Raw genomic sequence first — 48,509 nt, 5'->3', positions numbered from 1 at the left:
CTTAACCCCTTGACCAACGGACCAGAGTTGTTGTTTTCAACTCTTACTATTATACCGGCTTTTTAAACTTTGTCAACTACTTTTTTAAACTTTTTACAAATTTTCAATTCTTTTCAAGTACAGTTTTTCAAATTATAGTAAAAAGAGCCAGAATTGTACTGACTCTTCTATTGTTCATTAAACTTAGAAGCACGTTCTTCTCCCCACCAATAGGGTATTAGTTCTGCGACTTTAACTGTCTTTCTTGTATTGTAGTCCATCATGAATTCTGCATCTTTATTTTCAGCGTTCAACTCTAAGAGGAACTCTCTGCATGCGCCACAGGGCATTCCTGAACTTCCACCATAAGGTGGTTTGTCTCGAAAGGCTAATACTTTTTTAACCTTAGTTTGTCCTGAAAATTGGTACATATTGAAGAGAGTTGCCCGCTCTGCGCAGAGATGGAAAACACCACAGGTTCCCTCCATACAGAATCCTATAAATATTTGTCCATCTTCTGCTTCTACTGCAGCTACAACATGATTGGCATAAACAAAGTCTGATACTTCATGTGGATTGTATAGCTTCTGTGCTTCTTCGTACATCTTTTCCCAGATGTCCATTATTGTGCCCTTCTTATTTAGAGATTTCTTTTAACATATTTTCGATATGCTGGATTGATTTTTCACGACCTAACAAGAAGATAGTATCTGGCAATTCTGGTCCATGCATTTCACCTGAAACAGCAATACGAATTGGCATGAAGAGATTTTTCCCTTTAATACCGGTTTCTTTTTGAACAGCTTTGATTTGTGGGGAGATATTTTCTGTTACAAATTCATCATCTGTCATCGCTTCAAGTTTTGCTTTGAAGGCTTCAAGAACTGTTGGGACTGTTTCCCCCGCCATGACTTCGCGCTCTGCTTCTGTCAATTCTGGGAAATCTGAGAAGAAGAGATCTGTCAATGGGATAATCTCATCCACTGATTTCATTTGTGGTTTATAGAGCTCAACTAATTTTTCAGCCTTGTCTGTTAAACGGCCTGCTTCTTCTAGGAATGGTTTTGCCATTTCAAAGATAGTTTCTAGGTCTGCATTCTTGATATAATCATTGCTCATCCAGTCTAGTTTTTTCTGGTCAAAGGCTGCTGGAGACTTGCTCAGGCGGTTTTCATCGAAAAGTTTAATGAGTTCTTCACGAGAGAAAATCTCATCTTCTCCACCTGGGTTCCAACCAAGAAGAGCAATAAAGTTAAAGACTGCTTCTGGTAAATAACCTTTTTTACGGTAGTCTTCGATAAACTGAAGGGTGTTGGTGTCACGTTTAGACAATTTTTTCCCAGTTTCAGAGTTGATAATCAAAGTCATGTGACCAAACTCTGGAGATTCCCAACCAAGTGCTTCATAAACCATGAGCTGTTTTGGTGTATTAGCAATGTGGTCGTCTCCACGGATTACGTGAGAAATTTGCATATCATGGTCATCGATGACAACGGCAAAGTTGTAAGTTGGGTAACCGTCTTTCTTTTGGATAACCCAGTCACCACCGATATTGCCACCTTCAAATTCGATATCACCTTTGACCATATCATGCCACTTGTAGATACCTGACTCATTGACAGCCAAACGAACAGTTGGAATGATCCCTGCTGCTTCACGTTCTGCGATGTAAGCCTCTTTTTCCTCTTCACTCATACCAAGGTATTCATTGATATAGCGTGGTGTTTCGCCAGCTGCTTCTTGGCGTTCGCGTTCAGCTGCCAACTCTTCTTCTGTAACGTAAGATTTGTAGGCTTTTCCCTCAGCTAATAGTTGGTCAATGTATTTTTGATACAAGTCCAAACGCTCAGACTGGCGGTAATTTTCATGTGTTTCCGGGCTTTCATCCCAATCCATACCTAACCAACGAAGGTTTTCAAGCTGTGAACGTTCACCATCCTCGACATGACGTTTACGGTCAGTATCTTCGATACGAATGATAAAAGTTCCACCATGATGACGTGCGTAAAGGTAGTTGAACAATGCTGTACGGGCATTTCCGATGTGTAGTAGTCCTGTTGGACTTGGTGCGTAACGTACGCGGATATCTTTTGACATAGTTTCTCCTATAAAGTCTCTAGGCGTCTGCCTTTTTGCTCTCTATATTATATCACAAGTCTTGGCTGAGTCCAATTTCTATGGATAAAGAGAGTAAAAAGAGTGGACAAACCACTCTTTTCTTCTATTACTATAGACGTGCGTTAAGTTCTTTGCTCAATTCTTCAAATCCTGGTTTTCCAAGAAGGGCGAACATGTTACGTTTGTAAGCTTCAACACCTGGTTGGTCAAATGGGTTGATGGCATTCAAGTAACCAGAAAGGGCGATAGCCAATTCGAAGAAGTAGATAGTGTAACCAAGAGTGAAGGCATCTTGCTCTGGAAGGGTCACGTACATGTTTGGTACGTCACCATCTGTGTGGGCAAGAAGAACACCATCAGTCGCTTTTTTGTTTACAAAGTCAACGTCTTTTCCTTGAAGGTAACCAAGTCCATCAAGGTCTTCTTCCAAGCTAGGGATAATCACATTTTTACGAGGTTTGTCAACACGGACAACTGTTTCAAACATGATACGAGTTCCTTCTTGGATAAATTGACCAAGTGAGTGCAAGTCAGTTGAGAAGTTGGCTGAAGTTGGGTAGATACCTTTTTGGTCTTTTCCTTCTGATTCACCAGCCAATTGTTTCCACCACTCTGAGAAGTATTGAAGTGATGGCTCGTAGTTTACCAAGATCTCAGTTGCATAGCCCTTACGGTAAAGGATGTTACGAACTGCTGCGTATTGGTAAGCTTCGTTTTCAGAGATTTTATCTGAAGTGTAGTCTTTGCGAGCTGCATTCGCACCTTCCATAAGGGCTTTGATGTCAGCTCCTGATGCTGCGATTGGAAGCAAACCAACGGCTGTCAATACTGAGAAGCGTCCACCGATATCATCTGGAACAACAAATGTTTCCCAACCGTTAGCGTCTGCCTCAACCTTAACAGCACCTTTTTGGCGGTCAGTTGTTGCATAGATACGTTTGTTGGCTTCTTCTTGACCGTATTTCTTAACCAAGAGTTCTTTGAAGACACGGAAAGCGATAGCTGGTTCAGTTGTTGTACCTGATTTAGAAATCACGTTTACTGAGAAGTCTTTATCAGCTACGTATTCTACCAAGTCAGCAAGGTAAGTAGATGAGATTGAGTTTCCTGCGTAAAGGATTTGTGGAGCTTTGCGTTCTTCTTTTGTTTGCAAGTTAGCAAAGTGGTGGTTCAAGAAGTCGATTGCTGCTTTGGCACCAAGGTAAGATCCACCGATACCGATTACAACCAAGACATCGCTGTCTGACTTGATTTGCTCAGCAGCTTTCAAGATGCGGTCAAATTCTTCACGGTCGTAGTTTTCAGGAAGGTCCAACCATCCCAAGAAGTCGCTACCAGCACCAGTTCCTTTACGGATCAATTCATCTGCTGCTGTTACTTGTGATTGCATGTATTCCACTTCATGTGGTGCAACAAATTTGTCTAAAACTTTTGAATAATCAAATTTAATATGTGACATGTTATTCCTCCAATATTTCTTCTTTTCTATCATAACGCTTACCTTCGTTTTTTTCAAGTTTTTTTGTCGAATTTCTCCAATTTTTATCAGAATTCAAACGTTTGCGTAAAAATATCACATTCCAAAAATTTTGAAATAATAAAAGAAAGAACGACCAGATTCCCAGTCGTTACAGTTCATTCAATAAATACTCAAATAATTCTAAATTGCCATCTTCTTCATTAACCAGAAACTCTGGATGCCACTGTAAACCGATAATGCGGTGCTCGTCGATAGACTCAATCGCTTCGATGGTCTGGTCTCTTGGATCAATAGCAGTTACACGGAAATTAGGTGCCAAATCTTTGATACTCTGACGATGTACGGAGTTGACCTGACTTTCTTTTCCAAATAGCTTAGCCACCACGCTTCCTTCCACTGTCTCAATAGAGTGAGATGTTCCGAAAGGCAGTCCTTGCCAGTGACCTTCGATTTCTTGATTGAGGGTTCCACCAAAGGCAACATTGACAAGTTGGACACCACGGCAGATTGCCATAATTGGTTTATTCTGACGGAGCGCTTCTTTCAAAAGCGCCAATTCAAATTCATCACGGACTAGATTGTAATCATCGCTCTCGATGGTCTTTTTCTCTCCGTAAAACTGAGGATGGACATTTTGGCCTCCTGTCAAAATCAATTTGTCAATCATTTCCACATAATCGCGCACAACTGACTCATCACCAACAGGAATGACTAAAGGGAGACCACCGACTTGACGAATGCTCTCTGCGAATCTACAAGATACAGACGAATGAATGTTTTTTCCTTCTGCGTCTACAGGACATAGATTTGCAGCAACTCCTACAACCGTTCTAGCCATGATGTCTCTCCTTTCGAATGTTAACGATAGTCCTATCATATCACTCAAAATGACTTTCGTCTAATATGTTTTTTTAAAGGCCGTGATAAATATTTTTTATGGGCAAGAAAAAGGTGCCCACATAGGACAACTTTTTTTCTTATTCAAAAACAAATTGATTGTGATAGAGTTCTGAGTAGAAGCCACCTAGTTTCAAGAGTTCATGGTGGTTACCACGTTCAATGACTTCGCCATCTTTAAGAACAATAATCTGATCTGCATTGAGAATGGTTTTCAAGCGGTGGGCAATGACGAAACTGGTTCTACCTGCTACAACCGCCTCCATGGCATGCTGAATCTTGCTTTCTGTCACCGTATCTACGTTTGAAGTTGCTTCATCGAGAATGAGGACTTCAGGATCAGTCATCAGAGTTCGAGCGATGGAAATCAATTGTTTCTGCCCTGTTGAGAAGATGCTCTGGTCATCATCGATAAGAGTGTCATATTTATCAGGCAAGCTTTCAATATAGTCATGAATATGGGTTGCTTTAGCTGCTGCCTCAACCATTTCCTGACTGGCATCTGGCACACCAAAACGGATATTGTCTCGAATGGTTCCGCTAAATAAGACCGAATCTTGCAAGACAATTCCCACCTTACTTCTGAGACTATCTAAGTCATAGTCACGAATGTCTTTACCGTCAAAATAAATACCGCCAGCATCAACATCATAAAAGCGATTGATGAGGTTCATAATAGTCGTTTTCCCTGAACCTGTCGGACCAACAACCGCAGTCATCTGGCCTTTCGGAGCGGAAATGCTGACATCTTTCAAAATCGGCTTGTCAGGCAAATATGAGAAATCAATATGACGGATTTCGACACCTTCTTGCAACTTAGTAAAGATCGGCGCCTTTTCAGGTCGAATTTCTTCCTCTGCGTCAAACATTTCCTGAATCCGTTCAGCACCTGTAAAGGCCAACTGAAGACTTCCCCAACTAGCTGCAACTTGAATAATAGGTTGGTAGTACTGCTGAGAAAATTGGGCAAACATTACAATCAAACCGAGGGCTGTACTTGTTTCGATAGACTTATCATTCAAAAGTACAGCTGAACCCGCAAAGATAACGATGGCTGTATTAACCAGACTCATCCCATTCATGACAGGGAAAAGAATTCCTGAAAACATTCTTCCTTTAAAGGTTGCCTTGCGCACGCGCTCATTTTGTTCAAGAAATCCTGCCATCATATCCTCTTGAATTCCTTGGACAATGACAGCTTTTTGACCTGAGATACTCTCATCCATGTAGGCGTTGAGTTTTCCTACCTCTTTTTGCTGTAGGTTGGTGTATTTGCGTGCCATTTTCACGATGAAAATCAACATAAGAAAGGCCACTGGTGTGCTGGCAACGGTGATGAGTGCCAGCGTTACATTTCTCGAAAACATGACAAGAATCAGACCAATGTATAAAACAATATTGCTCATGACCTGAATCAAGCTCTCGTTAAAGGCTTGGAGGATATTATCCAAATCACTGGTAAAACGAGACAGGATATCTCCATCTTGTCGGCGATCAAAGAAAGAAACCGTCAATCGCGCAAGCTTGCCAAAGAGGCCTTTGCGCATCTCGTTGGTCGATTCTGCAATCACGCGCGTCATGAGACACATGTATATGACACTGGAGATAAAGAGAACCAAAACTAGCAGACCAAGATTGACCATGATCCCTGATAGGCTTTGCCAAACAAGTTCTGGATTACCATCTTGATAAGCTTGAACTAAATTAGCTAGCTGCGTCACTGCTTGTCCAGAAAATACAGGAAAGAGAGCTTGGGCAAGAGTTGCCAGAACAATCATCAAGATAACAACTACAAATGATAGCTTATAGACTTTAAAATAATTCCAAAAAAATTGAACTGTATTCATTTTACTCCTCCTTTCCTTTCTGTGTTTCGTAGATTTCACGGTAAACAGCATTGTTGGCAACCAAGTCTGCATGCGTTCCTTGACCAATCAATCGTCCTTGATCCAGCACCAATATCTTATCTGCATGGACAACCGAGCTAATCTTTTGAGCGATGATAATGGTTGTCGTCCCCTTCAGATCCTTATTCAAGGCTTCTTGCACCAGGCGCTCTGACTTAGCATCTAGGGCTGAGGTCGAATCGTCAAAAATCAGAATACGTGGATTGCTGACAATCCCACGCGCAATCGACATCCTTTGTTTTTGCCCACCTGAGAAATTGGTTCCCCGTTCCTCAACTGGACTTTCAAAGGTTTTCTCCATACGATGAATGAATTCACTAGCCTGGGCAATATTGGCTGCGCGCTCCATTTCAAATAGAGTGGCATCTCCCTTACCCTGTCTTAGATTATCTGCAATCGTTCCACTAAAGAGAATGGCACGTTGGAGAACGATAGAAACAGTTTTACGCAGGGTTCCTTCACTCACTTCTCGAATATCCTTGCCTCCGATTTTGATAGAGCCTTCCTGTGGGTCAAAGAGACGTGGAATCAATTGAGCCAAGGTTGATTTTCCTGCACCAGTCGCTCCAACTACACCAATCATTTGACCAGGTTCGATAGTAAAGGTCACATCTTTCAGCATCGGTTCCTTGTCCATTGGATAGGTAAAGGTTACATTTTCAAAGCTAAGGCTTCCAACCAACTCTTCATCTGGGACATCTTTGAAGGTCATAGCTGGCTCTGCGTCAAGAATTTCTCGAATACGACGCATGGAAATCATGGCACGGCTGACAGAATTTCCCAAAAATCCAACCATGACAATGGTAAAAATAATCTGGCTTAGGTAATTGACAAAGGAAGCAATGGAGCCAACAACTGACGGATCCGACTGAACCATTCCTGCGACCAGCCAAATAGAGAGGAATACTGCTCCGTAACCGACCAACATCATAAAGGGTTCCACTACTGAAAAGGCATAACCAATGTAAAGGTTTTGACCAAGAAGCTCGTCTGAGACCTCTGTAAACTTCGCGAACTGCTCTTTTTCTTGGACAAAGGACTTGACCACACGAACGCCACGCAGATTTTCCTTGGCAATTGCATTGATGCGCTCAAGAAGGGTTTGAAACTTGGCAAAACGTGGCCCCATCATTCCCATCATAACAGCAGTCAAACCAAAAATTAAGATAACCATGAGAACAATCACCCACCACAGAGAAGGTAAAGTTTGAACCGCCAGGATAAACGAACCGATGAACAAGAGGGGGAGTCTGAAAAGAATTTGGAAGGTCATCATGACGACGTTCTGAATTTGGTTGATATCATTTGTCATTCGAACGACTAGATTTCCCGCATTAAATTGTTCAATATTGGCATAAGAAAAGGTTTGGATTTTACGGAAGGCATCCTCTCGAAGGTCAGATGAAACTCCTTGGGCAATATAGGCTGCAAGGACAACATTGAGCCCACCAGCAACCAGACCGACCACGGCCACACCAATCAACCAAACCCCGATACTATAAATAGCTTCATATTTTCCAGCAAGGAGGGCGTCTAAGACTTCCTGCAGATAACGCGGTTGCAAAAGTGAACTAGCAACCATCAAGCCTGTCATCAGGAGCGAAGCCAAGGCCTGCCACTTGTAGGTTTTTATTTTCTGAATCAGCATACTTTCTCCTTAAAAAATAGACAAAAGGGAGCGACAATGTGTCAGCTCCTTCTCATTCTGTTTGTGTGATGTTATTCTAGCAAAAAAGTGGGGGATTGTCAAAGAAGTCCCCTTGATATAGCTAGAATGACAAGTAATTCATTCTTTATAATTTTTGTTTTAACTCGACCAAGACATTCATAGCTTGCATAGGTGTCATATTGTAAACATCCAGTTTAGACAATTCTGCTATGATAGGATGCTCTTCTGCCGTATCAAAGAGTGAAATCTGTTCAATGACATCACTTGTTTGCCTCATGGGAGCAGGACTTTCTGTACCCTGATTCTCTAACTGAGTCAAAATCTTATCCGCTCTTGCTAAAAGGTCTGCTGGCAAGCCAGCAATCTTAGCAACATGAATACCGTAGGATTTGTCAGCTGGGCCTGGTTCAATCTTATGAAGGAAAGTGACCTGCCCATCCTGCTCCAAGGTTGCCACGTGAACATTGACCAAGTGTTGTAAACTAGACTCTAGACTGGTCAATTCATGGTAGTGGGTCGCAAAGAGGGTCTTGGCTCCGATATGCTCATGGATATATTCGATGATGGACTGGGCAAGAGCCATCCCATCATAAGTCGCAGTTCCCCGACCTAACTCATCAAAAAGAATCAAAGAATTCTTAGTCGCATGCGAAATGGCATTGTTGGCCTCCATCATCTCCACCATAAAGGTTGATTGACCTGAAACCAAATCATCGGCTGCTCCAATACGGGTAAAGATTGCATCAAAAATTGGCAAATGGGCACTTTCTGCTGGCACATAAGAACCCAACTGAGCCATAATCGCCGTCATGGCTAACTGACGCATGTAGGTTGACTTCCCACTCATGTTTGGACCTGTAATCAGTTGAATACTGGTATCTTCTGCCATCTGAATTGTATTGGGAATATAGGTCTGAGCCCCCATGACCTTTTCAACGACAGCATGACGCCCTTTCTGAATATCGATTTGTGAGTCGTCGCCAAACTCAGGTCGAATCAAATGCTGGGTTTCAGCCACAACTGCTAGACTTTGCAAGACATCAACTGTCGCAATTCCTTGGGCTAGAGCCTGCAAACGCTGGATGTACTTGCCGACCTCTTCACGAATGCGCATAAAGATTTCGTACTCTAGATTAGCTGACTTCTCACGCGCCTCCAGCATATCTCCCTCGATACGGGCTAATTCTTCGGTTCCAAAACGTTCTGAGTTTTTCAACGTTGCCTTGCGGAAAAAGTGAGCTGGCACATTTCCCAATTGCGAATTGGTCACATGGAAATAGTAGCCATCCTTTTTATTGTAGTCAATCTTGAGCGTGCTGATACCAGAGTTTTCTCGCTCCTTAGCCTCAATCTCAGCAATCCAGCTAGTCCCTTCTCTGAGCACTCGGCGGTATTTATCTAAAGTCTCATCAAATCCAGTTCGGATAATACCCCCATCTGTAATCACATGAGGAGCTTCAGGAGCAATAGCAGCGCTAATCAAACTCTCCAACTCAGGGATTCCATCCAGTTGTGCGATAAGATAGGCTAGAGCAGGTTGCTCCATCCCCTCTAAAATCGCACGAATCCGTGGCACACTAGATAAGGTGGTCGCCAGCTGCAAGAGGTCTTTTGGATTGGTCTTGCCAAAAGAAACCCGACTAGCTAAGCGTTCGATATCATAAACACCTTTGAGACTGTCTGTCAAATCACTGCGATCAAAGAAGTGGTCAAGAAAGACTTGCACCACCTCTTGGCGTTGGACGATTCGTTCCTTATCAATCAAGGGGCGGTGAATCCAAGAACGCAAGAGGCGCATACCCATAGCCGTTTTGGTTTCATCCAAAAGCCAGAAAAGACTACCTTGCTTCTTGCCTGAACGGGCATTCTCAACCAGATCCAGACTAGCCTTGGTCGCATAATCCATCTGCAAGAAATCCTTGATTTCATAGCGGATAACAGGTTTAAGATGATTCAATTCCCTCATCTGAGTTCGATGGACATACTGGAGCAACTTACTAGAGGCCGCTTGCTCCACCGCTGCCAATCGTGAATCCAGTAAATGAAGGTCCTCAAAGCTTTCTTTTTCATAGGAAAGCACCAGATTCATCTGGCGACTGAGAATTTGTTCTTCTTCCTCAGACAAGTCATAGCCCAGCACCACTTCTCGAGCCTTGAGGTTACGAATTTCCCCACAAACCAGCGTGAAATCCAATAGACCTGTCACATAAAAGTCACCTGTCACTAGGTCCATATAAGCTAGGCCAAACTGACTGCCATCACGGTCTATGGCAACTAAGAAATTGTTCTGACTGTCCGGCTTAGTGCTATCGACCACTGTCCCTGGCGTAATGACCTGAACAACCTCTCGTTTCACAACCCCAACTGCTTGTTTAGGATCTTCCATCTGCTCTGCGATAGCCACCTTATAACCCTGCTCAATCAAGACATCGATATACTGTTGAGCAGAATGATAGGGAACCCCCGCCATAGGAATCGGATTGTCCGCATTCTTGTTGCGACTCGTTAAGGAAATTTCCAGAATCTGCGCAGCATTGACCGCATCCTCATAAAACAATTCATAAAAATCACCCATCCGAAAGAGCAAAAAAGCATCTGGATATTGCTTTTTAATATCCACATACTGTTGCATGCCGGGTGATAACTTTTCTGTCGCCATTTTCCGTCTCTCCTTGTCAAAAATAAGTCTTGAGAGCAACTCCCAAGACCTTACTTATCTTTCATCAAATCTAGCAAACGATCTTCCATGAGTTTGGCAACGTGCTGGTCTCGACAAATGACCAATAAGGTATTGGCACCAGCAACTGTTCCTAAAATCCATTCATCCTTGTTTGCATCTACAATATTTGCCAAAACAGAGGCTTCGCCCAATTTGGTATGAAGCACCAAGGTAAACTCTGCTCTTGCAACGCCTTCTAAATGATGAGACAAAAATTCCACCAAATCAATCTTTTCTGTCTCATTTGCTAGTACATAATACACCATATCATTTTTCTTGACCTTGGTCAAGCCGATTTCGCGCAAATCACGAGACAGGGTTGTCTGCGTCACAAAGACATTGTGCGCCTCCAACCGATCTTGAATTTCTTTTTGTGTACTTAATTTCTCCTCAGTAATCATTTTTTTTATTAACTGATGACGATCTCTTTTTCTCATAAAATCCTCTTATGTGAATATTTATAACTAATTTTATAACTATATTATACCAAAAAAATAGGAGATTTCAAAAATTTTTTCTTCTTTCTTTAAAATTGTGATAAAATAGTAGAAAAGTCCAAAAAGGAGCTCTTAATGAATACAAAAGAATTGATTGCTAGCGAGTTGGCTAGCGTCATTGATAGCCTGGACCAAGAGGCTATTTTAAATTTACTGGAAACCCCTAAAAACTCAGAAATGGGAGACATCGCTTTCCCTGCTTTTTCTCTTGCAAAAGTCGAACGTAAAGCACCACAAATGATTGCGGCTGAACTGGCTGAAAAGATTAACGGTCAAGCCTTTGAAAAAGTTGTCGCAACAGGACCTTACGTTAACTTTTTCCTTTGTAAATCTGCCATCTCTGCTCAAGTATTGCAAGCTGTTATCACTGAAAAAGAACACTATGCTGATCAAAACATTGGTAAACAAGAAAATGTTGTTATCGACATGTCTAGTCCCAATATCGCTAAACCATTTTCTATCGGTCACCTGCGCTCAACCGTTATCGGAGATAGCTTGTCACATATTTTCCAAAAAATCGGTTATCAAACGGTCAAGGTCAACCACTTGGGAGACTGGGGTAAACAGTTTGGGATGTTGATTGTTGCCTACAAAAAATGGGGAGACGAGGAAGCTGTAAAAGCTCATCCAATTGATGAACTTCTTAAACTCTACGTTCGCATCAATGCTGAAGCTGAAAATGACCCTAGCTTGGATGAAGAAGCGCGCGAATGGTTCCGTAAACTTGAAAATGGAGATGAGGAAGCTCTCACTCTTTGGCAATGGTTCCGTGATGAAAGTTTAGTGGAATTTAACCGCCTTTACGATGAATTGCAAATCGAATTTGACAGCTATAACGGAGAAGCCTTCTACAACGATAAGATGGATGCAGTTGTAGACATTCTTTCTGAAAAAGGCCTTCTTGTGGAGTCAGAAGGTGCCCAAGTTGTGAATCTTGAGAAATATGGAATTGAACATCCAGCCCTCATCAAGAAATCTGATGGTGCAACTCTCTATATTACACGTGACTTGGCTGCAGCTCTTTACCGTAAAAACGAATACCAATTTGCTAAATCTATCTACGTCGTTGGTCAAGAGCAATCTGCCCACTTTAAACAACTCAAGGCTGTCTTGAAAGAGATGGGCTACGACTGGAGTGACGACATTACTCACGTTCCTTTTGGTTTGGTTACAAAAGAAGGGAAGAAGCTCTCTACTCGTAAAGGGAATGTCATCTTGCTAGAGCCTACAGTTGCAGAAGCCGTTAGTCGTGCCAAAGCCCAAATCGAGGCTAAAAATCCTGAACTAGAAAACAAAGACCAGGTAGCACATGCTGTTGGGGTTGGGGCCATTAAATTCTATGACCTCAAGACTGACCGTACCAATGGATATGACTTCGACCTAGAGGCTATGGTATCCTTCGAGGGTGAAACTGGACCTTACGTTCAATACGCCTACGCTCGTATCCAATCTATCTTACGCAAAGCCGATTTCAAACCTGAAACAGCTGGCAACTATAGCTTGAATGATGCTGAAAGCTGGGAAATCATTAAACTCATCCAAGACTTCCCACGTATTATCAACCGTGCGGCAGATAACTTTGAACCTTCTATCATTGCTAAATTTGCAATTAGCCTGGCTCAAGCCTTCAACAAGTACTATGCACATACACGCATCTTGGATGAAAGCCCAGAACGCGACAGCCGTCTAGCTCTCAGCTACGCAACTGCAGTTGTTCTCAAAGAAGCCCTTCGTTTGCTTGGAGTAGAAGCGCCAGAGAAGATGTAAATCGTTACAAGAGACTGGAACTAAAGTTCCTAGTCTCTTGACGGCAATCGCTATATGGCGAATTGCCTAAACGCTTCACTAACTCACCAAACCAAATAATATCGATTTGGTTTGGTTCATGTCGTAATTTTTTAAATTACTTGATTACGGAACAATCTAAGTAACTAGCGCCAAATCCTATTCGGACTTTGGCTAGGCGCTTCACTAGTTTTAGGACATAAATATGATTGATTTATGTCCTAAAGCGTCGTAACCAGAGATATTTGCCTAAACGCTTCACTAATTCACCTAACCAAATAATATCGATTTGGTTTGGTTCATGTCGTAATCTTTTAATCACTTTATTGTAAAGTAGTCTAAGTAACTAAGACCAAATCCTATTCGGACTTTGGCTAGGCGCTTCACTAGTCATGGTCTCTAAATATCATCGATTTAGAGGCCATGACGTCGTAACTATGGTGATTTGCCTAAACGCTTCACTAATTCAATCTACTCACTACTACTTCTTTATCATACAGGGAGATATTCTATGAGCCAATATGCTTATATCCTCGTTGTGATTAGCTTGGTGTTCCTTTTTCTGCTCAATAAGTACGAGAAAGAGAGACTGCAAAGGCTCTACCAAGAACAACTTTTGAAGGATGAAACATTTAGGGCTGACATCAAAGAGAAAATTCAAACGACTGAAAATATCAATGATGTCATTGCTTACATCAATAAAACTTATCATCTGGGAATGTTGCTGTCAAAAGACATTACAGATCAATTGAAATAAACCGAGCTATTCTTTAAGAAATATCAAAACCGAGACTAAGAGTTTAATACTTCGTCTCGGTTTTTTATGTATTTTTCAAGTAACAAAGCTACCACTCCCCCAGCAATGCAAGTGCAAAATCCCCTAGAATGTGATAAAATAAAAGAGAGAACTCTATCAAGGAGAAAAACATGAAAAAACAAACCGTCGCCGTCTTGGGGCCTGGTTCTTGGGGAACTGCCCTTTCACAAGTCTTAAATGACAATGGACACGAGGTACGTATTTGGGGAAACCTTCCCGAACAAATCAATGAAATTAATACCTATCATACTAACAAGCACTACTTTAAAGATGTCGTTCTAGATGAGAAAATCATTGCCTACACTGACTTAGCAGAAACACTGAAAGATGTGGATGCGATTTTGTTTGTTGTCCCAACAAAAGTGACACGACTTGTTGCCCAACAAGTTGCAAAAAACTTAGACCATAAGGCTATCATCATGCACGCATCAAAGGGATTAGAACCCGATAGCCATAAACGATTATCAACCATCCTTGAAGAAGAAATTCCTGAACATCTCCGCAGTGATATCGTCGTTGTTTCAGGGCCTAGCCATGCAGAAGAGACCATTGTGCGTGACCTGACTTTAATCACTGCTGCTTCTAAAGATTTGCAAACAGCTCAATACGTTCAAGAGCTCTTTAGTAATCACTACTTCCGACTTTATACCAATACAGATGTTATTGGAGTTGAAACTGCTGGTGCTCTTAAAAACATTATCGCTGTCGGTGCTGGAGCTTTACATGGTTTAGGATTTGGTGACAATGCCAAGGCAGCCATCATCGCTCGAGGCTTGGCAGAAATTACCCGCCTAGGAGTAGCACTCGGTGCCAGTCCATTGACCTATAGTGGCTTGTCTGGTGTAGGAGATTTGATCGTAACGGGAACCTCCATCCACTCTCGTAACTGGAGAGCCGGAGATGCTCTTGGTCGTGGAGAATCCTTAGCTGATATAGAAGCTAATATGGGCATGGTAATTGAAGGAATTTCAACGACCCGAGCAGCCTATGAACTAGCCCAAGAACTTGGAGTCTATATGCCCATTACACAAGCCATTTACCAAGTTATTTACCACGGAACCAATATCAAAGATGCCATTTATGACATCATGAACAATGAATTTAAAGCAGAAAATGAGTGGTCTTGACACTCTATAGAAAGGATTCTTATGACATCAAAAGTTAGAAAGGCAGTCATCCCTGCCGCTGGGCTTGGAACTCGATTTTTACCAGCAACCAAGGCACTTGCCAAAGAAATGTTGCCAATTGTAGACAAACCAACTATCCAGTTTATCGTGGAAGAAGCTCTCAAATCAGGTATTGAAGATATTCTGGTTGTCACTGGTAAATCAAAACGTTCTATTGAGGACCACTTTGACTCAAACTTTGAGCTTGAATACAATCTTAAGGAAAAAGGCAAAACGGATTTGTTAAAATTGGTAGATGAAGCAACTGGTATGCGCCTCCATTTCATTCGCCAAACTCACCCTCGTGGTCTTGGAGACGCTGTCCTACAAGCCAAAGCTTTTGTAGGGAATGAGCCCTTCGTTGTTATGCTGGGTGATGACCTTATGGACATCACAAATGAGAATGCCGTTCCTTTGACAAAACAACTGATGAATGATTACGAAAAGACACACGCATCAACCATTGCTGTCATGCCCGTACCACACGAAGACGTTTCATCATATGGAGTTATCGCTCCTCAGGGGGAAGGGATTAATGGTCTCTATAGCGTTGAAACTTTCGTAGAAAAACCAGCTCCCGAAGATGCACCAAGTGATTTGGCAATCATCGGTCGCTATCTACTCACACCTGAGATTTTTGATATCTTAGAAAATCAAACTCCTGGTGCTGGAAATGAAATCCAACTTACTGATGCTATTGATACGCTCAATAAAACACAGCGTGTTTTTGCCCGTGAATTTACAGGAGCTCGTTACGACGTTGGGGATAAGTTTGGATTTATGAAAACATCTATTGACTACGCCCTCAAGCACCCACAAGTCAAAGATGCCTTGAAAAATTACCTCATCCAACTTGGAAAAGAATTGGCTGAGAAGGAATAAAATAAAAAGATAAGGTTCAAAAAATGCCTTATCTTTTTTCATTACATAAATTTTCATCCCATTCCCTTGTAGAGAAGTAAGACTGCAAGTCCTACAAATAACACTAACGCTACCAGTCTCTGACTAGCGCTATACATCCGTTTTTCTCCTCTAACTGGAAAGATAACTGCTAGAAATGCGCCACCAACTGCACCTCCGATATGACCTGCTAGACTGATTCCAGGAATCAGAACACTTCCAATAATATTAACCACAAAAAGTGTCAGATAAGATTGACCTAGCTGTTGGATATAGGGATTGCGAGTTGCATAGCGAAGAATGATAATCGCGGCAAATAGCCCATAGAGAGAAGTCGAGGCTCCTGCTGCTAAGGATTTGGGACTAAATACAAAAACAAAGAGATTGCCCATCATTCCAGATAAGAGATAGAGAAAGAAAAACTTCTTGGATCCGAAAATTTCCTCTACTTGCCTACCAAGATAATAAAGGGAAAGCATATTGACAATGAAATGCTCCCACCCAATATGAACAAAAATGGCAGAGAAGAGACGCCAAATCTGCTCAGGAAAGAGGCGAATAGCTGGCCCATACATGGCTCCAAATCGAAATAAGGTGTCTGCCCTGTCAAAGTTTCCTCCTGTGGTCACCAACATTATTAGAAATACCAAAGCCGTCACTAAGAGGAAAAGACTCGTCACAGGGTAACGCCTATCAAAGATTTCTTTCATCAATCAGAACCTCCTGAACAGGAATATCATGATTTTCAGGGCTAAAGTCCTGAACTTGATAATGATAGACCGTACTCAAAGTATGACCAGTAAAATGTTCCAGATAGCGGTCATAATAACCTCCGCCATAGCCAATTCGATAGCCCTTTGTCGTAAAAGCCAGCCCCGGAACATGAATCAAATCAATCTGAGAGGCATCCAATACTTCCAAATCTCCCTGTGGTTCCAGTAAGCCAAAGGAAGTTTTTACCAACTGCTGCGGATCATAGACCACAAAGTCCATGTGCCCCTTGGGATAGGTTTTGGGTATCAGAACCTTCTTGCCATCCTTCAGCGCCTGCTCAATCAATTCCTGCGTTTGAAACTCATGAGGAAAAGAGAGATAGGTTGCGATGATCTTGGCTTCTTGGTAAAAGGGGTGTTGTAACAATCGCTCGGTTAACGCTTGGTCTATAGCCTGTTTTTGCTCTTGAGATATAGCCTTCATTTCTTGCAAGACTTGCTTGCGTAGTTCTGCTTTCATAGTCAATTCCTCTACTCTGCTGCCTTCTTTTTCAGGAAACTAGAAACCGCATCAACCCCAATAGCTAGTGCCTCTTCCTTAGGACTCATCTGAGGGTGATGAATGGCGTAGGGACTATCGATACCAAGCCAGAACATAACACCATCAACCTTCGAAAGGAGATAACCAAAGTCTTCACCTGTCATAGCAGGTTCAATATCAATTAACTCAATCCCCTCTTTTTCTTCAAAGAAGTCCATCAGTTCACGCGCCAAGACTGGATTATTCTCAACAGGCAGGTAACCCCCTTGTTTAAGTTCGACTTCGACTTCCATATCAAAGGCAGCTGCAACCCCTTCTGCAACTGTTTTGACCCTCTTTTGTACCAAGAGACTCATGTCCTGAGTCAAGGCCCGAATAGTTCCATGCAAAAAGGCTGTGTCTGTGATAACATTGTTGGTGGTTCCGGCTTGGAAAAGACCAAAGGTCACCACTGCTCCCTCGATTGGGTTGACATTGCGGCTGACAACTGACTGCACCTGGGTCACAAAGTAACTAGCAGCCACCAAGGCGTCATTAGCTTCATGTGGAAAAGCTGCGTGGCCACCTTTGCCTTTGAAACGAATCTTCACCTCGCAAGTTCCTGCAAAGAGAGTGTGTGTATTGGTCGCAATCTGACCAACCTTCAAATCTGGTCGAACATGGAGGCCATAAAACTGATCTGGCAACCAGTCTCCAAAAGCGCCATCCTCATACATGAGCATGCCACCAGCTTCATTTTCTTCAGCAGGCTGAAACAGAAAGAGCAAATTGTTCTTTGGTTGCTCCTCAAGGGCTCGCTCAAGACAGCCCAAAGCAATAGTCATGTGGAAATCATGTCCACAAGCATGCATGCGACCTTGATGTTGAGAAGCGAAAGGAAGTCCTGTTTGTTCGACGATAGGCAGACCATCAATATCTGTCCGCCAACCAATGGTCCGCTCTGGCTGACTTCCCTGCAAATAGACCAAAATCCCTGTCCGCCAAGTTCGAACTTGGACAAAATTCTTACCCACAGTCAATTTCTCAATCACATCCAACAGATAAGCTTGAGTCTTGAACTCCTCCAAGCCAATCTCTGGAATCTGGTGCAAATCTCGTCTAGTCTGAATCAAATCTAACATCTATCTATCCTCCGATATAGCAGAAAGAGGCTGGAAGAAGGGTTCCGCCTCTTTATTACTTTTACAATTATAAGGTACGAAGCGCATCCTCTAGCGCTGTTTTTTGTTGGGTTTGGGCATCAATCTCTTTGATGATACGAGCTGGAACACCTGCTACCACCACGTTTTCTGGGACATCTTGGGTAACAATAGCTCCTGCTGCGACAACTGAACCACTACCGATTTGGACCCCTTCGATAACCACTGCGTTGGCACCGATGAGAACATTGTCTCCAACACGGACTGGTTCTGCGCTAGCTGGCTCAATCACACCTGCAAGAACGGCACCTGCACCAACGTGACTGTTTTTCCCCACGATAGCACGGCCACCAAGGATAGCACCCATGTCAATCATAGTTCCTGCACCAATTTCAGCACCGATATTGATAACTGCTCCCATCATGATAACAGCATTGTCACCAATTTCAACCTGATCACGGATAATAGCACCTGGTTCGATACGAGCGTTGATAGCACGTTTATCTAGCAAAGGAACTGCAGAATTGCGAGCATCTTGCTCAACAACATAGTCTTGATTTTCTACCAAACCATCGAGAAGAGGAGCAACATCTTTCCAGTCTCCAAATAGTACATTCCCTAGTTTGACAACAGATCCAGGTACAGCAGTTGCGAGTTGTCCCTCAAAGGTTACTTTAACACTGGTTTTCTTTTCAGCATTGGCGATAAATTGGATAATTTCTTGTGCGTTCATTTTTGTGGCAGTCATAGGCGCCTCCTAGTTCATTTTAATGATACCTATTCTACCAAAAAAGGCCTCAAATTTGAAGCCTTTTTGTTTGTTTTTAGGTATGATTTTTAGGGATGTGAGATAAAACGTGCTGTCGGTAAAAGCAAGCCCCTACCGATACAACCTAAAAACACTCTTCACAACTATCTCCCCGTGTTTTATTGACTATTCTAGTATAGCACACTTTTAGAATTAAGAAAAGACTTTTTATTTACTTTCTTTCGCTTCTTCTATAGATAAGAAAATCATAGGTAAAATAATCAGGCCCATAGCTAGAAGAAGGGACCAATCCACTACCAAGCCTAAAAACAAAACACTCAAAAGGGCAGAAGACAGAGGTTCACTGGCGCTGATAACGGAAACCACCAAAGGAGAAACCAAGGACACAGCCTTCATGGAAATGAAAAAGGCAAAAGCCGTCCCGAAAAAAGCGATAATGAGGCAAATCAAGATACTCCAAATATCCAGAGTAAAGGAAAGCTGATAAACCGGCGAAAGGACATTGCTAAACAAACCTGCCAAAATCATCCCCCACCCAACCGTGGGTACAAAACCATAGCGCTTCGCGAAAGGTTGGGGCAAGATAACATTAAACATGACCCCCATGGCACTCAACAGACCTGTTATAAGGGCTAGTGGCGTCATGGATAACTGAGAGAGATCGCCTTTTGTCGCCATCAAGCACACGCCCAGCATGGCAATCAAAACATAGAAAATAGCACTTTTTGACGCTCGTTTTTGATAAACCAAGCGATTGTAAAAGAGGATAAAGACAGGGCTAATAAACTGTAAAATAGTTGCTGTCGCTGCATTTGAGTATTCTACACAGAGATAGAAAAAATACTGAACTGAAAAAATCCCTAAAATAGCATATGCTAGAAAGGGAAGGTAATTTTTCTTGTCTCGCCAGATATCTAACACTTGCGATTTTAATTGCATTGCTGACCAAATGAGCACAAGACTCCCTGCCAGTGTCAAACGCATAGAGGTAATCCAGCCAGAGGACACTTGATAATGAGTAAAGAAATATTCTCCTAAAATTCCACAGATTCCCCATATTAAACCGGATAGAAGCGAATAAATGGTTCCTTTAATAATCTTTTTCTGATACTGATTCATACCTTTATTGTAACACGAAAGGAAAAAAGAAAAAAGTGGCAATCAATTGATTAGCCACTTCATTTAGCACAGTTTATAGAACTTATCGTCTCGTCCTTGAAGAAGAAGGTCGTGTAGCACTTGAGTTACTGCTATCGCTAGAACTACCACTTGAACTGCTGGAGCTTGATGGAGTTGGTAGACTCCCCACAATGCTAGACCAAGCATTCTGATAATCCGCATCACTTCCACCAATAGCAAAGCGATAACTGGTCGTTGGCGCTCCTGCCTTATTAGCCCAATAGCTGGTAACAGTCGAACCTGTGACCTCTACCTCTTTTCCTTCAACAGAAACCTTCCCTGGTTTTTGACCTGTTGATTTCAAGACTTCGGATTTTACGACACTAGGATCTAAAGCGAAGCGCTCGTTCCCCCAAATGTTTGGGGAGGCTTGCTGAATCGCATTTACCAGATGAGCCATGTAATTAGAGTTATTGGAATAACCTGCTCTACGTGACAGTGAATGATTATCATCATGCCCAATCCAGCCACCTAGGGTTAATCTAGGTGTCGAAAGCATGAGCCACATATTTTCATCTTGGTTGGTTGTACCAGTCTTCCCAATCCAATCTGCATTAGCCAGATTAGGATTTAAAGAAGTCAGATTCGTCTTGAAGGTTGTTGTCACACGAGAGGATAGAACTTCTCGCAACAAGCCCTGCATAATTGTCGCAGTAGCTTTTGAATAGACTTGAACCGGTTTATCCTGATATTCATACACCACTCTACCATCTGCTGCTTCAATTTTAGAAATTACATGTTTTTTATGATATAGACCATTATTTGCTAGGGTCTGATAGCCATTGGTATGCTGGGCAACTGTGACTTCAATACCACCCCCCATTGGCAGGCTCTCAATACCGTACTCAGGAATCTCGTAACCCATCTTTTCCATATAACCCTTGACATCAACACCCTTTTCACGGAGCATACGATAGGTCCAGTAAGCCGGAATATTCCATGAATAGTTCAGAGCTTCTCCCAAGGTCATCATTCCTGTTCCCTTGCTATTAGCATACATAATCGGATTGCCATTGGCAAAGTTTGTTGGATAGTTAGATAGAATCGTTTCGCTTCCCATCAAGCCCTGGTCAATAGCAATACCGTAGGCCAGCAAAGGTTTGGTAGTAGAAGCTGGTGAGCGCTTGGTATCAAAGGCATGATTATTTTGATTTTCTTGATAATTGCGGCCACCTACAAAGCCTAGAATAGCACCTGTTTGGTTGTCCATCAATACATTCCCTACTTCTACACGACCTGTTCCATCGTCTAAAAGATAGCCATAGTCAGCAACCGCACTTTGCATGGCAGAATGAATTTTCTGGTCTATGGTAGTAGTAATCTTATAACCACCATTTTCAATTTCCTTGGCTGCCAAGTCGCGATAAAACTTCTGAGTTGCCTCATTTTTCAACTCCTTAGCGGAGACATTGTCTCTCTGAGCTAGATAATCATACATACGTTCTTGAGCTTCTGCCAAAGTTGTAAAGTATAAATAGTCTCGTGAAATTCCTGCAACCGTGCCCGATGGTAAAAAGTCCTGTTTAAGATTGTAATCCTTATATTGAGAATACTCGTCTTTGCTTAAGGCACCTGTGCGATACATACTATAAAGAACTGCCTTAGCCCGTCTCAAGCCAATTTCTAAGTCTTCATCACTCTTCAACTCCCCAGTATTTTCATAAGGAGAATAGGTAATGGGACTCTGTGGAAGTCCTGCTAAAAATGCTGCTTGAGGAACAGTCAACTGGCTGGCATCTACACCGAAAATCCCCTCAGCCGCCTGCTGAGCTCCTGCAATATTCTGCCCCTTATTATTTCGGCCAAACGGAGCCACATTGAGATAGGTCGTTAAAATCTCATCCTTATTCATGGCGCGTTCCAAGGCAAGAGCATCCACAATCTCTGTCGCCTTACGAGCCAAGGTCGGCGCATCCCCAACCACCTGCTGTTTAATCAGTTGCTGGGTCAAGGTTGACCCCCCACTTGAGGAACCCAAACCTACAAATTTCCCCAAGGTCGCACGAATCACCGCCTTGGGCACTACACCCTTATGTTCTTTAAAGTGTTCGTCTTCCGTCGCAATGATAGCCTTCTTCAGATTTTCCGAAATTTGCTCAGATGAGATAGAAGTGCGCAACAAATCACTCTCTATGGAAGCAATCACCGTCCCATCCGCATAAGTAATCTCTGAAATAGAAGAGATGTCCTTGACCTGATGTACCAATTCTTCTGTCTGAGGTACCCGTACCTTGTCAAACAAGGCCACCCCGTACCCCAAAGCAATCCCAGCTCCCAACATTCCTCCTAGAAAACCGAGCACAAAGAGTAAGTTAAATAAAGCTTTTATACTCAGTAAAATAGCTGGAAAAATGGCTGGTTTCTCTAAGGATTTAGATTTTTGGACACTTGAGCCTTTCTTGCCAGGGCTAGCTGATTTTTTATTTTTTTGCTGGAAAAATTCCAGCATTTTTCGTTTTAATTCATTTAATTGATTTTGCATGGATTTCCTCACTCTATCTATTATACCACAAAAGGTAAACTTTCAATAAAATAGCCACTTTCTTCCCTATTCTGCTAGGCTATTGCCCAAGTTTGTGATACAATAGTTAGAAACAATAATTTTAAAAAGGAGAAAAGACACATGCACATTTTTGATGAGCTAAAAGAGCGTGGTTTGATTTTTCAAACGACTGATGAAGAAGCTTTGCGTAAAGCCCTAGAAGAAGGTCAAGTTTCTTATTATACTGGCTACGATCCAACTGCTGACAGCCTTCACCTAGGCCACCTTGTCGCAATCTTGACAAGTCGTCGCTTGCAACTAGCAGGTCACAAACCTTATGCGCTCGTTGGCGGTGCTACAGGTCTCATCGGAGATCCGTCCTTCAAAGATGCTGAACGTAGTCTCCAAACAAAAGACACAGTAAATGGCTGGGTCAAGTCTATCCAAGGACAACTTTCTCGTTTTCTTGACTTTGAAAATGGCGAAAATAAAGCTGTCATGGTCAACAACTACGACTGGTTTGGCAGCATCAGCTTCATTGACTTCCTCCGTGATATCGGAAAATACTTTACTGTCAACTACATGATGAGCAAAGAATCTGTGAAAAAACGGATCGAAACAGGGATTTCTTACACTGAGTTTGCCTACCAAATCATGCAAGGTTACGACTTCTTCGTTCTTAACCAAGACCACAATGTAACGCTTCAAATCGGTGGTTCTGACCAGTGGGGAAATATGACAGCTGGTACCGAATTGCTTCGTCGTAAGTCTGACAAAACTGGTCACGTTATCACTGTTCCATTGATTACAGATGCAACTGGTAAGAAATTTGGTAAATCAGAAGGAAACGCAGTCTGGCTCAATCCTGAAAAGACTTCTCCATACGAAATGTACCAATTCTGGATGAATGTTATGGACGCTGACGCTGTTCGCTTCTTGAAAATCTTTACTTTCTTGTCACTTGATGAGATTGAAGAAATCCGCAAACAGTTTGAAGCCGCTCCACACGAACGCTTGGCTCAAAAAGTATTGGCTCGTGAAGTGGTCACACTTGTTCACGGAGAAGAAGCCTACAAAGAAGCCCTTAACATCACTGAGCAACTCTTTGCAGGAAACATTAAAAACCTTTCTGTCAAAGAACTCAAACAAGGACTTCGTGGAGTGCCAAACTACCAAGTTCAAGCAGATGAAAACCACAATATCGTGGAACTGCTCGTTTCATCTGGTGTGGTTAACTCAAAACGCCAAGCCCGTGAAGACGTCCAAAACGGAGCTATCTACGTAAACGGTGACCGTATCCAAGACCTTGACTATGTCTTGACTGACGCAGATAAGTTAGAGAACGAACTAACTGTTATCCGTCGCGGTAAGAAAAAATACTTTGTATTGACTTACTAAACTGTTCAACATTTACCTATAAAAAAAGGAGTTAACCTCGAGAAAGGTAACTCCTTTTTGTTGTTGATAACCACATCTATCTAGCCTTAATAGACAGGCTACGCAGGACTATGCGTAAGGTTGTTAGATTATGTAAGATAGAAAGATTTGAAGGGCTGAGCCAATTAAACAAGCCAAAGCCAATCAAACTACTATTTACGACAACGGTATCTTGAATATTCTTCTTGATGAGTATTTGCAAAGATGATGATAGCGAATCCAACTCTTGGAAGAAATCCAAACGATTATCTAACAATAAGATATCACTCATCTGCTTAGAAATATCTGCGCTCTCATTCATCACCACACCGATATCTGATAGGGTTAGAGCCGCTGAGTCATTCAACCCATCTCCAACCATCAAAATAGTATGACCTGCTTTCTGCAGTTCCTCTACTAACTCAAATTTCCCATCAGGTTTCAAGTCTGTATAGACCTGATCAAAGGGCAAATCTTTGACTAATTCCTCTGTTCTAACCAAGGTGTCCCCTGTTGCCAGAATCAATTTTTTCCCTTGTGCCTTAAGTTTCTCCAAGGCCGCTTTTGCTTCTTTTCTCAAAGGAGTATGAATGCAGAACATTCCAATCAATTCATTCTGGTAGGCTAAGAATAAGAGATTGTAGTGATTCTTGTACTCTTCGATCAAAGCATGTTGTTCCAAACTAATATGAATCTGCTCATCCTGCATCAAGACATAATTCCCAATAACAACTGGTTGCCCATCTATATGGGATTTGATTCCCTTACTTGCGATATATTGGAGTTTCCCATGCATTTCCTCATGTTCAATCCCCTCTATCTCAGCTTGCTTGACAATGGCATTAGCAATAGGATGATAAATGTGTTCCTCAAGACAGGCACTGATTCTGAGAATATCTTCCTCGCTATAGTCCCTAAAAGGTAACACCTTTTCAACTATAGGATAGCTAGTTGTGATTGTTCCTGTCTTATCAAACAAGAAAGTATCAACTTCCAGATATTTCTCTAGAACATCTCCATCCTTAATCACCATTTCACGGTTCAACCCCTCTTTGATAGCTGTCAAATAAGCTACAGGAGTAGAGATTTTCAAAGCGCAGGAGAAATCAACCAATAGGAATGAAATAGCCTTAGAAAAAGAACCTGTTAATAGGTAAGTCAGCCCAGCCCCCAAGAAATTATATTTGACGACCTTGTCCGCCATCTTGATGAAATAGCGTTGTTTCGTTTTCTTATTTTCTTCAGATTTCTTCATCAACTCAATCAGCTGTAAAATACGGCTGTTCATCTGATTATCGGTTACACGAATGCGTAGCTCCCCAGTCTCCAAGACTGTGTTTGCACAAACCAAGTCAGACTCTCTTTTTTCAACCGGAAAACTCTCTCCCGTCAAGGAACTTTCGTTGACCATACCTAAACCTGAAACTACTTGTCCATCAAACAGAATTTCATTTCCTTGAGATAGGACCAAGACATCTCCTATTTGAACAGCGGAACTCTTGATACTAACGACCGTATCGCCCTGTACCAAGAATACATCGCTTTCTTTTGCAAGAAGACTCTGTTCTAAATCTGTTGCAGTTTTTTTCAAGGACCACTGATCTAAATGATTCCCCAAATCAAGCATAAACATGATGTTGCTGGCAGTCTTGGATTGGTTCATAAACAAAGACAATAAAATAGCCGAACAGTCCAAGACTTCCATCGTTAGTTCCTTACGCGCTAGTGTTTGATAGGCTTCTTTAACATATCCAAAAGCCTGATAACAAGTCCATATATAGCGAATAGGAGACGGTACAAGACTACGAAAAAGCACACGCTTAATCGCTGCACCTGAAACGATAGAATAGGCACTCTCTTCTCTACGAACAGGAAGAGTCATCAACTCAGAAACCTTCCCTTTATCAATTCTTTTTAAAAAGGCTTCTGCATTATCTAATACAGAAAAGCCTTCTTTTATGCGTAGAGTAAAGTGCTGTTGATCCATGTAAAACTGGATAGACTCAATTCCCTTCTCATCTCTCGCCAAGGAACGAAGATAGTCTTGAATATCCAAGGTAAGCGAAAAAGAAGATGATAGTCGGATATGTTGATATCCTCTATATAGCACTTTAAAAGACATATTATTCTCCTATAAGGCTATCTAATTGCTCTTCTTTTTTCTCTTGCTCGTACAAATATTTGGCATCTTGCAAGACATCGTCTCCATGTTGTTTCACAACAGAAACAGATGCATCTAGCCCGTCTTTCAACTTGTAAGCCTTAGCCAAAGCTTTAGAATAACCTTTTTTAGCTTCCTTACTTGCCAAGATTTTCAAACCAAGGGTACCAAATGCGACACCACCCAAAAAGAGTGATGATTTTTTCGCAACTTTTGCAACGGTTAGTACTTCTTTTAACATACTTATTTCCTCCTTATCATTATTATATAGCAATTTAGATATAAAAGCAATTTCATTCTATAAATTGGAGAATTAGTTTTATTTCTACTGAATCTCCCATCTACTTATTCCTAAAGTTGCTTTCATTTGCCTCTTTTGATACACTTAAACTATGAATACAAATCTCAAACCCAAACTCCAGCGTTTTGCTTCTGCAACTGCCTTTGCCTGTCCTATCTGCCAAGAAAATCTAGCTCTGGTAGAGAGCAGCCTCAAATGTAGCAATCGCCATTCTTTTGACTTGGCTAAATTTGGCTATGTCAATCTGGCACCTCAAATCAAGCAATCTGCTAACTACGACAAGGAAAACTTTCAAAACCGTCAACAAATCCTAGAAGCCGGCTTTTATCAGGCTATCTTAGAGACTATATCTGACTTGTTAGCAAATTCAGAAACTAGCACCACAGTCTTAGATATTGGCTGTGGCGAAGGCTTTTATTCTCGTAAACTTCAAGAAAATCACCCTGAAAAAACCTTCTATGCCTTTGATATTTCCAAAGATTCTGTCCAAATCGCTGCCAAGAGCGAACCCAACTGGGCAGTCAATTGGTTCGTTGGCGACCTAGCTCGTCTCCCTATAAAAGACGCCAGCATGGACATTCTGCTTGATATCTTTTCGCCTGCCAACTATGGAGAATTTCGTCGCGTTTTATCCAAAGACGGTATCTTGATAAAGGTTATTCCAACTAAAAATCACCTCAAAGAAATCCGTCAAAGAGTACAGGACCAGCTGACAAACAAGGATTATTCTAATCAAGATATCAAGGAGCATTTCCAGGAACACTTTACCATCCTATCTAACCAAACGGCCTCTCTGACTAAAACTATCACAGCAGATCAGCTCCAAGCCCTACTCAGTATGACTCCTCTCCTCTTTCACATCGACCAGAGCAAGATTGACTGGAGCCAATTGACAGAGATTACCATTGAAGCAGAGATTCTGGTTGGGAAAGCATTCTGAACCAGACTCCCCAAAGGTACAAAACTTACCGAAAATCTTCAATATTACAAAAACGCATAAGAACAGGTACAAAAACCTTAATCTTATGCGTTTTGTTATGCAAAAATCACTGGAGTTTCTATACACATTAAGTGGAAATCTTTGAAACCAGTTCTTTTAATAACCATTGAATACCATATACTACATTTGCCCCAAATATGATATAGGCCGTATAAATCAAGTATTTCGATTTCTCCCGCCTCAAAGAATAGATCTTGTACAAAATAGATAAATTTAAAATAATAAATAACAGAGACAAAATCTTCCCTCCAAAATAAATCTTAAAAGTAGGCAGTCAGGCATATACCTCATATTTATTTTCGATTTGAAATAACAAATTTATCAATAAATAGCAATTGATATAAAGCAAGTACAGACCCCCAGAAACTACCTCGAAGAGAGATTTCTTGATGATTGAGAGGAAACAAATCGTGATTACCTATATAGAGGCAGGTCAAAATGATAAATAAAATCCAAAATAAATCAGTCCATCTATATTTTGAAAAATATTTTTTCCACATAAAAACACCTTCTTTCCTACAATCATATTATAATACTTTATGTAAGCGAATACAAGGAATATGAGGTAATCAACTAAGAAGAAACATGAGGTTGAAGACAGTAAAAACCAGCATTTAAAGCCTTCACTGTATCTAGGATTTCCCTATTTTTAGACAAAATTGATCCAAATCCACAGCATTCAAATAAAGAGGCAAAAAAGCGAATTTCAATCGAAACTCGCTTTTTTACAAAATGTATTAGTATAAACTTGTATCTTAGTTCAAGTGCCAGATATCTTCGTTATACTGAGCGATTGTACGGTCAGATGAGAAGAATCCTGCTTTAGAAATGTTAACGATAACTTTGTCCAACCATGCGTCACGGTCTTCGTAGTCAGCCAACATTTGCTCTTTGACTTTGATGTAGTCTTCCAAGTCAAGAAGAGTCATGAACCAGTCTTTGTTAATCAATTCATTGTAAAGACGTTCCAAGCGCTCTTTGTTTCCAGCTGCAAGAACTGCATCGCTAACGATGAAGTCAACCAATGGTTTGATAGCTTCACGAGCGTAGAATTCGCTTGATTTGTAAGCTGCTTTTGCGTAAAGGTCGATAACAGTTTCTGAATCTTCACCAAAGATGTAGATGTTTTCGTCGCCAACCAACTCAGCGATTTCCACGTTAGCACCGTCCATAGTACCAAGAGTCAAAGCTCCGTTCAACATGAATTTCATGTTACCAGTACCTGAAGCTTCTTTAGAAGCAAGTGAGATTTGTTCTGAGATATCACATGCTGGGATAAGGAAGCTTGCTGCAGTAACGTTGTAGTTTTCAACCATAACAACTTGCAAGTGTGGAGCAACTGCTGGATCGTTAGCAATAACTTCTGACATGCAAAGAATCAAGTGGATGATGTCTTGAGCGATTGTGTAGGCTGGAGCTGCTTTACCACCAAATAAGATTGTGATTGGACGAGCAGGAATGTTACCAGCTTTGATGTCAAGATATTTGTGGATCACGTACAAGGCGTTCATTTGTTGGCGTTTGTACTCGTGAAGACGTTTGATTTGGATATCAAAGATAGAGTTTGGATTGATTTCCACACCTTGGTGTTCTTTCAAGTGGCGAGCCAATTTACGTTTGTTGTGAGCCTTGATGCTTTCCAATTTTTCTTTGACAGCTGCTTTGTCTTCATAAGACAAAAGTTTTTCAAGTTCATCTGCTTCATGGTGCCAACCTTCTCCAAGAATCTCATCCAAGTAGTGAGATAGTCTTGGGTTAGCATGCATGAGCCAACGACGGAAAGTGATACCGTTTGTTTTGTTATTGAATTTTTCTGGGTAAAGGTCGTAGAAGGCTTTCAACTCAGAGTTCTTCAAGATTTCAGTATGAAGTGCTGCTACCCCGTTAACGCTGTATCCGTAGTGGATATCCATGTGGGCCATGTGAACACGTCCGCTCTCATCGATAATTTGAACAGCTGGATCTTTGTATTCTGCTTTCACGCGACGGTCCAATTCTTCGATGATTGGTACCAAGTGAGGAACCACTTCTTGCAAGAATTCAAGAGGCCATTTTTCAAGGGCTTCAGCAAGGATTGTGTGGTTAGTGTAGGCAGTCATGCTACGAACGATTGAGATTGCTTCGTCAAGCTCGATACCACGTGCAGTCAAAAGACGGATTAATTCAGGGATAACCATTGATGGGTGAGTATCGTTGATTTGTACAACGGCATAATCAGCAAGGTCATGCAAGTTGCTTCCTTTTTCGATTGCTTCGTCGATGATCAATTGTGCACCATTTGAAACCATGAAGTATTGTTGGAAGATACGGAGCAATTCACCTTGACGGTCACTATCATCTGGGTAAAGGAAGAGAGTCAAGTTGCGAGCGATATCTGTCTTGTCAAAGTTGATACCATCTTTAATAATAGAAGAATCAACTGAATCCAAGTCAAACAAACGCAAGCGGTTTTTAGTTGCTGTTTCATAACCAGTAACATCAATATCGTAAAGAGTTGATGTCAAAGTAAAGTCTGCAAATGGTACTTTGTAGCTACGACTTGAGCGAACCAACCAGTTTTGCTCTGTCAACCATGCATTTGGAATTGTTTCTTGTTGGTTGTTTTTAAGAACTTGTTGGAAAAGACCAAAGTGGTAGTTTAGACCAACACCGTCACCATTCAAACCAAGAGTAGCAATTGAGTCGATAAAGCAGGCAGCCAAACGTCCCAAACCACCATTACCAAGAGATGGTTCCAATTCAACTTCTTCGACTTCGATCAAGTCTTTACCTGCAGCAGCAAGTTCTTTTTTGACATCGTCGTAAAGACCAAGGTTAATCAAGTTGTTTGACAAGAGTTTACCAATCAAGAACTCAGCTGAGATATAGTAAACTTTCTTTTTACCAGTGTTGACTGGTTTTTGGCTGCTTGCAAGCTTGCTGTAGTTAAGAAGAGCAAGGTAAAGCTCTTCATTGCTACATTCTGCAATGGTTTTATTGTAACGATTTTGTACAAATTCTTGTAGTGATAACATGTTTAAGGTGTCTCCTGATATTGTTTTATTTCTTTAATTCTACCAAATTTTCATTAATTCGTCGATAGATTGTTGTCAAGTCAAGCAAACCTTCCTCGACAGCTGGTGTCAATTGCTCTTCAGTCATACGCCAAGACCAGTTTCCACCAAGGGTAGATGGGAAGTTCATACGAGCTGTCTCATCCAATTCTAGCAAATCTTGCATAGTTGCAATTGCCATGAAGCTAACTGATGAAAAGACTGTACGAAGCATAGCGTGGGGAACTGTTTCGTATTCTTTACGGTTAGTGTAGCGAGCCATGTACTCACGAGTCGCATCATCGATCTCGTTACGGTACCAACCAAGGACCGTGTTGTTATCGTGAGTTCCTGTGTACATAACTGAGTTAGCAGGTGCCAAATGTGGGCTATCGATGCTTTCGTCTTCTGGGTTGAAGGCAAATTGAAGAATCTTCATTCCTGGGAAGCCAGTACGTTCACGCAATTCGATAACTTCATCAGTCATGAAGCCAAGATCTTCAGCGATGATATTTAGCTCACCAAGTTCTTCCTTAACGGCTGCAAAAAGCTTGTATCCCGGACCTTTCACCCACTCACCAGGTGCTGCTGTATCGGAACCAGCAGGGATTTCCCAGTAAGATTCGAAACCACGGAAGTGGTCGATACGAACGATATCGTAGATTTTGAAGCTTTCACGCAAGCGTTCAATCCACCATTTGTAACCATCTTTGTCCATTGCTTCCCAGTCATAGATTGGGTTACCCCAAAGCTGACCAGTTGCAGAAAACTCATCTGGTGGGCATCCTGCGATGCAAGTAGCCTTACCGTTGACATCTGTCTTGAAGAGATGTGGATTTGCCCACATATCGCTTGAATCTTCCGCTACGTAGATTGGCATGTCCCCAACGATTTCGATGTGATTGTCGTTAGCGTAAGCTTTCAATTTCAACCATTGTTGGAAGAAGAAGTATTGAGTCACACGGTGGTAAACCAACTTGTCTGCCAATTGCTCACGATAGCTTTCAAGCGCTGAAGCTTTACGAACGCGAGCATCAGCATCTGGCCATTCAGTCCAAGCAAGATTTTCAAAATGCTCTTTGATAGCCATATACTCAGCAAAGAGCTCAAGCCATGATTGGTTGTCTTGAGCAAATTTCTCAAAATCTTTAACATCTCCGACTTCAAAGAAACGTTTCACCGCTTTTTCTAAAAGAGGACGACGTGCATAGTAAATCTTAGCATAGTCAACTTCAGACGCATCGCTACCAAAGTCAACTCCTTCAAGGTCACTTGCTTCCAACAAACCTTGCTCCACCAAGATATCCAAATCGATAAAATGAGTGTTTCCTGCGAAGGCTGAGAAAGATTGGTAAGGAGAATCTCCGTAACTAGTTGTTCCTAATGGAAGGATTTGCCAGTAACGTTGTTTTGTACGGACCAAGAAATCAACGAAGTCGTAAGCACTTTGACCAAATGACCCGATTCCGTAGGCTCCTGGGAGAGAAGAGATGTGCATCAACACACCACTTTGACGTTTTTTCATAAACAACACCTCGTGTATTTGTAGTTTAATTTTTCATTTTTGGGCGCAAACGTTTGCGTTAATATAAGTATACTTCATTTTTGGAAGAATTGCAAGCGGTTTTAAAAAAACTTTTTGATTATTTTTTAAAAAAACTTGTCCTTATTTATGTATACATATACATTTCTTCTTTTCTATTTGCAAAATCTTCTTCAACTACAAATAGAAGGCTCAACTTAGCTTACTTTTGGTCTAGAGCAATTTATTTTTTGTTCAAAATCTAGGCAATCGTTTCCCTAAATAATTTCAGTAAAAGCATGAAAATATATTTTCTGACTTTTCTTCTATTATAAACAAATAAAACGCTTACCCTTTTCGTGAAATTTTTTAAAAATTTTTACAAAAAACACTTGCAACCGTTTTCTATTTGTGCTATACTAGTCCCATAAAGGAAAACGTTTGCGTTTCCTCATTATAAAATTTGTTATTCTTTAGGAGGAATACACTATGTCATCTAAATTCATGAAGAGCGCTGCTGTGCTTGGAACTGCTACACTTGCTAGCTTGCTTTTGGTAGCTTGCGGAAGCAAAACTGCTGATAAGCCTGCTGATTCTGGTTCATCTGAAGCGAAAGAAATCACTCTTTACGTCGAAGACCAATACAAAGCTTATGCTGAAACAGTTGCTAAGGCTTATGAAAAAGAATCAGGAACAAAAGTTAACATCAAATCTGGTGACCAACTTGGTGGTCTTGACAAACTTTCTCTTGACAACCAATCAGGTCAAGCTGCTGACGTTATGATGGCTCCATACGACCGTGTAGGTAGCCTTGGTACTGACGGACAACTTTCAGAAGTTAAATTGAGCGACGGCGCTAAAACAGATGATAAAACTAAATCTCTTGTAACAGCTGCTGACGGTAAAGTTTACGGTGCTCCTGCCGTTATCGAGTCACTTGTTATGTACTACAACAAAGACTTGGTAAAAGAAGCTCCAAAAACTTTTGCTGACTTAGAAAACCTTGCTAAAGATAGCAAATATGCCTTCGCTGGAGAAGATGGAAAAACTTCTGCTTTCCTAGCTGACTGGACAAACTTCTACTACGCATACGGACTTCTTGCTGGTAACGGTGCTTACGTATTCGGACAAAACGGTAAAGATGCTAAAGATATCGGTCTTGCAAACGACGGTTCTATCGCAGGTATCAACTACGCTAAATCTTGGTATGAAAAATGGCCTAAAGGTATGCAAGATGGTACAGCTGCTGGAAACTTAATCCAAACTCAATTCCAAGAAGGTAAAACAGCTGCTATCATCGATGGACCTTGGAAAGCTAAAGCCTTCAAAGACGCTAAAGTAAACTACGGTGTTGCAACTATCCCAACTCTTCCAAACGGAAAAGATTACGCAGCATTCGGTGGTGGTAAAGCTTGGATTATCCCATCAAGCACTAAGAACCTTGAAGGCGCACAAAAATTTGTAGACTTCCTTGTTTCAACTGAACAACAAAAAGCCTTCTACGATGCAACTAACGAAATCCCAGCTAACACTGAAGCTCGTACTTATGCAGAAGGTAAAAACGATGAGTTGACAACAGCTGTTATCAAACAGTTCAAGAACGCTCAACCAATGCCAAACATCTCTCAAATGTCTGCAGTTTGGGAACCAGCTGCTAACATGCTCTTTGACTCTGTAAGCGGTAAGAAAGATGCTAAAACAGCTGCTAACGATGCTGTAACATTGATCAAAGAAACAATCAAACAAAAATTCGGTGAATAAAAAATTTGTTCAAGGGGGGTGGAAATCAAATCCCCCTTTGAATTTATCAATAGAAACATAAATAGTTTAGGTTTTATCTAAAAACCAGTATCCTATGAAAGGAGTTATTATGGAAAAGCAACAACCTAGTAAAGCAGCCCTGCTGTCTATCATTCCTGGGTTAGGACAGATTTACAATAAACAAAAAGCCAAAGGTTTTATCTTCCTTGGTGTAACCCTTGTATTTGTTCTTTACTTCCTATCACTTGCAGCCCCTGAATTGAGCAATCTCATCACTCTTGGTGACAAACCAGGTCGTGATAATTCCCTCTTTATGCTGATTCGTGGTGCCTTCCATTTAATCTTTGTAGTCGTTTATGTACTCTTTTATTTCTCAAATATCAAAGATGCACATACAATTGCAAAACGCATTAACAATGGAATTCCAGTTCCACGTACCCTCAAAGACATGATCAAAGGGATTTATGAAAATGGCTTCCCTTACCTCTTGATCATTCCATCTTATGTTGCCATGACCTTTGCGATTATCTTCCCAGTTATCGTAACCTTGATGATCGCCTTTACTAACTATGACTTCCAACACTTGCCACCAAACAAATTGTTGGACTGGGTTGGTTTGACCAACTTTACGAACATCTGGAGTTTGAGTACCTTCCGTTCTGCCTTCGGTGCCGTTCTTTCTTGGACTATCATCTGGGCTTTGGCAGCTTCTACTTTACAAATCGTCATCGGTATCTTCACAGCTATCATTGCTAACCAACCATTTATCAAAGGAAAACGTATCTTCGGTGTTATTTTCCTTCTTCCTTGGGCTGTTCCAGCCTTCATCACTATCTTGACATTCTCAAACATGTTTAACGATAGTGTCGGAGCTATCAACACTCAAGTATTGCCAATCTTGTCTAAATTCCTTCCTTTCCTTGATGGGGCTCTTATTCCTTGGAAAACAGACCCAACTTGGACTAAAATTGCCTTGATTATGATGCAAGGTTGGCTCGGATTCCCATACATCTACGTTTTGACCTTGGGTATCTTGCAATCTATTCCTAACGACCTTTACGAAGCAGCTTATATTGACGGTGCCAATGCTTGGCAAAAATTCCGCAACATCACTTTCCCAATGATCTTGGCTGTTGCTGCACCTACTTTGATTAGTCAATACACCTTCAACTTTAACAACTTCTCTATCATGTACCTCTTCAATGCTGGAGGACCTGGTAGTGTCGGTGGTGGAGCTGGTTCAACCGATATCTTGATCTCATGGATCTACCGTTTGACAACAGGTACATCTCCTCAATACTCAATGGCGGCAGCTGTTACCTTGATTATCTCTATCATTGTCATCTCAATCTCTATGATCGCATTCAAGAAACTACACGCATTTGATATGGAGGACGTCTAAGATGAATAACTCAATTAAACTCAAACGTAGACTGACTCAAACCCTTACATACCTTTACTTGATTGGTCTCTCAATCGTGATTATCTATCCACTTTTGATTACCATTATGTCAGCCTTCAAGACTGGTAACGTAGTAGCCTTTAAACTAGACAGCAACGTCGACTTTAGTTTTGCTAACTTCCAAGGGCTCTTCTCTGAAACCTTGTACGGTACTTGGTACCTCAACACTTTGATCATTGCCTTGATTACTATGGCTGTTCAAACAAGTATCATCGTACTTGCTGGTTATGCATACAGCCGTTACAACTTCTTGGCTCGTAAACAAAGTTTGGTCTTCTTCTTGATTATCCAAATGGTGCCAACCATGGCCGCTTTGACAGCCTTCTTCGTTATGGCGCTTATGTTGAACGCCCTTAACCACAGCTGGTTCCTCATCTTCCTCTACGTTGGTGGTGGTATCCCGATGAATGCTTGGCTCATGAAAGGCTACTTCGATACAGTGCCAATGTCTCTAGACGAATCTGCAAAACTAGACGGTGCAGGACACTTCCGCCGCTTCTGGCAAATTGTTCTTCCACTTGTTCGCCCAATGGTTGCCGTACAAGCTCTCTGGGCCTTCATGGGACCTTTCGGGGACTACATCCTCTCTAGTTTCTTGCTTCGTGAGAAAGAATACTTTACTGTTGCCGTAGGTCTCCAAACCTTCGTTAACAATGCGAAAAACATGAAGATTGCCTACTTCTCAGCAGGTGCTATCCTCATCGCCCTTCCAATCTGTATTCTCTTCTTCTTCCTACAAAAGAACTTTGTTTCAGGACTTACAAGTGGTGGCGACAAGGGATAATATATCCCCGCCACCCTTTTTCATTTTGGAGCTTGTGACTGTAAATAATATTCTTGCAACAAGCAATTTCTCTCCTAGACTTGAAATAAAGCACATTTCTCTATATAATAATACTCATATAGAAAACACCTTTTAGAAAGATACCTATGCTTCCATATCCATTTTCCTATTTTTCAAGTATTTGGGGATTTCGTAAGCCCCTGTCCAAACGTTTCGGGCTCAACTGGTTTCAACTACTCTTTACCAGTATCTTCCTTATCAGCTTGTCTATGGTACCCATTGCCATCCAAAACAGCTCACAGGAGACTTATCCGCTAGAAACCTTTATCGATAATGTCTATGAACCATTGACAGATGAGGTTGTCCAGGATCTCTCTGAGCATGCTAGAATTGTTGATGGCGACTTAACTTATACAGGAACTACCAATCAAGCGCCTTCTATTGTGATTGGTCCAAGTCAAAGCAAAGACTTACCGAAGGACTTGCAACTACATTTCGATACAAAAGAACTGATCATCAGCAAGGAAAATAAGGAACTGACTCGCATCTCTTACCGAGCCATTCAGACCGAGAGTTTCAAAAGCAAAGACAGCTTGACCCAAGCGATTTCTAAAGACTGGTACCAACAAAATCGTGTCTATATCAGTCTCTTCCTAGTTCTCGGTGCCAGCTTCCTCTTTGGTTTGAATTTCTTTATCGTCTCTCTAGGAGCTAGTCTTCTCCTTTATATCACTAAGAAATCACGCCTCTTTTCATTTAGAACCTTTAAAGAGTGCTACCATTTTATCTTGAACTGTTTAGGATTACCAACTCTGATTACGCTTATTTTGGGCTTATTTGGCCAAAATATGACAACTCTGATTACTGTACAAAACATTCTTTTTGTTCTATATCTGGTCACTATCTTTTATAAAACGCATTTCCGTGATCCAGATTACCATAAATAGGAGATTTTTATGCCCGTTACGATTAAAGACGTGGCCAAGGCTGCTGGTGTTTCGCCTTCAACCGTAACCCGTGTTATTCAAAATAAATCAACCATTAGCGACGAAACAAAAAAACGCGTTCGCAAGGCTATGAAGGAGCTCAATTACCATCCCAACCTCAACGCTCGTAGCTTGGTAAGCAGTTATACCCAAGTTATCGGCTTGGTGCTTCCTGACGACTCAGACGCCTTCTATCAAAATCCTTTCTTTCCATCAGTCCTACGTGGCATCTCTCAAGTCGCCTCTGAAAACCACTATGCCATTCAGATAGCAACAGGGAAAGATGAGAAGGAGCGTCTTACTGCCATCTCACAAATGGTCTATGGTAAACGTGTAGACGGTTTAATCTTCCTTTATGCTGAAGAGGAAGATCCTTTAGTCAAACTGGTGGCTGATGAGCAGTTCCCCTTCCTCATCCTAGGAAAATCTCTGTCCCCCTTTATTCCACTTGTCGATAATGACAATGTCCAAGCTGGTTTTGATGCGACAGAATATTTCATCAAAAAAGGCTGCAAACGAATTGCCTTTATTGGAGGGGCTAAGAGACTCTTCGTAACACAAGACCGTTTAACAGGCTATGAGTCAGCACTCAAACAGTACCAACTGCCTCTTGATAGTAACTTGACCTATTTTGCGAACGAATTCCTAGAAGAAAAGGGCTATCAATTCAGTAAGCGTTTATTTAAACACGATCCTATGATTGATGCTATCATTACAACTGATAGCCTCCTAGCTGAAGGAGTCTGTGACTACATCGCTAAGCACCAGCTGGATGTCCCTGTTCTCAGCTTCGACTCAGTCAATCCCAAGCTCAACTTGGCAGCCTATGTCGATATTAATAGCCTAGAACTTGGTCAAACATCATTTGAAACGATTCTTCAGATTATCAACGATGCTAAGAGCAATAAACAAATTTGTTACCGTCAGTTAATCGCCCACAAGATTATCGAAAAATAAAAACCAGCTCGCGCTGGTTTTTTTGGTCACTAATTTTCTGTTTCAACGAATCGTCCCAGAATATGAACATTCTCCGATACAGAGACAAAGGCCCCTGGGTCCACCTGTTTCATAATCTGTTTAAATTCATTAAACTCTGCACGTGTAATGACAGTAATTAAAACTGCCTTTCTCTCGTGATTATAGGTTCCTTCTGCATCGTGGATCATGGTTGCTCCGCGGTGCAATTTTTTATGGATTTTCTCAATTACTTTATCTGGATGATTGGTCACAATCATGGCCTGCATGCGTTTTTGCTTGGTAAAGACAGCGTCTGTCACACGGCTAGAGACAAAGATGGTAATCATAGAGTAGAGAGCGTATTTCCAACCAAAGGTCAAGCCTGCTATCAGCATGATGGTCCCATTTACCAAGAAAGAAATACTACCGACATTCTTACCAGTTTTCTTGCGAATGGTTAGGCTGACGATATCCGTCCCACCACTGGAGATATTGTTTCGAAGAGCAAAACCAATCCCCAAGCCCATGACAACACCCCCAAAAAGGGCATTGATAATAGGATCCTCCGTCAAGGTTGCCACAGGGACAAACTGGATAAAGAAGGAACTCATGGATACCGTGATAAAGGTAAAAATAGTGAACTTATGGCCAATCTGATACCAGGCCAAGACCATCAAAGGAAAATTAATGGCGTAGAAGGTCAGCGAAATCGGAATATGAAAACCAAACCAGTGATTACTCAAGGCAGAGATAATCTGTGCCAGACCTGTCGCACCACTCGAATACACATGCCCTGGTTGGAAAAAGAAATTGACCGCTACTGCTGATAAAAAACCATAGACCAGAGAGGCCGAAATCTTCTCATCATATTTTTCCCGAGAGATGCTTTGTAAGACACGTAAAATTTTTATCTGATAAGCAAAGCGACGCAGATAATAGCGCCACCGCTTAATTCGTTTTGCTTGTTTCATCTTCTTCTACTTGTAAGCTAAGTTCCTCTAGTTGTTTAAGAGCGACTGTTGAAGGAGCTTGGGTCATTGGGTCAGTTGCCTTGTTGTTCTTAGGAAAGGCAATAACTTCACGGATATTTTCTTCTCCTGCAAGCAACATAACAAATCGGTCAAGCCCGATAGCCAAACCACCGTGTGGTGGGAAACCATAGTCCATGGCTTCAAGAAGGAATCCAAACTGGTCATTTGCTTCTTCAGCTGAGAAACCAAGAGCCTTGAACATGCGTTCTTGAAGGTCTTTTTGGTTGATACGGAGGCTACCACCACCAAGCTCATAACCGTTTAAGACGATATCATAAGCAATGGCACGAACCTTAGCCAAATCACCTTCTAATTCGTGTACAGTTTCTTCCTGTGGAAGGGTGAATGGATGGTGGGCACTCATGTAACGGCCTTCTTCTTCAGACCATTCAAACATTGGCCAGTCAACTACCCAAAGGAAGTTGAATTTATCGTTATCAATCAAACCAAGTTCTTTGGCAATGCGTCCACGAAGGGCCCCAAGTGTTGCATTAGCCACTTCAAGCGTATCTGCCACAAAGAGAACCAAGTCCTTGTCTTCAAGAGCAAGCGCTGCTGTCAAATCTGCTTGGATGCCAGTCAAGAACTTGGCAACTGGTCCGTTTAATTCTCCGTCAACTACCTTGATCCAAGCAAGACCTTTGGCACCGTATTGCTTGGCCACTTCAGTCATTTTGTCAATGTCTTTACGTGAATAGTTGTCCGCAGCTCCTTTGACCACAATGGCTTTCACAGCAGGTGCTTCTGAGAAGACTTTAAAGTCCACACCTTTGACCACTTCTGTCAAGTCCTGAAGCAACATGTCAAAACGGGTATCTGGTTTGTCAGAACCGTAAAGAGCCATCGCATCATCGTATTTCATACGAGGGAATGGAAGCTTCACTTCGATGCCTTTAGTTTCTTTCATCACGCGCGCAATCAAACCTTCTGTGATATCTTGGATTTCTTGCTCAGTAAGGAAAGATGTTTCCAAGTCGACCTGGGTAAACTCAGGCTGGCGATCTCCACGTAAGTCCTCGTCACGGAAACATTTGACGATTTGGTAGTAACGGTCAAAACCAGCATTCATCAACAACTGCTTAGTAATCTGTGGACTTTGAGGAAGCGCATAGAAATGCCCTTTATTAACACGAGACGGTACCAAATAGTCACGCGCCCCTTCAGGCGTTGACTTAGAAAGGAATGGTGTCTCCACGTCGATAAATTCCAACTCATCCAAGTAGTTACGAATAGAGTGGGTCACCTTAGCACGAAGTTTCAGATTTTCCAACATTTCTGGGCGACGAAGGTCAAGGTAACGGTAACGCAAACGTGTATCGTCATTGGCCTCAATACCATCCTTAATCTCAAATGGGGTTGTCTTAGCTGTATTCAGCACTGTCAGAGCTGTCACGTTTAACTCAACTGCACCAGTTGGCAACTTATCATTGGCTTGCTCACGCGCAGCGACCTGTCCAGTCACCTCGATAACAAATTCGCTACGAAGGCTTTCAGCTGTTGCCATGACCTCTGCAGAGACTTTTTCAGGGTTGATAACCAACTGCATGATTCCTTCACGGTCACGAAGATCGATAAAGATCAAACCACCAAGGTCACGACGACGGCCAACCCATCCTTTCAAGGTTATTTCTTGTCCGATGTGTTCCTCACGAACACGACCAGCATACATACTACGTTTCATTGTTTCTCTCCTCTTTTATTCTGTTACTATTTTACCATAAAAGCGCAGGCTCTTCATGAAAATCATCAGAAAAGTTTGCCAGTCTTTAAAAATCAAGTGAAGACTCTAAAAATTGACGCACATACAAAAATCCGATGAAGTTCACCGGACTCTTTTATTTTGAATCTTTGCCTGTTTTACGCTTTTCAGCGATTTCAGCTGCCTTTCGAGGCAAGACGATTTCTGTTGTGTAAGCTGTCCCAAAACGCCAGATACCGGCAATAGGGGCAAAGACCACTGCTAGATGGCTGTAGAAGAAATCACCCTTGAAGGCATAAGCTAAGCCCCCAATGATGAAAAATAGAACGACTGCTTGAATCACTGCTAATAAAATTACTCGTTTCATGTGACCTCCTGACTCTATTATAGCATGAGAATCATCAAAAAGCCGACTAAATTATTTAAAGCGTGGAGAGAAATACTGTAGACCAGACCTTTTCTGCTAATATAAGCCAAGCCCAAACTAAAACCAAGGCTAAAATAGACAAAAAATTGTTGCACATCACCTGGGAAATGAATCAAGGTAAACAGAACACTGGATACCAGAAGAAAAATCAGAGTTTGTTTACTATTGTCCTGCTTAGGAAAGAGGTAGCGTGCTAACATCCCTCTAAAGATAAGTTCTTCCGTCAGAGGAGCAAAGACCACTACCATAAAGAAACCAAAGACAGGCTGAGCAACTGTCAGCTGTGATACAATTTGTTGATTGACCGACGGATCATCTGGTAAAAAGAACTGGGCTGTAATCGCCACTAGCAAAACCAGAGCAGGCAACCAGATATAACGATTAAAAACCGTCGTCTGGATGCTAACCTTTTCTGTCTGATACCATCTGTAAACTCCATAAACATAGGCCCCTGACAGGACGACATAAAGTGGTAAGACTCCAAAGATTGAAGCCCCTAGTCCAAGAGCTGACAGCGCCATGCTCTGAACCAGACCATAGATAAAGTAAAAGGATAGAATGGCTAGAAGAAACCAGCCAAGGTTTTTAAGTAATTTCATATGGGCCTCCTATTTGGAATGAAGACTTAGCATTGTTATTTGCATCATCTTGATAAAAATGTGGAATACAGTCGCAACAAAAAGAGTTAATCAGTGAATTCCTCCTGCAAGTATAGAAATGATATCAATTAAATATACAAGTTTGACCTTTAAAATAAATTAAACTACTTCATTGTGATACAATTTTTTATAAATCCGTTCCGTTAATTCTATACATTATAAAATTCATCTAAGAATTCAACATATTTTTTATTTATATCTTTCATCTTTTCTAACAATTCTTTATCATTATATTTCGTTTGGAGGAAATACTGTATAGTCATTACCCCCTCTCGAAAAGTGAGTTGGTTCTTCTTTTTTAAATCATTTAAAAATTTATCTAAAATAAATTGGTTTTCACACCCCAATGTCCTCAAATGTTTAAAAATAAGCAGAAAAAATGTTGTAAATTGCATTGGATTGAAAAATATGTATGTATTGTCCTCAATTAATTTAATTAGAATTTTTTTATCTAAATTTTTCCATTTTTTACTGTAATTTAAATGATTAATTACTTTTGTTGCATGCTCACCGTCTATAGATATATACTTTTTTATACATTTATGATATGTTTTCAAATCCACACTTTTGGACGAGAAACATTTTCTTAATTCCTCAATAAATTTTATAAGATTTTCCGCCTGATTTTTTAATAACCAATCTACTTTATCATTAATTATTTTATTTACAGTATAGCTTGACTTAGATTCATTAGAGTAAGAATCTTCTATAATATCAACATTAGTTTTATAATCATTATTTTTAAGAATTTGAGTTTTAGAAGAATTTAAATTGAGGTGATTCTCCCATAAAAAATAACTTAATTCATTCAGCACTTCATTTACTTTTTTCAATCTTTTATACGTAGGGAGACTAATTACCATGTCGTCAACAAACCTCACAGCCTGACATTTTTCTCTAATTAGTATTCTGTTCATTTCACAAGTAAAATCTATAAGATAGAATTGTGATAGAACTGAAGAAGCTATTGAATAATGCAACTGGGGTAAACTTTCAAAATTATTATTATTAAAAAATAATTTTAAATTATCAATACTTTGTCTACAAAAACAATTTTTATTTTTGATATTTAACATCTCAATAAGTCTATCTGTAGAAATACTTTTAAAGAAGTCCTGAATATCAATCACTAAAGCCTTCCCACCAATAAAACTTCTTTTTTCAAGCTGAAAATTTTTATAAGAATTAGAAAAGTTACTATTTATTGAAATTTTATTTTGGTTATCAAAGGATAATTCACCCGAATAAAATACTTTTATATTCTTTTGAGAAAAATTTAAAAATTCTTGATTATAATAAAAATATTTAAAAACATTAAAAGTATAATAAAGATAGTATGACGGAGCAATCAGATACATCTCTCTGGTAGAGTAATAGTCTTTCTTATACACAAAATCTCTTACACAGAATTTTTTGTATTTTTTGCTAAAATCCTCATAATTCAAACCATAATTCTCTATTCGAGGAAAATTATCCTTTATTTTAAAGTAATTCATTATAGCAATAAATTGTAAATTATACACCTTCTCTCTGGCTACACTCATGATATAGTCAAATGCATACTGTAGAATTTCATCCTCTGTCATATTATAGTCCCTACTACATCTACTACATAAAGTGTAATAATCAAAATAATCACCACTATATTTAGATAATATAAAATGTTATCCGCCGAAAAATCGCGAGGCCGCTTCCCACTTCCTTCTTTATTAAAAATCACTGTTTCATCGTCAAATTTAGAGTGATTCTCCGTAGCAGATAAAGTTGAAATATACCGATTCCAAATTACTTTATATGTCTCTTCTAGTTCTGAATTGGTCTTATCAAGTCTAAGTAGTTCTTTTAATTCTAAAATATATTTTTCAATTTCTAATTGTTGATAATGATATTTCAATGCTCTTTCCTTATAATTTAAACAATTATAATAATACTGTAAAATAACTGTATATAACGAAAAACAACTAGATACAAATATTTCAACATGTGAGCCTATATTCATCAGAGAACCAATTACTAAACTTACTGCTATAACATTCATAATAAAGAACACTGTATCCCATTTACTACTATAAGAATATAAACGTTCGCTTGCATGAATTCGATTATCTCTCGTTCTATTATATCCATTTATTTTTTTATTTATTTCATCTCTTATATTTATCCCGTTATAGTCTTTAGTATTCATAACTTTCTCCAATAGGTCTAATAATCTTGTAGATTATGCTAATAATATCTATCAATATCAATTTACTCCTCTAAAAATATGAGAAATACTCTTCTTTTATTCCATTATATTTAATAATTAAAATCCTAGTTTTTCAAAGATTTCTGAGAAGTTTTGGCTGATTGTCTCAAGTGACACTTGCACTTCTTCTCGGGTTTGGTTGTTCTTGACCGTTACTTGTCTGCTTTCGACTTCACTCTCTCCTAGGGTGATGAGGGTCTTAGCTGCAAAAACATCGGCTGACTTGAACTGAGCTTTGAGTTTACGGTTGAGGTAATCACGCTCTGCTTTGAAACCTTGTTGGCGAAGAGCTTGTACCAACTCCAAGGCCTTGGCATTTGCCCCTTCGCCCAAAACTGCGATATAAACATCTAGGGCGTTTTCGATAGGGAGGGCCACACCTTGCTTTTCAAGAATGAGAAGCAGGCGCTCTACACCAAGTCCAAAACCAAATCCAGCAGTTTCTGGTCCACCAAAGTAGGCAACCAAACCATCGTAGCGACCACCCGCACAGACTGTCAAGTCATTGCCCTCAATCTCAGTGATAAACTCGAAAATAGTATGGTTGTAGTAGTCTAGACCACGCACCATATTGGTATCGATGATATAGTCTACTCCAAGATTTTCCAACATCTGACGCACAGCATCAAAATGAGCTTGGCTTTCTTCATCAAGGAAGTCCAAGATAGACGGCGCATTCTCTACTGCCACCTTGTCTTCTTTTTCCTTAGAGTCCAAAACACGAAGAGGATTTTCCTCCAAACGGCGTTGGCTATCCTTGGACAAGGTCTCCTTGAGCGGTGTCAAATAGTCAATCAAGGCTTGACGGTAGGCCGCACGGCTCTCAGGATTTCCAAGAGTGTTGAGGTGCAATTTGACACCTTGGATACCGATTTCTTTCAAGAAATGGGCTGCCATAGCAATGGTTTCCACATCGGTAGCTGGATTGCTAGAACCAAAACACTCAACACCAATCTGGTGGAATTGGCGCAAACGCCCTGCCTGTGGACGCTCATAACGGAACATAGGTCCCATGTAGTAGAACTTACTTGGCTTTTGCACTTCTGGGGCGAAGAGTTTATTTTCCACATAGGAACGGACAACGGGCGCAGTTCCTTCCGGACGGAGGGTAATATGGCGGTCACCCTTATCATAGAAGTCGTACATTTCCTTGGTTACGATATCGGTCGTATCTCCGACAGAGCGGCTGATGACCTCGTAATGCTCAAAAATAGGCGTGCGCACTTCTGCGTAGTTGTAGCGCTTGAAAATTTCACGGGCAAAGCCCTCAACGTACTGCCATTTGGCAGATTCAGCAGGTAGAATATCCTGCGTTCCTTTTGGTTTTTGTAATTTCATAGGGAATCCTCTTTAAACTTAATAGTCTTATTTTACCATAAATAGAGGGATTAAAACAGTGAGAAAAAAATTAGGATTTAGAGATCATTTTTGAGATTAAGAATTGTCAAAAAAATAGCTAGCAAGGAAAGACCAACAAATAGCATCCAAGTCAACTGTATATTCCATACAGCTATAAGTGAAAAACAAGCTGTTCCTACAGGTATGGACAAGGTAAACAATAAACCTAAAAAATTACTGGTACGAGCTAGAACCTCTGGAGCTAGATTTTTCAGGAGCATGGCACTAATCTTTGGTTGAACTTTACCAGACACATACAGAGTTGAACAGAGAAATAGTAAACCAAGTACGACTTGATTGAATAAATTAGCTAGACCAACTAGACTGAGCCCTACGGTCACCCACATCATCAATCTAGGCAAGGACTGCTTCCCAAAATAATCATTGCCCGTAAGGCTACTGATGATGATTGCTAACAAAGCACCGACTTGACTGATAAATAATGCCTCTGTGTAAGAAAAGTCCAAAAGAGAATGGCTCAAAAAGAAGATGTTATAGATGCTTCCTAAAGCGCCACCCAAGGCATTGATAAGCAAGACAGCACAGAGCATAAAACCAAAGTTTTTCTGTCCACCTTTAAGAAAAACGAGACGTAAATTCCGATAAATCGTTAGGAACTGGTCTTTGATAGGAAGCTTCTCATTTTTTAGTGATTCACCATCAGGAGATGAAATTGACAGGCTCAATTTGCTTTTTCCTAAAAAGAGGATGACGGCTGATACTAGGAAGAAACAGGCATTGATTCCCGCAACGAGGGAAAAATTGTTGACCGATAGCCCTAAGAGCCAGACTCCAAAAGCTTGACCACCAATAGCTGAAATATAGGTGATGAATTGGGAAAAAGAGTAAGCCTCCATCAAATCATCTTCAGCTACTTTTTCCTTAATGAGAGGCATGCGCAAACCACCTGCAAAATCACTGATGACATCACTAATGACATTGATTAAACACAGGCTAGAAAAGGCAAAGAGACTAGCTTGCTGAACAACTAGGGCTGCTAGAAAAAATAAAACCGCCTGAAACAAACCGCTATAGACCATCCATTTGACCTTGGCCCTCGTGTAATCTGCCCGAATCCCTACAAAAACTGTAAAGAGAGTCGGAAGAATCATGACAATATTCGCCATAGCAACAGCAAAAGAGGCTTGTGGCAAGGTCGATGCATAGACGATAAAGACCAGGTTGAAAATCGAAGCACCAAAAGCATTGAAGAAGCGTGACAAAGTCAAGAGTCGATAAGCGTGATTTCTAAACAATAGTTTCATAAGTAATCTCCCTTCTTGTTCGAATACTCAATGAAAATCAAAGAGCAAACTAGGAAGCTAGCCGAAGGCTGTACTTGAGTACGGCAAGGTGAAGCTGACGTGGTTTGAAGAGATTTTCGAAGAGTATAAGTTCTTATGTGAAGTATGACTATAGTATAGCACTTAGAAATTCTAGAGGAAAAACTTTTGAATATATGCAACAAATGAAATGAGCAAAAAGAAACGATAGAATTTCTCCAATGACACGAGAGAGCCCAACAGTTCTATCGCTTAAAATTTCAAATGATTTTCTTGGTTTGCAGATATTCAACAATCGGTCGTTTTTCTATAGTATTCGGCAGATTTATTACAGCCAAGCATCTCAAAAATACGGACAGCATCTTCCATCTTTTTCTGACCTTCCTTGACTCTGCCTTGCTTGCTATCAAGAAGACCTTCAGCCCACAAATAGACTATCCTGAAATAGGTCTCATTTTCCTTGTAGAAATGCTCTTTGATGACACGTTTAAAATAAGAGGCATTGGTAAATTCTTCACACTCAATACTGGCTAAAAAACCATTCAATAGCATGGTGTGAAACAGGTTTCGATTACCAGACATTTCCATTAGAAAATCAGATTTTCGAACCATTTCTCGAACATATCTAGTGAAAAGAGAAACAGATAAGAATGGCGAACTAACTGAGAACAAATTGAGTTCATAGCTTCCCCAAATCTCAGTAGAAAACAAGTAGTTATGAAGGACTTTCCCTTCCTCTGCCGTTAACTCTACCCTTTCATCCATACTCTTCATATAAGACTTGATAATAATAGCATTTAGAATATGTTTCTGTTTGTTTTGAGAATAGGCATGTTTTTGATACTCCTTGCGATACAAGTCTTCAAGAGGTGCTATATTCTTTAGGTCCAAGACATCTATGATTTCTTTTCTCAGCTCAGAATCTGTATCATACTGAAAACCTCTCGCCAGAAAGAGGATTTCCTCTACACTAGCAGATATATTTTCTAGGGCAAATAGAAACTTTTCCACCGAAAGCTCACTCTGACCTGTTTCAAATCGGGACAACATAGACGGAGAAAATTGTCCCCCAGTCGCCTGTCTCAGCGAGATATTTCTTGACTCTCGTAATTGTCTAAAGACTTTTCCAATCTGCTCCATAGACTTCCCCTTGATTTCGTATTTTCTTCATTTTATCATATTGGTAACTTCTAAAACTAACTTCCAGTTTCCCACAACCTAGCTTTTAGTATGAGAAAAACGCGTGAAATCGGTAGAAATCCGTCTTAGACTAACTTCCGCTGGTTTTCTTTTTCTTGATATATAAGGGTTCAAAAGCGAAAAGACACAGAAAAAAGTGCACGACAAATAGCCCTAAAACAGAGTCGTCTTAGAGTAACTTCCAGTTGCTAGCGTTTAGTGTGAGACTTTTCGATGGTGATAAGATGTGTAGTTAGAGTGGAAAATTCCCTTTATTTCAATAAATCAGGTGATAAGTGTGTGTCTTCTGGTTTGACAAATTGGCAACCCAGAAGAGCGGCGATGTCCTCGCCAAAGGTGAAGGTGAAGACGTCGTAAGCAGATTTTCCTTGAAACTCTTCTCGTTTCAAGGAATTGACATGGGAAATGACTAGATTGACGTCTTTCTG

39 protein-coding genes and 1 pseudogene are annotated in these 48,509 nt (G+C 40.8%); 11 read left to right on the top strand and 29 right to left on the bottom strand.

The genetic code is table 11. The features are described 5' to 3' along the window. Positions 1-167: 167 nt before the first annotated feature. The 8 genes from N8L33_RS08345 to argR form a co-directional block, all read right to left on the bottom strand. Positions 168-602 carry a cytidine deaminase family protein gene (locus tag N8L33_RS08345; RefSeq protein ID WP_261059581.1) on the bottom strand — a complete coding sequence of 145 codons (435 nt, stop codon included), beginning with the start codon at positions 600-602 and terminating at the stop codon, positions 168-170. Between the two features lie 13 nt (positions 603-615). Further along, positions 616-2,076 carry a glutamate--tRNA ligase gene (gene gltX, locus N8L33_RS08340; RefSeq protein WP_261059580.1) on the bottom strand — a complete coding sequence of 487 codons (1,461 nt, stop codon included), beginning with the start codon at positions 2,074-2,076 and terminating at the stop codon, positions 616-618. A 130-nt stretch (positions 2,077-2,206) separates the two neighbouring features. After that, a complete protein-coding gene (locus N8L33_RS08335; protein ID WP_000018268.1) occupies positions 2,207-3,556 on the bottom strand; it encodes a glucose-6-phosphate isomerase in 1,350 nt (449 codons plus the stop codon). 169 nt (positions 3,557-3,725) lie between these two features. Next, complete coding sequence (locus tag N8L33_RS08330; protein ID WP_000124770.1) at positions 3,726-4,415, bottom strand: gamma-glutamyl-gamma-aminobutyrate hydrolase family protein; 690 nt, start codon at positions 4,413-4,415, stop codon at positions 3,726-3,728. A 139-nt stretch (positions 4,416-4,554) separates the two neighbouring features. After that, the gene (gene patB / locus N8L33_RS08325; RefSeq protein WP_261059579.1) at positions 4,555-6,321 is read right to left on the bottom strand and encodes a multidrug efflux ABC transporter subunit PatB; all 1,767 of its coding nucleotides are present in this window, start codon (positions 6,319-6,321) and stop codon (positions 4,555-4,557) included. A 1-nt stretch (position 6,322) separates the two neighbouring features. Continuing rightward, the gene (gene patA / locus N8L33_RS08320) at positions 6,323-8,029 is read right to left on the bottom strand and encodes a multidrug efflux ABC transporter subunit PatA (protein WP_261059578.1); all 1,707 of its coding nucleotides are present in this window, start codon (positions 8,027-8,029) and stop codon (positions 6,323-6,325) included. Positions 8,030-8,174: 145 nt separating this feature from the next. After that, positions 8,175-10,709, bottom strand: coding sequence for a DNA mismatch repair protein MutS (gene mutS, locus N8L33_RS08315; RefSeq protein ID WP_261059577.1), 2,535 nt, complete (start codon positions 10,707-10,709; stop codon positions 8,175-8,177). Between the two features lie 50 nt (positions 10,710-10,759). Then, positions 10,760-11,206: an arginine repressor gene (gene argR, locus N8L33_RS08310; RefSeq protein ID WP_001231476.1), complete on the bottom strand. Its 447-nt coding sequence runs from the start codon at positions 11,204-11,206 to the stop codon at positions 10,760-10,762. Between the two features lie 135 nt (positions 11,207-11,341). Between argR and argS the strand changes: the two genes are divergently transcribed. The 4 genes from argS (at position 11,342) to galU (ending at position 15,916) form a co-directional block, all read left to right on the top strand. Then, the gene (argS, locus tag N8L33_RS08305) at positions 11,342-13,033 is read left to right on the top strand and encodes an arginine--tRNA ligase (protein WP_261059576.1); all 1,692 of its coding nucleotides are present in this window, start codon (positions 11,342-11,344) and stop codon (positions 13,031-13,033) included. Between the two features lie 529 nt (positions 13,034-13,562). Next, positions 13,563-13,808, top strand: a complete 246-nt coding sequence (locus N8L33_RS08300; protein ID WP_000084861.1) for a hypothetical protein — start codon at positions 13,563-13,565, stop codon at positions 13,806-13,808. Positions 13,809-13,978: 170 nt separating this feature from the next. Continuing rightward, on the top strand, positions 13,979-14,995 hold the full coding sequence (locus tag N8L33_RS08295) for an NAD(P)H-dependent glycerol-3-phosphate dehydrogenase (protein ID WP_261059575.1): 1,017 nt from the start codon (positions 13,979-13,981) through the stop codon (positions 14,993-14,995). A 21-nt stretch (positions 14,996-15,016) separates the two neighbouring features. After that, the gene (galU, locus tag N8L33_RS08290; protein ID WP_261059574.1) at positions 15,017-15,916 is read left to right on the top strand and encodes a UTP--glucose-1-phosphate uridylyltransferase GalU; all 900 of its coding nucleotides are present in this window, start codon (positions 15,017-15,019) and stop codon (positions 15,914-15,916) included. Between the two features lie 53 nt (positions 15,917-15,969). Here the strand turns inward: galU and N8L33_RS08285 are convergent, their stop codons facing one another. From N8L33_RS08285 to pbp1b, 6 genes are all read right to left on the bottom strand, one after another. Beyond that, complete coding sequence (locus N8L33_RS08285; RefSeq protein ID WP_261059573.1) at positions 15,970-16,644, bottom strand: rhomboid family intramembrane serine protease; 675 nt, start codon at positions 16,642-16,644, stop codon at positions 15,970-15,972. Then, entirely contained in the window at positions 16,628-17,167 is a 540-nt protein-coding gene (locus tag N8L33_RS08280) for a 5-formyltetrahydrofolate cyclo-ligase (RefSeq protein WP_261037792.1), read from the bottom strand. Before N8L33_RS08280 ends, N8L33_RS08285 begins: the two co-directional genes overlap by 17 nt. A gap of 11 nt (positions 17,168-17,178) precedes the next feature. Beyond that, positions 17,179-18,309, bottom strand: coding sequence for an N-acetyldiaminopimelate deacetylase (locus N8L33_RS08275; protein WP_261059572.1), 1,131 nt, complete (start codon positions 18,307-18,309; stop codon positions 17,179-17,181). A gap of 67 nt (positions 18,310-18,376) precedes the next feature. Further along, positions 18,377-19,075 carry a 2,3,4,5-tetrahydropyridine-2,6-dicarboxylate N-acetyltransferase gene (gene dapD / locus N8L33_RS08270; RefSeq protein ID WP_049515894.1) on the bottom strand — a complete coding sequence of 233 codons (699 nt, stop codon included), beginning with the start codon at positions 19,073-19,075 and terminating at the stop codon, positions 18,377-18,379. A gap of 228 nt (positions 19,076-19,303) precedes the next feature. Further along, positions 19,304-20,215, bottom strand: coding sequence for a DMT family transporter (locus tag N8L33_RS08265; protein ID WP_261059571.1), 912 nt, complete (start codon positions 20,213-20,215; stop codon positions 19,304-19,306). Between the two features lie 82 nt (positions 20,216-20,297). Next, the gene (pbp1b, locus tag N8L33_RS08260) at positions 20,298-22,757 is read right to left on the bottom strand and encodes a penicillin-binding protein PBP1B (protein ID WP_261059570.1); all 2,460 of its coding nucleotides are present in this window, start codon (positions 22,755-22,757) and stop codon (positions 20,298-20,300) included. 141 nt (positions 22,758-22,898) lie between these two features. On the opposite strand from pbp1b, the gene tyrS reads away from it, so the two are divergent. Then, the gene (gene tyrS, locus N8L33_RS08255) at positions 22,899-24,155 is read left to right on the top strand and encodes a tyrosine--tRNA ligase (protein WP_261059569.1); all 1,257 of its coding nucleotides are present in this window, start codon (positions 22,899-22,901) and stop codon (positions 24,153-24,155) included. Between the two features lie 76 nt (positions 24,156-24,231). On the opposite strand, the gene N8L33_RS08250 is transcribed toward tyrS, so the two are convergent. Both N8L33_RS08250 and N8L33_RS08245 read right to left on the bottom strand, forming a co-directional pair. After that, positions 24,232-26,295: a heavy metal translocating P-type ATPase gene (locus N8L33_RS08250; protein WP_261059568.1), complete on the bottom strand. Its 2,064-nt coding sequence runs from the start codon at positions 26,293-26,295 to the stop codon at positions 24,232-24,234. Between the two features lies 1 nt (position 26,296). Next, positions 26,297-26,575 (bottom strand): DUF6110 family protein, encoded by a 279-nt coding sequence (locus N8L33_RS08245; protein WP_000910910.1) that lies wholly within the window; start codon positions 26,573-26,575, stop codon positions 26,297-26,299. A 151-nt stretch (positions 26,576-26,726) separates the two neighbouring features. On the opposite strand from N8L33_RS08245, the gene N8L33_RS08240 reads away from it, so the two are divergent. Further along, complete coding sequence (locus N8L33_RS08240; RefSeq protein WP_261059567.1) at positions 26,727-27,575, top strand: putative RNA methyltransferase; 849 nt, start codon at positions 26,727-26,729, stop codon at positions 27,573-27,575. A gap of 353 nt (positions 27,576-27,928) precedes the next feature. On the opposite strand, the gene N8L33_RS10180 is transcribed toward N8L33_RS08240, so the two are convergent. From N8L33_RS10180 to malQ, 3 genes are all read right to left on the bottom strand, one after another. Further along, positions 27,929-28,135, bottom strand: coding sequence for a hypothetical protein (locus N8L33_RS10180; protein ID WP_314725990.1), 207 nt, complete (start codon positions 28,133-28,135; stop codon positions 27,929-27,931). Between the two features lie 255 nt (positions 28,136-28,390). Beyond that, positions 28,391-30,649 (bottom strand): glycogen/starch/alpha-glucan family phosphorylase, encoded by a 2,259-nt coding sequence (glgP, locus tag N8L33_RS08235; protein WP_261059566.1) that lies wholly within the window; start codon positions 30,647-30,649, stop codon positions 28,391-28,393. 25 nt (positions 30,650-30,674) lie between these two features. Then, on the bottom strand, positions 30,675-32,192 hold the full coding sequence (malQ, locus tag N8L33_RS08230; RefSeq protein ID WP_261059565.1) for a 4-alpha-glucanotransferase: 1,518 nt from the start codon (positions 32,190-32,192) through the stop codon (positions 30,675-30,677). 486 nt (positions 32,193-32,678) lie between these two features. On the opposite strand from malQ, the gene N8L33_RS08225 reads away from it, so the two are divergent. The 5 genes from N8L33_RS08225 to N8L33_RS08205 all read left to right on the top strand — a co-directional run bounded on the left by N8L33_RS08225 (position 32,679) and on the right by N8L33_RS08205 (position 38,139). Next, the gene (locus tag N8L33_RS08225; protein WP_224218510.1) at positions 32,679-33,950 is read left to right on the top strand and encodes an extracellular solute-binding protein; all 1,272 of its coding nucleotides are present in this window, start codon (positions 32,679-32,681) and stop codon (positions 33,948-33,950) included. A gap of 109 nt (positions 33,951-34,059) precedes the next feature. Next, complete coding sequence (locus tag N8L33_RS08220; RefSeq protein WP_261059564.1) at positions 34,060-35,352, top strand: carbohydrate ABC transporter permease; 1,293 nt, start codon at positions 34,060-34,062, stop codon at positions 35,350-35,352. A 1-nt stretch (position 35,353) separates the two neighbouring features. Next, a complete protein-coding gene (locus N8L33_RS08215; protein ID WP_084891159.1) occupies positions 35,354-36,196 on the top strand; it encodes a sugar ABC transporter permease in 843 nt (280 codons plus the stop codon). Positions 36,197-36,342: 146 nt separating this feature from the next. Further along, a complete protein-coding gene (locus N8L33_RS08210) occupies positions 36,343-37,143 on the top strand; it encodes a DUF1189 domain-containing protein (protein WP_261059563.1) in 801 nt (266 codons plus the stop codon). 9 nt (positions 37,144-37,152) lie between these two features. Further along, positions 37,153-38,139 carry a LacI family DNA-binding transcriptional regulator gene (locus tag N8L33_RS08205; RefSeq protein ID WP_261059562.1) on the top strand — a complete coding sequence of 329 codons (987 nt, stop codon included), beginning with the start codon at positions 37,153-37,155 and terminating at the stop codon, positions 38,137-38,139. Between the two features lie 29 nt (positions 38,140-38,168). Here N8L33_RS08205 and N8L33_RS08200 read toward each other — a convergent pair whose 3' ends face one another. The 10 genes and pseudogenes from N8L33_RS08200 to N8L33_RS08155 all read right to left on the bottom strand — a co-directional run. Further along, positions 38,169-39,110, bottom strand: coding sequence for a YitT family protein (locus N8L33_RS08200; RefSeq protein ID WP_125443456.1), 942 nt, complete (start codon positions 39,108-39,110; stop codon positions 38,169-38,171). Beyond that, entirely contained in the window at positions 39,088-40,851 is a 1,764-nt protein-coding gene (gene aspS / locus N8L33_RS08195) for an aspartate--tRNA ligase (RefSeq protein ID WP_261059561.1), read from the bottom strand. The genes N8L33_RS08200 and aspS overlap by 23 nt, the downstream gene beginning before the upstream one ends. Before the next feature lie 154 nt (positions 40,852-41,005). Next, positions 41,006-41,236 carry a hypothetical protein gene (locus N8L33_RS08190; protein ID WP_261059560.1) on the bottom strand — a complete coding sequence of 77 codons (231 nt, stop codon included), beginning with the start codon at positions 41,234-41,236 and terminating at the stop codon, positions 41,006-41,008. Positions 41,237-41,253: 17 nt separating this feature from the next. Continuing rightward, positions 41,254-41,895, bottom strand: a complete 642-nt coding sequence (locus tag N8L33_RS08185) for a CPBP family intramembrane glutamic endopeptidase (RefSeq protein WP_261059559.1) — start codon at positions 41,893-41,895, stop codon at positions 41,254-41,256. Positions 41,896-42,104: 209 nt separating this feature from the next. Next, positions 42,105-43,541, bottom strand: a complete 1,437-nt coding sequence (locus N8L33_RS08180; protein ID WP_261059558.1) for an RNA-directed DNA polymerase — start codon at positions 43,539-43,541, stop codon at positions 42,105-42,107. Next, positions 43,538-44,140, bottom strand: a complete 603-nt coding sequence (locus N8L33_RS08175; RefSeq protein WP_261059557.1) for an SLATT domain-containing protein — start codon at positions 44,138-44,140, stop codon at positions 43,538-43,540. The genes N8L33_RS08180 and N8L33_RS08175 overlap by 4 nt, the downstream gene beginning before the upstream one ends. A 117-nt stretch (positions 44,141-44,257) precedes the next feature. Continuing rightward, positions 44,258-45,538, bottom strand: coding sequence for a histidine--tRNA ligase (gene hisS, locus N8L33_RS08170; RefSeq protein WP_261059556.1), 1,281 nt, complete (start codon positions 45,536-45,538; stop codon positions 44,258-44,260). Positions 45,539-45,615: 77 nt separating this feature from the next. After that, positions 45,616-46,863 (bottom strand): MFS transporter, encoded by a 1,248-nt coding sequence (locus N8L33_RS08165; RefSeq protein WP_261059555.1) that lies wholly within the window; start codon positions 46,861-46,863, stop codon positions 45,616-45,618. Between the two features lie 306 nt (positions 46,864-47,169). Next, the gene (locus N8L33_RS08160; protein ID WP_261059554.1) at positions 47,170-48,021 is read right to left on the bottom strand and encodes a helix-turn-helix domain-containing protein; all 852 of its coding nucleotides are present in this window, start codon (positions 48,019-48,021) and stop codon (positions 47,170-47,172) included. A gap of 311 nt (positions 48,022-48,332) precedes the next feature. Further along, positions 48,333-48,509, bottom strand: a pseudogene (locus tag N8L33_RS08155) (IS30 family transposase); the annotation flags it as partial.

This window comes from Streptococcus mitis (genome assembly GCF_946188695.1).
Taxonomy (GTDB): domain Bacteria; phylum Bacillota; class Bacilli; order Lactobacillales; family Streptococcaceae; genus Streptococcus; species Streptococcus mitis_DF.
Note: the sequence above shows the minus strand (reverse complement) of the source record. Positions and strands in the feature narration are given on the sequence as shown.

Excerpts from the sequence above, each read along its gene's own strand:
- N8L33_RS08345 (WP_261059581.1), bottom strand. The coding sequence starts at position 602 with ATGGACATCTGGGAAAAGATGTACGAAGAAGCACAGAAGCTATACAAT.
- gltX (WP_261059580.1), bottom strand. The coding sequence starts at position 2,076 with ATGTCAAAAGATATCCGCGTACGTTACGCACCAAGTCCAACAGGACTA.
- N8L33_RS08335 (WP_000018268.1), bottom strand. The coding sequence starts at position 3,556 with ATGTCACATATTAAATTTGATTATTCAAAAGTTTTAGACAAATTTGTT.
- N8L33_RS08330 (WP_000124770.1), bottom strand. The coding sequence starts at position 4,415 with ATGGCTAGAACGGTTGTAGGAGTTGCTGCAAATCTATGTCCTGTAGAC.
- patB (WP_261059579.1), bottom strand. The coding sequence starts at position 6,321 with ATGAATACAGTTCAATTTTTTTGGAATTATTTTAAAGTCTATAAGCTA.
- patA (WP_261059578.1), bottom strand. The coding sequence starts at position 8,029 with ATGCTGATTCAGAAAATAAAAACCTACAAGTGGCAGGCCTTGGCTTCG.
- mutS (WP_261059577.1), bottom strand. The coding sequence starts at position 10,709 with ATGGCGACAGAAAAGTTATCACCCGGCATGCAACAGTATGTGGATATT.
- argR (WP_001231476.1), bottom strand. The coding sequence starts at position 11,206 with ATGAGAAAAAGAGATCGTCATCAGTTAATAAAAAAAATGATTACTGAG.
- argS (WP_261059576.1), top strand. The coding sequence starts at position 11,342 with ATGAATACAAAAGAATTGATTGCTAGCGAGTTGGCTAGCGTCATTGAT.
- N8L33_RS08300 (WP_000084861.1), top strand. The coding sequence starts at position 13,563 with ATGAGCCAATATGCTTATATCCTCGTTGTGATTAGCTTGGTGTTCCTT.
- N8L33_RS08295 (WP_261059575.1), top strand. The coding sequence starts at position 13,979 with ATGAAAAAACAAACCGTCGCCGTCTTGGGGCCTGGTTCTTGGGGAACT.
- galU (WP_261059574.1), top strand. The coding sequence starts at position 15,017 with ATGACATCAAAAGTTAGAAAGGCAGTCATCCCTGCCGCTGGGCTTGGA.
- N8L33_RS08285 (WP_261059573.1), bottom strand. The coding sequence starts at position 16,644 with ATGAAAGAAATCTTTGATAGGCGTTACCCTGTGACGAGTCTTTTCCTC.
- N8L33_RS08280 (WP_261037792.1), bottom strand. The coding sequence starts at position 17,167 with ATGAAAGCAGAACTACGCAAGCAAGTCTTGCAAGAAATGAAGGCTATA.
- N8L33_RS08275 (WP_261059572.1), bottom strand. The coding sequence starts at position 18,309 with ATGTTAGATTTGATTCAGACTAGACGAGATTTGCACCAGATTCCAGAG.
- dapD (WP_049515894.1), bottom strand. The coding sequence starts at position 19,075 with ATGACTGCCACAAAAATGAACGCACAAGAAATTATCCAATTTATCGCC.
- N8L33_RS08265 (WP_261059571.1), bottom strand. The coding sequence starts at position 20,215 with ATGAATCAGTATCAGAAAAAGATTATTAAAGGAACCATTTATTCGCTT.
- pbp1b (WP_261059570.1), bottom strand. The coding sequence starts at position 22,757 with ATGCAAAATCAATTAAATGAATTAAAACGAAAAATGCTGGAATTTTTC.
- tyrS (WP_261059569.1), top strand. The coding sequence starts at position 22,899 with ATGCACATTTTTGATGAGCTAAAAGAGCGTGGTTTGATTTTTCAAACG.
- N8L33_RS08250 (WP_261059568.1), bottom strand. The coding sequence starts at position 26,295 with ATGTCTTTTAAAGTGCTATATAGAGGATATCAACATATCCGACTATCA.
- N8L33_RS08245 (WP_000910910.1), bottom strand. The coding sequence starts at position 26,575 with ATGTTAAAAGAAGTACTAACCGTTGCAAAAGTTGCGAAAAAATCATCA.
- N8L33_RS08240 (WP_261059567.1), top strand. The coding sequence starts at position 26,727 with ATGAATACAAATCTCAAACCCAAACTCCAGCGTTTTGCTTCTGCAACT.
- N8L33_RS10180 (WP_314725990.1), bottom strand. The coding sequence starts at position 28,135 with ATGTGGAAAAAATATTTTTCAAAATATAGATGGACTGATTTATTTTGG.
- glgP (WP_261059566.1), bottom strand. The coding sequence starts at position 30,649 with ATGTTATCACTACAAGAATTTGTACAAAATCGTTACAATAAAACCATT.
- malQ (WP_261059565.1), bottom strand. The coding sequence starts at position 32,192 with ATGAAAAAACGTCAAAGTGGTGTGTTGATGCACATCTCTTCTCTCCCA.
- N8L33_RS08225 (WP_224218510.1), top strand. The coding sequence starts at position 32,679 with ATGTCATCTAAATTCATGAAGAGCGCTGCTGTGCTTGGAACTGCTACA.
- N8L33_RS08220 (WP_261059564.1), top strand. The coding sequence starts at position 34,060 with ATGGAAAAGCAACAACCTAGTAAAGCAGCCCTGCTGTCTATCATTCCT.
- N8L33_RS08215 (WP_084891159.1), top strand. The coding sequence starts at position 35,354 with ATGAATAACTCAATTAAACTCAAACGTAGACTGACTCAAACCCTTACA.
- N8L33_RS08210 (WP_261059563.1), top strand. The coding sequence starts at position 36,343 with ATGCTTCCATATCCATTTTCCTATTTTTCAAGTATTTGGGGATTTCGT.
- N8L33_RS08205 (WP_261059562.1), top strand. The coding sequence starts at position 37,153 with ATGCCCGTTACGATTAAAGACGTGGCCAAGGCTGCTGGTGTTTCGCCT.
- N8L33_RS08200 (WP_125443456.1), bottom strand. The coding sequence starts at position 39,110 with ATGAAACAAGCAAAACGAATTAAGCGGTGGCGCTATTATCTGCGTCGC.
- aspS (WP_261059561.1), bottom strand. The coding sequence starts at position 40,851 with ATGAAACGTAGTATGTATGCTGGTCGTGTTCGTGAGGAACACATCGGA.
- N8L33_RS08190 (WP_261059560.1), bottom strand. The coding sequence starts at position 41,236 with ATGAAACGAGTAATTTTATTAGCAGTGATTCAAGCAGTCGTTCTATTT.
- N8L33_RS08185 (WP_261059559.1), bottom strand. The coding sequence starts at position 41,895 with ATGAAATTACTTAAAAACCTTGGCTGGTTTCTTCTAGCCATTCTATCC.
- N8L33_RS08180 (WP_261059558.1), bottom strand. The coding sequence starts at position 43,541 with ATGACAGAGGATGAAATTCTACAGTATGCATTTGACTATATCATGAGT.
- N8L33_RS08175 (WP_261059557.1), bottom strand. The coding sequence starts at position 44,140 with ATGAATACTAAAGACTATAACGGGATAAATATAAGAGATGAAATAAAT.
- hisS (WP_261059556.1), bottom strand. The coding sequence starts at position 45,538 with ATGAAATTACAAAAACCAAAAGGAACGCAGGATATTCTACCTGCTGAA.
- N8L33_RS08165 (WP_261059555.1), bottom strand. The coding sequence starts at position 46,863 with ATGAAACTATTGTTTAGAAATCACGCTTATCGACTCTTGACTTTGTCA.
- N8L33_RS08160 (WP_261059554.1), bottom strand. The coding sequence starts at position 48,021 with ATGGAGCAGATTGGAAAAGTCTTTAGACAATTACGAGAGTCAAGAAAT.